General features: G+C 71.0%; 53 protein-coding genes and 3 pseudogenes (2 of these 56 cut by a window edge). 24 read left to right on the plus strand and 32 right to left on the minus strand.

The genetic code is table 11. The annotated features are described in order from the left end of the window. Both ACOBQB_RS08035 and ACOBQB_RS08040 read right to left on the minus strand, forming a co-directional pair. A protein-coding gene (locus ACOBQB_RS08035) for a family 78 glycoside hydrolase catalytic domain (protein WP_423589929.1) crosses the window boundary here: on the minus strand, positions 1-1491 show its 5' portion. 813 nt of this gene lie to the left of the window's left edge; 1491 of the gene's 2304 nt are visible here — the first part of the coding sequence; it begins with the start codon at positions 1489-1491; the stop codon falls past the left edge of the window. A gap of 43 nt (positions 1492-1534) precedes the next feature. Next, positions 1535-3004: an MFS transporter gene (locus tag ACOBQB_RS08040; protein WP_423589930.1), complete on the minus strand. Its 1470-nt coding sequence runs from the start codon at positions 3002-3004 to the stop codon at positions 1535-1537. Between the two features lie 251 nt (positions 3005-3255). Between ACOBQB_RS08040 and ACOBQB_RS08045 the strand changes: the two genes are divergently transcribed. From ACOBQB_RS08045 to ACOBQB_RS08055, 3 genes are all read left to right on the plus strand, one after another. Further along, entirely contained in the window at positions 3256-3879 is a 624-nt protein-coding gene (locus ACOBQB_RS08045) for a TetR/AcrR family transcriptional regulator (protein ID WP_423589932.1), read from the plus strand. Positions 3880-3984: 105 nt separating this feature from the next. Then, the gene (locus ACOBQB_RS08050) at positions 3985-4131 is read left to right on the plus strand and encodes a DUF1427 family protein (RefSeq protein WP_423589933.1); all 147 of its coding nucleotides are present in this window, start codon (positions 3985-3987) and stop codon (positions 4129-4131) included. Beyond that, entirely contained in the window at positions 4128-4412 is a 285-nt protein-coding gene (locus ACOBQB_RS08055) for a DUF1427 family protein (RefSeq protein WP_423589935.1), read from the plus strand. Before ACOBQB_RS08050 ends, ACOBQB_RS08055 begins: the two co-directional genes overlap by 4 nt. A 74-nt stretch (positions 4413-4486) precedes the next feature. On the opposite strand, the gene ACOBQB_RS08060 is transcribed toward ACOBQB_RS08055, so the two are convergent. The 5 genes from ACOBQB_RS08060 to ACOBQB_RS08080 all read right to left on the minus strand — a co-directional run bounded on the left by ACOBQB_RS08060 (position 4487) and on the right by ACOBQB_RS08080 (position 9273). Next, entirely contained in the window at positions 4487-5458 is a 972-nt protein-coding gene (locus tag ACOBQB_RS08060; protein WP_423589937.1) for a PDR/VanB family oxidoreductase, read from the minus strand. A 44-nt stretch (positions 5459-5502) separates the two neighbouring features. Continuing rightward, positions 5503-5736: a hypothetical protein gene (locus tag ACOBQB_RS08065; protein WP_423589939.1), complete on the minus strand. Its 234-nt coding sequence runs from the start codon at positions 5734-5736 to the stop codon at positions 5503-5505. Then, complete coding sequence (locus ACOBQB_RS08070; protein WP_423589940.1) at positions 5733-6797, minus strand: Rieske 2Fe-2S domain-containing protein; 1065 nt, start codon at positions 6795-6797, stop codon at positions 5733-5735. The genes ACOBQB_RS08065 and ACOBQB_RS08070 overlap by 4 nt, the downstream gene beginning before the upstream one ends. A gap of 26 nt (positions 6798-6823) precedes the next feature. Beyond that, the gene (locus ACOBQB_RS08075) at positions 6824-8173 is read right to left on the minus strand and encodes an MFS transporter (RefSeq protein ID WP_423589941.1); all 1350 of its coding nucleotides are present in this window, start codon (positions 8171-8173) and stop codon (positions 6824-6826) included. 329 nt (positions 8174-8502) lie between these two features. Next, positions 8503-9273, minus strand: coding sequence for an IclR family transcriptional regulator (locus ACOBQB_RS08080; protein WP_423589943.1), 771 nt, complete (start codon positions 9271-9273; stop codon positions 8503-8505). A gap of 594 nt (positions 9274-9867) precedes the next feature. On the opposite strand from ACOBQB_RS08080, the gene ACOBQB_RS08085 reads away from it, so the two are divergent. From ACOBQB_RS08085 to ACOBQB_RS08130, 10 genes are all read left to right on the plus strand, one after another. Further along, positions 9868-10668 (plus strand): SDR family NAD(P)-dependent oxidoreductase, encoded by an 801-nt coding sequence (locus tag ACOBQB_RS08085; protein ID WP_423589944.1) that lies wholly within the window; start codon positions 9868-9870, stop codon positions 10666-10668. Beyond that, the gene (locus ACOBQB_RS08090; RefSeq protein ID WP_423589946.1) at positions 10662-11552 is read left to right on the plus strand and encodes a 3-hydroxyacyl-CoA dehydrogenase family protein; all 891 of its coding nucleotides are present in this window, start codon (positions 10662-10664) and stop codon (positions 11550-11552) included. Before ACOBQB_RS08085 ends, ACOBQB_RS08090 begins: the two co-directional genes overlap by 7 nt. A 157-nt stretch (positions 11553-11709) precedes the next feature. After that, a complete protein-coding gene (locus tag ACOBQB_RS08095) occupies positions 11710-13188 on the plus strand; it encodes a sulfatase-like hydrolase/transferase (RefSeq protein ID WP_423590479.1) in 1479 nt (492 codons plus the stop codon). Between the two features lie 75 nt (positions 13189-13263). After that, on the plus strand, positions 13264-14100 hold the full coding sequence (locus ACOBQB_RS08100; RefSeq protein WP_423589948.1) for a cyclase family protein: 837 nt from the start codon (positions 13264-13266) through the stop codon (positions 14098-14100). Further along, on the plus strand, positions 14097-14453 hold the full coding sequence (locus tag ACOBQB_RS08105; protein WP_423589949.1) for a cupin domain-containing protein: 357 nt from the start codon (positions 14097-14099) through the stop codon (positions 14451-14453). The genes ACOBQB_RS08100 and ACOBQB_RS08105 overlap by 4 nt, the downstream gene beginning before the upstream one ends. Position 14454: 1 nt before the next feature. Continuing rightward, positions 14455-15276: a 3-keto-5-aminohexanoate cleavage protein gene (locus tag ACOBQB_RS08110; protein ID WP_423589951.1), complete on the plus strand. Its 822-nt coding sequence runs from the start codon at positions 14455-14457 to the stop codon at positions 15274-15276. Positions 15277-15359: 83 nt separating this feature from the next. Further along, positions 15360-16160, plus strand: coding sequence for an IclR family transcriptional regulator (locus ACOBQB_RS08115; RefSeq protein WP_423589953.1), 801 nt, complete (start codon positions 15360-15362; stop codon positions 16158-16160). A gap of 148 nt (positions 16161-16308) precedes the next feature. Beyond that, on the plus strand, positions 16309-17331 hold the full coding sequence (locus tag ACOBQB_RS08120; RefSeq protein WP_423589955.1) for an MFS transporter: 1023 nt from the start codon (positions 16309-16311) through the stop codon (positions 17329-17331). After that, positions 17268-17591 carry a hypothetical protein gene (locus ACOBQB_RS08125; protein WP_423589957.1) on the plus strand — a complete coding sequence of 108 codons (324 nt, stop codon included), beginning with the start codon at positions 17268-17270 and terminating at the stop codon, positions 17589-17591. The genes ACOBQB_RS08120 and ACOBQB_RS08125 overlap by 64 nt, the downstream gene beginning before the upstream one ends. A gap of 98 nt (positions 17592-17689) precedes the next feature. After that, the gene (locus ACOBQB_RS08130) at positions 17690-18649 is read left to right on the plus strand and encodes an amidohydrolase family protein (protein ID WP_423589959.1); all 960 of its coding nucleotides are present in this window, start codon (positions 17690-17692) and stop codon (positions 18647-18649) included. Positions 18650-18900: 251 nt separating this feature from the next. Here the strand turns inward: ACOBQB_RS08130 and ACOBQB_RS08135 are convergent, their stop codons facing one another. The 3 genes from ACOBQB_RS08135 to ACOBQB_RS08145 are packed head-to-tail and all read right to left on the minus strand — an operon-like array spanning position 18901 to position 21145. Beyond that, positions 18901-19650 (minus strand): DUF4097 family beta strand repeat-containing protein, encoded by a 750-nt coding sequence (locus ACOBQB_RS08135; RefSeq protein ID WP_423589961.1) that lies wholly within the window; start codon positions 19648-19650, stop codon positions 18901-18903. A gap of 5 nt (positions 19651-19655) precedes the next feature. Next, positions 19656-20309: a response regulator gene (locus ACOBQB_RS08140; protein WP_423589963.1), complete on the minus strand. Its 654-nt coding sequence runs from the start codon at positions 20307-20309 to the stop codon at positions 19656-19658. Continuing rightward, positions 20300-21145, minus strand: coding sequence for a sensor histidine kinase (locus ACOBQB_RS08145; RefSeq protein ID WP_423589965.1), 846 nt, complete (start codon positions 21143-21145; stop codon positions 20300-20302). Before ACOBQB_RS08145 ends, ACOBQB_RS08140 begins: the two co-directional genes overlap by 10 nt. Positions 21146-21551: 406 nt before the next feature. Here ACOBQB_RS08145 and ACOBQB_RS08150 point away from each other — a divergent pair, with 406 nt between their 5' ends. After that, positions 21552-22241 (plus strand): TauD/TfdA family dioxygenase, encoded by a 690-nt coding sequence (locus ACOBQB_RS08150; RefSeq protein ID WP_423589967.1) that lies wholly within the window; start codon positions 21552-21554, stop codon positions 22239-22241. An 800-nt stretch (positions 22242-23041) separates the two neighbouring features. Here the strand turns inward: ACOBQB_RS08150 and ACOBQB_RS08155 are convergent. The 3 genes from ACOBQB_RS08155 to ACOBQB_RS08165 all read right to left on the minus strand — a co-directional run bounded on the left by ACOBQB_RS08155 (position 23042) and on the right by ACOBQB_RS08165 (position 29271). Beyond that, entirely contained in the window at positions 23042-24385 is a 1344-nt protein-coding gene (locus ACOBQB_RS08155; protein WP_423589969.1) for a class I SAM-dependent RNA methyltransferase, read from the minus strand. A gap of 110 nt (positions 24386-24495) precedes the next feature. Beyond that, positions 24496-26556: an APC family permease gene (locus ACOBQB_RS08160; RefSeq protein ID WP_423589971.1), complete on the minus strand. Its 2061-nt coding sequence runs from the start codon at positions 26554-26556 to the stop codon at positions 24496-24498. 60 nt (positions 26557-26616) lie between these two features. Further along, entirely contained in the window at positions 26617-29271 is a 2655-nt protein-coding gene (locus ACOBQB_RS08165) for an MMPL family transporter (protein WP_423589973.1), read from the minus strand. A gap of 232 nt (positions 29272-29503) precedes the next feature. Here ACOBQB_RS08165 and ACOBQB_RS08170 point away from each other — a divergent pair, with 232 nt between their 5' ends. The 4 genes from ACOBQB_RS08170 to ACOBQB_RS08185 all read left to right on the plus strand — a co-directional run bounded on the left by ACOBQB_RS08170 (position 29504) and on the right by ACOBQB_RS08185 (position 31566). Then, entirely contained in the window at positions 29504-29836 is a 333-nt protein-coding gene (locus tag ACOBQB_RS08170) for an ArsR/SmtB family transcription factor (protein ID WP_423589975.1), read from the plus strand. After that, positions 29836-30075, plus strand: coding sequence for a hypothetical protein (locus tag ACOBQB_RS08175; protein WP_230903169.1), 240 nt, complete (start codon positions 29836-29838; stop codon positions 30073-30075). Before ACOBQB_RS08170 ends, ACOBQB_RS08175 begins: the two co-directional genes overlap by 1 nt. Positions 30076-30220: 145 nt before the next feature. After that, positions 30221-30889, plus strand: coding sequence for a potassium channel family protein (locus ACOBQB_RS08180; protein WP_423589976.1), 669 nt, complete (start codon positions 30221-30223; stop codon positions 30887-30889). Then, entirely contained in the window at positions 30889-31566 is a 678-nt protein-coding gene (locus ACOBQB_RS08185; RefSeq protein WP_423589977.1) for a potassium channel family protein, read from the plus strand. The genes ACOBQB_RS08180 and ACOBQB_RS08185 overlap by 1 nt, the downstream gene beginning before the upstream one ends. A gap of 159 nt (positions 31567-31725) precedes the next feature. Here ACOBQB_RS08185 and ACOBQB_RS08190 read toward each other — a convergent pair whose 3' ends face one another. The 8 genes and pseudogenes from ACOBQB_RS08190 to ACOBQB_RS08225 all read right to left on the minus strand — a co-directional run bounded on the left by ACOBQB_RS08190 (position 31726) and on the right by ACOBQB_RS08225 (position 39505). Continuing rightward, positions 31726-32493 carry a DUF3159 domain-containing protein gene (locus ACOBQB_RS08190; protein WP_423589979.1) on the minus strand — a complete coding sequence of 256 codons (768 nt, stop codon included), beginning with the start codon at positions 32491-32493 and terminating at the stop codon, positions 31726-31728. 3 nt (positions 32494-32496) lie between these two features. Continuing rightward, positions 32497-32895 (minus strand): OB-fold nucleic acid binding domain-containing protein, encoded by a 399-nt coding sequence (locus tag ACOBQB_RS08195; protein WP_423589981.1) that lies wholly within the window; start codon positions 32893-32895, stop codon positions 32497-32499. Between the two features lie 103 nt (positions 32896-32998). After that, positions 32999-33682: a response regulator gene (locus ACOBQB_RS08200; RefSeq protein WP_030778727.1), complete on the minus strand. Its 684-nt coding sequence runs from the start codon at positions 33680-33682 to the stop codon at positions 32999-33001. A gap of 41 nt (positions 33683-33723) precedes the next feature. Next, complete coding sequence (locus tag ACOBQB_RS08205) at positions 33724-36279, minus strand: ATP-binding protein (protein WP_423589983.1); 2556 nt, start codon at positions 36277-36279, stop codon at positions 33724-33726. A 147-nt stretch (positions 36280-36426) separates the two neighbouring features. After that, positions 36427-36720, minus strand: a pseudogene (locus tag ACOBQB_RS08210) (ATP-binding cassette domain-containing protein); the annotation flags it as partial. A gap of 874 nt (positions 36721-37594) precedes the next feature. Beyond that, positions 37595-38371, minus strand: coding sequence for a DUF3710 domain-containing protein (locus ACOBQB_RS08215; RefSeq protein WP_423589985.1), 777 nt, complete (start codon positions 38369-38371; stop codon positions 37595-37597). Position 38372: 1 nt separating this feature from the next. Beyond that, the gene (gene dut / locus ACOBQB_RS08220) at positions 38373-38897 is read right to left on the minus strand and encodes a dUTP diphosphatase (protein WP_423590481.1); all 525 of its coding nucleotides are present in this window, start codon (positions 38895-38897) and stop codon (positions 38373-38375) included. A 23-nt stretch (positions 38898-38920) separates the two neighbouring features. Further along, a complete protein-coding gene (locus tag ACOBQB_RS08225) occupies positions 38921-39505 on the minus strand; it encodes a PaaI family thioesterase (RefSeq protein ID WP_205035428.1) in 585 nt (194 codons plus the stop codon). A 58-nt stretch (positions 39506-39563) separates the two neighbouring features. Between ACOBQB_RS08225 and ACOBQB_RS08230 the strand changes: the two genes are divergently transcribed. Next, positions 39564-40016, plus strand: a complete 453-nt coding sequence (locus tag ACOBQB_RS08230; protein WP_423589987.1) for a DUF3093 domain-containing protein — start codon at positions 39564-39566, stop codon at positions 40014-40016. 32 nt (positions 40017-40048) lie between these two features. On the opposite strand, the gene ACOBQB_RS08235 is transcribed toward ACOBQB_RS08230, so the two are convergent. The 4 genes and pseudogenes from ACOBQB_RS08235 to ACOBQB_RS08250 form a co-directional block, all read right to left on the minus strand. Beyond that, positions 40049-40978, minus strand: coding sequence for a hypothetical protein (locus ACOBQB_RS08235; RefSeq protein WP_423589989.1), 930 nt, complete (start codon positions 40976-40978; stop codon positions 40049-40051). A gap of 13 nt (positions 40979-40991) precedes the next feature. Next, entirely contained in the window at positions 40992-41288 is a 297-nt protein-coding gene (locus ACOBQB_RS08240) for a DUF4193 domain-containing protein (RefSeq protein ID WP_423589991.1), read from the minus strand. Positions 41289-41681: 393 nt separating this feature from the next. Next, positions 41682-42928 (minus strand): annotated as a pseudogene (locus ACOBQB_RS08245) (sensor histidine kinase). Positions 42929-42934: 6 nt separating this feature from the next. After that, a complete protein-coding gene (locus ACOBQB_RS08250; RefSeq protein ID WP_030778701.1) occupies positions 42935-43588 on the minus strand; it encodes a response regulator transcription factor in 654 nt (217 codons plus the stop codon). Between the two features lie 302 nt (positions 43589-43890). On the opposite strand from ACOBQB_RS08250, the gene ACOBQB_RS08255 reads away from it, so the two are divergent. Next, positions 43891-44064 (plus strand): hypothetical protein, encoded by a 174-nt coding sequence (locus ACOBQB_RS08255; protein WP_423589993.1) that lies wholly within the window; start codon positions 43891-43893, stop codon positions 44062-44064. A gap of 71 nt (positions 44065-44135) precedes the next feature. Here the strand turns inward: ACOBQB_RS08255 and ACOBQB_RS08260 are convergent, their stop codons facing one another. After that, positions 44136-44945 (minus strand): inositol monophosphatase family protein, encoded by an 810-nt coding sequence (locus ACOBQB_RS08260; protein ID WP_423589995.1) that lies wholly within the window; start codon positions 44943-44945, stop codon positions 44136-44138. A 32-nt stretch (positions 44946-44977) separates the two neighbouring features. Beyond that, positions 44978-46105 (minus strand): ferrochelatase, encoded by a 1128-nt coding sequence (locus tag ACOBQB_RS08265; RefSeq protein WP_423589996.1) that lies wholly within the window; start codon positions 46103-46105, stop codon positions 44978-44980. A 142-nt stretch (positions 46106-46247) separates the two neighbouring features. Between ACOBQB_RS08265 and ACOBQB_RS08270 the strand changes: the two genes are divergently transcribed. Continuing rightward, positions 46248-47498: an MFS transporter gene (locus ACOBQB_RS08270; RefSeq protein ID WP_423589997.1), complete on the plus strand. Its 1251-nt coding sequence runs from the start codon at positions 46248-46250 to the stop codon at positions 47496-47498. Next, positions 47446-48777: a D-arabinono-1,4-lactone oxidase gene (locus ACOBQB_RS08275; protein ID WP_423589998.1), complete on the plus strand. Its 1332-nt coding sequence runs from the start codon at positions 47446-47448 to the stop codon at positions 48775-48777. Before ACOBQB_RS08270 ends, ACOBQB_RS08275 begins: the two co-directional genes overlap by 53 nt. Before the next feature lie 7 nt (positions 48778-48784). Here the strand turns inward: ACOBQB_RS08275 and ACOBQB_RS08280 are convergent, their stop codons facing one another. Next, positions 48785-50038, minus strand: a complete 1254-nt coding sequence (locus tag ACOBQB_RS08280) for a hypothetical protein (RefSeq protein WP_423590000.1) — start codon at positions 50036-50038, stop codon at positions 48785-48787. A gap of 489 nt (positions 50039-50527) precedes the next feature. Here ACOBQB_RS08280 and sepH point away from each other — a divergent pair. Further along, positions 50528-51627, plus strand: a pseudogene (sepH, locus tag ACOBQB_RS08285) (septation protein SepH). Between the two features lie 62 nt (positions 51628-51689). Here the strand turns inward: sepH and ACOBQB_RS08290 are convergent. Next, positions 51690-52517, minus strand: coding sequence for a sulfurtransferase (locus tag ACOBQB_RS08290; RefSeq protein ID WP_423590001.1), 828 nt, complete (start codon positions 52515-52517; stop codon positions 51690-51692). Between the two features lie 324 nt (positions 52518-52841). Between ACOBQB_RS08290 and ACOBQB_RS08295 the strand changes: the two genes are divergently transcribed. Continuing rightward, positions 52842-53654: a VOC family protein gene (locus ACOBQB_RS08295; protein WP_423590003.1), complete on the plus strand. Its 813-nt coding sequence runs from the start codon at positions 52842-52844 to the stop codon at positions 53652-53654. Position 53655: 1 nt separating this feature from the next. Here the strand turns inward: ACOBQB_RS08295 and ACOBQB_RS08300 are convergent, their stop codons facing one another. The 3 genes from ACOBQB_RS08300 to ACOBQB_RS08310 all read right to left on the minus strand — a co-directional run. Further along, positions 53656-54315: a thymidine kinase gene (locus ACOBQB_RS08300; protein WP_423590005.1), complete on the minus strand. Its 660-nt coding sequence runs from the start codon at positions 54313-54315 to the stop codon at positions 53656-53658. A gap of 70 nt (positions 54316-54385) precedes the next feature. After that, positions 54386-55576, minus strand: a complete 1191-nt coding sequence (locus ACOBQB_RS08305) for an alkaline phosphatase family protein (protein WP_423590007.1) — start codon at positions 55574-55576, stop codon at positions 54386-54388. Then, positions 55576-55932 carry the 3' portion of a DUF5998 family protein gene (locus ACOBQB_RS08310; protein WP_423590009.1) on the minus strand. The gene runs 231 nt beyond the window's last position, so the window shows 357 of its 588 coding nt (coding positions 232-588); its start codon lies beyond the right edge, outside the window; the stop codon is at positions 55576-55578. Before ACOBQB_RS08310 ends, ACOBQB_RS08305 begins: the two co-directional genes overlap by 1 nt.

The following is a 55932-nucleotide window of genomic DNA, read 5'->3' on the forward strand; positions in this document are numbered from 1 at the left end:
CGTCGCCCCGCCGGGGTCGTCGGGGGATGCGGTGGGGTCGAGCCAGTCGCCGAACTGGAAGCCCTCGCCCCACACGTGCGCGGGCCCGGCGATCCGGTCGACGGCGTCGACCCAAGCGCGCATGGACGGGTACTGGGTGCGCAGCACTTCGGTGTCGCCGTACCGCTCGTACAGGACCCACGGGACGATGACGGCGGCGTCGCACCAGCCAGCCATCGGAGGGTTGCCGGGAGGCATCGGTACGGGGATGTTCAAGGGGATGGCGGGGCTGATCACCGGGGGGATGCCGTCGGGGTCCTCGGTCTGGTCCGCGGCGAGGTCGCGCAGCCAGGAGCGCAGGAAGTCCTGGGTGTCGTAGAGGAACGTGGCGGTGGGGGCGAAGACCTGGATGTCGCCGCTCCAGCCGAGGCGTTCGTCGCGCTGGGGGCAGTCGGTGGGAACGTCCAGGAAGTTGCCCCGCATCCCCCACACCACGTTCTCGTGCAGTCGGTTCAGCGACGGATCGGAGGACTCGAACCAACCGGTCCGGCGGAGGTCGCTGTGCAGGACCACAGCGGTGACGTCACCGGGGCCGAGTTCGCCGGGCCAGTTGTCGATCTCGGCGTAGCGGAAGCCGTGGAAGGTGAAGCGGGGCTCCCACTGCTCGCCGTCGGCGTCGCCGCGCAACGTGTAGCGGTCGGTGGCCAGGGCGCCGCGCAGCGGACGTACGCACAACTCGCCGCCCTCCAACACCTCCGCGTGCCGCAGGGTTACGGTGCGACCCGCCTCACCGCGGACGCGAATGCGCAGCCTGCCGACCAGGTTCTGGCCGAAGTCGACCAGGACGCGCCCGCTGGGGGACGTGGTAACGGCCACCGGGGGGAGGCACTCGATGCGCCGTACGGGAGGGCTGTCGGCCGGGAACAGCACCGAGGTGTCGAAGTCCACGACGCGCACCGGATGCCAGTGCGTGTCGTCGAAGCCCGGTTCGCTCCAGCCGGGCAGCTCCCGGCGGGCGTCGTATGCCTCTCCCTCGTACAGGCCGGTGGCGGTGACGGGACCGGCCGCCGCGCGCCAGCCCGGACCGGTCGTGACGGTCTGGACGATGCCGTCGGCGTACTCGATCCGCAGCTCGCCGAGCAGTGCGGTGTGCGGTCCGTGGATGTCGCGGTTGCCGCCGTTGAAGCCGAGCAGGCCCCGGTACCATCCGTCCGCCAGGTGCGCGCCCCAGGCGTTGGGACCGGGGCGCAGCATCCGGGTCACGTCGAAGGACTGGTAGCGGTGGCGATGGTGGTAGCTGGTCCAGCCCGGCGCCAGGACGTGGTCCCCGACCACGGCGCCGTTGAGATGCGTCTCGTACACCCCCAGGGCGGTGACCCTCAGCTCCGCCTGCCTCACCCGGCCGCTCACGGTGAACACCTCACGCAGCAGCGTGGCGGGCCGGCCCTCCGTAGCGGGTGGCTCTTCCGGCCGGGCGGGGGTGATGACCTGAGCGGTCCAGGCGTGCGGCATGTCTGCCTTTCTCGGTGCCGGCGGTGCGGAGGCCGTGGGGCGTTCAGATGACGGGGGCGGCGTCAGTTTCGGCGGGATCCCGCAGTGGCGGGATGAACAGCGATATCGCCAGGGTCAGCGCGGTGAGCAGCGCTCCGGTCCAGAACAGCCAGGCGTAGCCGCCGTCCTGGTAGAAGGCGGTGCCGTCCACGACGGTGCCGTGTGTCGCGAGGGCGGCGAACGACAGGGCGGTGACGATGGCGCCGAAAAAGTTGATGCCCATGTTGAGCATGCCGCTGCCCAGCCCCTGCTCCTCCTTGGACACCACGCCGACGACCAGCGCCGGAGCTCCCGCGACGACGAGGCCGGAGCCGAGGTTGGCGAGGCACGAGGTGAGGATGAGTTCTGTCTCGTCGGCGTGGAAGAAACCCACCAGGCCGTAGCCGCCCGCCATCAGAGCCAGCCCCGCCCACCAGATCAGCCGGGCATCGACGGTGCGCAGGAGGCGGCTGGCGACGATTCCGGTACCGAACATCACCACGTTCCAGGTCACGCTGACGACGGCGTTGTGCTGTGCCGTCCACCCGAGACCGGCGGAGACGCCGGGGATGTGCGGGTAGAGGGCGAGCAGGATCGCCATGCCCGGCATGGTGAAGGCGACGGCCTGAGCGAGCCCGCCGCTGACGAGGACCAGGGCGACCGGGCGTCGGCTGAGTACCTTCAGGTCCAGGATCGGGTGGGCGCTGGAGCGCTCCACGAAAAAGAAGACGACCAGTGCGACCAGGCCGGCGGCGAGCCAGCCGAGCGTTTTGGCGTCGGCCCAGCCCCAGCTCTGTCCCTGGCCGACCGCGTAGACGACCGCGGTCAGTCCCCCGCCGAGGACCAGGCCGCCGAGCCAGTCGAAGCCGGGCCGGAAGTCATGCTGTGGGGTCTGGGGCACGAGGAAGGCGATCAGCGCGAAGCCTGCGGCGGAGGCCGCGGCGAGGAACCACATCACGCCCTGGTAGCCCCAGCCGTCGACCAGCCAGCCGGCCAGGAACGGCCCGGCCAGGGCCACCAGACCGACGCTGCTGCCCAGGATGGCGCTGGCCGGCTTCACCAGCCGGGCGGGGAAGATGTCCCGTACGGCAGGGAAGGACAGGGCGCCGAACGGGCCGTAACAGCCGGCGATCGCCCGCCCGAGCAGCAGAAGCCAGAAACTGCCCGCCGTCGCGGCGATGACGTCTCCGACGACCCCCAGGCCGGCCATGGCGAGCATAAGCCGCTTCCTGCCGTAGCGGTCGCCCAGTTTCATCACGAACGGCGTCAGCAGCGTCGAGACGAGGACGACGGTCAGCCCGAACCAGGCCACGTGCGTGGTGCGGAAGCTCTGCGCCACGCTGGCGGTGGCGTTGGCGCCCAGGATGCCGGCGGCGGCCAGGAGCTGGGTCGGCCAGATGAGCGCGATGAGTACGGCGACCAGTGGCGGGGTCCATCTCGTGGTGTCGTCGGACGAGGCTGCGTCGAGCGAGGGGCCGGCAGGCGTCGGTGTCATGAAGCCGCTCCTTTCGCGAACAGGGAAGGTCGGGTTCGTGCGTGGAACGGCAGGCCGTCAGCCAGGGCCAATATCTGGCCACAGGCGCGAAACGTTCCCTCGCTTTCGGATGATGATGAGCCCAATACTTAGTGCACGCTAGGCATTGGTAGAGTGATGCACGTCACACGAGTCGGGGGGTAGGTGGCCCCTGCCATGCGGCGACGACACTCCCGCGAGACCCGGCGACGGCGCTCGGTACGGTTGTGCGCATGGGGACACCACGGGGGCCGCGCGGCGGCTACACAACAGGGCTGGCCAGGCGCAACCAGATCCTGGAGGCCGCGCTGCTGCGCTTCGGCCAGGACGGTTACCGCAAGACCTCACTGGCCCGCGTCGCCCGCGACGCCGGCATCACCGACGCCGGGCTGCTCCACCACTTCGGCGACAAGCAGCAACTGCTTCTGGCCGTGGTGCAGTACTGGCACGAGCGGCTCGACGAGCAATGGGTACGCGTACCCGACTCCGTACGGGACGCCTTCCGCTGCCACCTGGAGGACACGGCCGCATCACTGACCATGCCGGGGATCCTCGAACTCGCCGTCGTGATCGGCGCCGAGGCCACCGCACCGGACCACCCCGCGCACGAGTTCTTCTCCCAGTGGCAGGAAAAGGGCGTACGCGAACTCGCGGACCGCCTGCGCGCCGGCGCCGAGTCCGGTGAGCTCAAGGCGGGCCTGGACCACGAGAACATCGCCCGGGAGTGCGCGGCGCTGGATGCCGGGCTACGACTGCAGTGGCTGGCCGGCGGGCGCGCATTCGACCTGATCGCCGTGATGCGCTCGCACCTGGACCGCCTGATGAGCGCCATCGCGGCCGACGGCGAGGGGCTGTAGCGCCCAGGCGGAACCGAGGCGGGCGGCAAGCGCGCACCGTGCCGCGCCACACCTAATGTCAGGTAACCTGACGTTAGTCGCTTTCTCACGGGGAGCTGGGTACCGATGGCATACGTGAAGGTCCTGCTGGCCGGGATGGTGGTCGGAATTCTGTACGTGGCACTGCGAGTCAAAGCCCCCGCTCCCCCGCCCGTCGCGCTGTGCGGCCTGCTCGGCATGCTGCTGAGCCAGGCCGCCCTGGGGGCCTTGTGACCGCCCCACGCAGGGCCCGTGCGGCGGCGTTCGCGCGGCGGGCGGGGGTCTCCCTCCTCGCCGGAACCGCGATGGGCGCGGTCTTCTGGGCCCTGGACGTCGCTGCACCCGCGCCGCCCCTGCTGAGCCTGTGCGGACTGGCGGGCATCCTCCTCGGCGAGCGGATCGCCACGGCCCTCCGCAAGCGGTGGGTACGGCGCCGCCGACCCGCCGACCCGGTGATCCCCGCACCCGCCGGGGGCGCCGGTCCCGGGAGAGCGCCACACGCGACTACCCCGTAGCGGGCAGCCGGACGACGGGCCGCGGTCGGCCACGGTCTCGGGGTCATGCGGTGGACCCCGTTGGGGGCGGTGGGTCACAGATCCAGGACAAGGCGCGGACAGGCGGCGCGCGAGACGCAGATGAACATCGTGTCGTTGCGGGCCTGCTCGGCGGGGGTGAGGAGGGAGTCGCGGTGGTCCACCACCCCGTCGAGGACCGCCGTCTCGCAGGTGCCACAGGTGCCCTCCTGACACGAGGACAGGACCTGCACGCCGGCCTCCTCGACCGCCTGGAGGACGGTCTTGTCCGGGGGGACGGTCACCGTGATGCCGCTCCGGGAGAGTTCCACCTCGAAGGAGGTCGAAGGGGCGTCGCCCTCCCGCGACTTCGACGTGAACCGCTCGATGTGCAGCGAGCCCTCCGGCCAGGGGGCACACCGCCGCTCCACCGCGTTGAGCAGGGGCTCGGGACCGCAGCAGTAGACGAGGGTGCCGGGGACGGGGCTGCCGAGCAGCCTGTCCAGGTCGAGAAGACCGGTCTCGTCCTGGGGGCGCAGGGCCAACCGGTGGGGGTGGTCCTCGGCGAGCTGCCCGGCGAAGGCCATGGTGGCGCGGCTGCGGCCGCCGTACACCAGCCGCCAGTCGGCGCCCCGCCGCTCGGCGGCGGCGATCATCGGCAGGACCGGGGTGATGCCGATGCCACCGGCGATGAACAGGTAGCGGGGGGAGTCGACCAGCGGGAAGTGGTTGCGGGGGCCGCGCACCAGGACCATGTCGCCCTCGGCCAGGGTGTCGTGCACGTAGTGGGAGCCGCCCCGGCTCTCCGGCTCGCGCAGCACGGCGACCTGGAGGAGGGAGGTGTCCCCCGGGTCGCCGCACAGCGAGTACTGCCGTATCAGACCGGGGCCCAGCACCAGGTCGATGTGGGCGCCGGGGCTCCACGCGGGCAGCCGCTCGCCGGAGGGGTGGGCCAGGCTGAGCCGGACGACGCCCTCGGCGAGGGGCTCCTTGCGCACCAGGGTCAGGTCGAGTTGGACCTCGGTGCGTTGTGGGCTCGTGATGGTCATGGTGGTTCTCTTTTCGGACCGGGGGCGGGACCGGGGGGGCGGCTTCAGGCGGAGGCCGCGGGCCGAGGCTGGGCGGTGGATGCGGGAGAGGACTCCGGCGCAGGGCCGGGGCGGTGGTCCTCGGGGTGGCCCAGGAGCCAGTCCCACAGCTCCACCGGGTCCTCGAACTCCCGCCGCGCACCGCAGTGGCAGACGGCCAGGAGCCGGTCGGTACCGAGCACCCAGTGGATGCGGTGGACGTTCTCGCCGGAGAGGACGGGTGGGTGGAGCGGGGTCATCGGGCCACCGCCCGAGCCTGCGTCGCGGCCCCCTCCTGCGCCAGGCGCGCGAGGATGCGGCGGGCGGCGAGTCCGCCCGTGTCGATGTTGATGCTCAACTCCTGGTAACCGGCCTGCTCGGTGCCCAGGGACTTCTGGAGCACGTTGAGGGCCACGACGTCCTGCATGACCACCGTGTGGTTGTTGGTGTGCAGGAACTCGGTGACGTCCTGGTCGTCGAGGGCGAAGTCGCGGGCCACGGCCCAGAAGTCGTACACCGTCTTCTCCGTCGACGGGGTGATGCCGTAGACGACTTCGACGTGGAAGGCGTGCGGGTCGCTGCCGTCCGGATTCGGACCCGGCGCACCGACGGGGGCGATGCGCGAGTGGAGCAGGTAGAGACAGGGTGCGTGGTACTCGATGTCCTGCCAGCGGGTGATCCGGCCCTCGATGCCCGTCGACTTCGCGTAGAACGGAGGGCACTCGGCGTCGTCCATGTGACGGCTGACGTGGACGATGCCGGCCGTGTCGTCGACCTCCGTGGTGATGGGTGTCTCGGCGACCTCCGGCGTACCGATGTAGCCGCCGTGCAGGTACGTCTCGTGGGACAGGTCCATGAGGTTGTCGACGAGCAGACCGTAGTCGGCGTCGATCGGCTCCACGCCGGACACGACGGTGTAATCGGGCGAGTCCATCCAGGGGGCGCGAGGCGGCAGCAGGCCCCCCGGCTCACGGTCGCCGATCCAGACCCACACGAAGGAGTCCTGCTCGACGACCGGGTAGGTCTTCAGCCGGGCGGTGCGCGGGATGCGCTGCTGGCCGGGTACGAAGACGCAGCCGCCGTCGGTGCCGTAGGTGAAACCGTGGTACCCGCACACCACCCGGTCGCCGTCCAGCCGGCTCGGCGCCTGGGAGAGCGGGAAGCGCCGGTGCACACAGCGCTCCGACATGGCCACCGCACGGCCGTCCTCGGTGCGGTACAGCAGGATCGGCTCACCGAGCAGGGTTCGTCCGAGAAGTTCGCGGCCGACCTCACGGCCGTAGGCGGCGACGTACCACTGATCGCGTACGAAAGCGGTCATTTTCGTTTCCTTCTGAGTCGTGGGGTTCAGTGGGCGGCGGCCGGGGCCGCGGCGGCAGGCTTCGTGTCGTCTCCCGTGGCGGGGCGCAGCAGCAGGAGGAGCGCCGCGGTGGCGACGTAGATCACGCTGACCGCCAGGTAGAGGTTCTGCGGTGTCCAGCCGCTGTCGAGGAGGCTGCCGGCGACCGTCGGGGCCACGATCGCGCCGATGCGGCCGATCGCGAGGGCGCTGCCGAGCCCGGTCGCCCGCACCCCCGTGCCGTACGTGGCCGGGGTCAGGGCGTACAGGCCTGCCACGGAGCCGTTGGCGAACAGGCCGATCATCGCGCCGAGGGTGAAGGCGACGCCCAGCCAGGAGGTGGCGGCGATGAAGGCCGACAACAGTACGGCGGTGGCGATCAAATAGGCCATGAGGACGGAGCGGAGCGCGAAGCGGGCGGCGAGCGCCCCGAGGGCGGCCGAGCCGAAGATGCCGCCGACGTTGAGCAGCGTCCCGCCGGTCAGGCCCTGGCTGCCGGACAGTCCCGCCTCGACCAGCAGGGTCGGCGTCCAGCTGGTGATGAAGTAGAAGCCGGCCATGACGAGGAAGAAGGCCGACCACAGCAGCAGCGTCGAGCGGCGCAGCGCCGGCGAGAGCAACTCCCGGAAACCGGCCCCGATTCCGGTCGGCACGGTGGTGGGCTCGGGCAGGGTCTCCAGCGGCGGTTGCCCCATGCGCCGGGTCAGGGTGTTGATCCTCTCCAGGGCGCGCTGGGGCCTGCGGGAGGCCAGGAAGTCCACGGAGTCGGGCAGGCAGAAGTAGGCCAGCGGGACGGCGACAGCGCTGGCCAGGCCGCCGGTCAGGAAGACCGAACGCCAGCCGAACTGGCCGATCATGGAGACGGCGAGCAGTCCGCCGATGGTGGCGCCGACCGCGTAACCGGCGGAGTTCAGGCTGACGGCCAGGCCGCGCCAGCGGCGGGAGGCGTACTCGCCGGCGATGACGTTGCTGCAGGCCAGGACGCCGCCGATGCCGACTCCTGTGAGCACGCGCAGCGCTCCGAGCTGGACGGGCAACTGGCTGACCGAGGAGAGCAGCATTCCGAGGGCGGCCACGGACAGGCAGCCGAGGATGACCGGGCGGCGGCCGACCCGGTCGCCCCAGGGGGCGACGAACATCGCGCCCAGGGCCATGCCGACCAGGCCCGCGCTGAGCAGCAGCCCCAGCTCGGAGGAGCTGAGCTCCCAGTCCGCCGACACGGCTTTGCCGGTGAAGGCCATGACGAGGACGTCGAAGCCGTCGAGCATGTTGAGCACGACGCACACCGCGATCACGCCCCACTGGAAGCGGCTCATCGGCCCCTCGTCGAGGGCGGCGCGCAGAGAGGGGCCGGTCACCGGACGGTTCCGGGACGGGGAGAAGAGGGTGGCAGGACCATGGCAGCACTCCGTTGTCGACCGCGTGGTGGTCGTCGACTCCGCCCCCCGCCAGGCGGTTGCCGCACCGGCGGATCGGGTCCCGGGCGTCGACCGGTGCGGACCATCGTGGGGTCGGCGCCCGCGGGTCACCAGAGGTCTTTCCGGATGCCGGGAAACGTCTGCGAAATGCCGTCCGCGCTGCCGTGGCGGACGGACCTCAGGACCTGGCCGCAGGGGGCTCCCCCGGGGGGCTCGGCTCGCGACACGGCACGGGCGCGTAGGGAAGCTCAGACGCAGGACGGCGGGGTTCAGACCCGCGGCGTGATCATGGCGCGGGAGATCGCCCGGGCGCTCGTACAGACCAGCCGGGCCAGCGCGTGCGCGGAGGCGCTGCCATGGCGTACCACCAGCGAGACCGCGGCGATCACCGCACCGCCGCTGCCGTGCACCGGAGCGGCGACCGACAGGGCGTCCATCGTGACCTGGCGGTCGCTGACCGCGTAGCCATTGGTCCGCGCCTCGGCCAGCATGCACCGCAGCTCGCGCGGATCGCTGACCGTGCAGGGCGTGAAGCGCTCGAAGGGGCCGGCGAGCACCTGCTCCTGCACCTCGGCGGGGGCGTGCGCGAGCAGCACCAGCCCCACCCCGGTCGCCGTGAGAGCGAAACGCCCGCCCACGCGTGTCAGCACGGGCACCGCGCCGGACCCCGCGATGCGCTCCACGAAGACGACCTCCGTACCCTCGCGCACCGCGAGCTGCACGTTCTCCCGGGTGATCTGGGACAGGTCCTCCAGGAACGGCAACGCCCGCTCCCGCAGCCCCTGCCCGCGCGGCGCCAGCGAACCGACCTCCCACAGCCGCAGACCGACGCGGTAGCAGCCGTTGGTTCCGCGCTCCAGCGCTCCCCAGGCCATGAGCTCGCCCAGCATCCGGTGCACGGTCGACACCGGCAGCCCGGACCGCCGGGACAGCTCGCTCAACGTCATCTGCGGGCAGCTCGCACTGAACGCCCCGAGAATCCGCAGCGCACGGCCCAGCACGGGCCCGGTGCCCGACTCGGAGCTGCGGGGGCGGGTCATCGGGGCGCCTCCTTCGTCCGCCGCCGGTGAAGGCTCCTCATCGGCATGCTGCGGCTGACGTACGAGCGGGTCTTCCAAGGCGCCTCACCGATTCCCGACTGTGCGTTCCGGTCGGCCGTCACGCGGCCGCCCGCGGCGTCCTGACGACCCTCGGGCGACTCGTCCGACGCCGTGGCGGCCAGTGTGCAAGAAGGACGCGGCCACGTCGAGACGCCGAAACTCCCCTGTCGCGGCCTCGCCACAGAGCGCAGGCGGCGCGGAGCCCGGCCTGGAGGGGCCCGCACCGACCCCGCCGGCGGGACGTCCACCGCACGGGTCGGCGGGTACGCGGCCCCCGCTCCGGGAGGGGCGACGGCGCCGTGGTGGCGCGGCAGCGGTGAGTGACGGGCAGTCAAACCGGTGGTCCTCAGACGCACCTTTCGTTCCCACGGGCCTGCCACGCCCCTCGGCGTCGGCATGTCCGTACGGGGCCAAGAGTCTCGGAGCAGGTGAACAGCAAGTTGCGTACGGCCCATTGACCATGCGTCGAGCCGCCTCTACGTTGAACCGCATCCCGGCACGATTGATTCGCATCACGGAACCCTGGAGGTTCTCGTGGCTCTCGCTCCTGCTGTTTCCCCTCTCTCCCGCTTCACCATTGATGGGCGTTCGATCGTCATCACCGGCGCCACCGGCGCCCTCGGCAGTGCGGCGGCACGCGCCCTGAACGCCCTGGGAGCTCGACTCACCCTCGCCGCTGGCAACGCCGACAAGCTCGACACGCTGGCCGCGGAACTGGACGGGCCCGGACCGGTCGAGACCGTCCGGCGCAGGCCGGACACCCCGGACGACGCCGAGGCGATCATCTCCGCCGCCGTGAAGACGTACGGTGATGTGCACGGTCTGCTCGTCGCCTCCGGCACGAACCACGTCGCGCCGATCACCGAGATGAGGGTCGAGGACTTCGACGCCGTGCAATCGGCGAACGTCCGTGGTTCCTGGCTGATGTGCCAGGCGGTGGGGCGGCACATGCTCGGCCGCGACGGCGGGGGCAGCGTCGTACTCGTGTCCTCCACCCGCGGCCGGCTGGGGCACCCCGCCGGGTACTCCGCGTACTGTCCGTCCAAGGCCGCGGTCGACCTGCTCGGCCGCAGTCTCGCCGCCGAGTGGGGTGGTGCCGGAGTCCGGGTGAACGTGCTGGCTCCCACCGTGTTCCGCTCGGAGCTGACTGCCTGGATGTACGAGGAGGACGAGAAGGGCACCGCGACCCGCGAGGCCATGCTCGCCCGCATCCCGCTCGGCCGGCTGGCCGAACCGGAGGACTTCGCCGGGGCGTTGATCTACCTGCTGAGCGACGCCTCCTCGTTCGTCACCGGACAGGTTCTGTACCTCGACGGGGGGTACACCGCATGCTGACCATCGCCGTCGTCGGCGCGGGCCTGATGGGCCGAGGCATCGCCGAGGTGTTCGCGGGCGCGGGCCATCCGGTACGCCTGCATGACGTCGACACCGACGCCCTGCGCGGGGCGGTGGACAGCCTGCGGGACGTCGCCTGGGCCGTCGACGGCAGCACGGACCTCGCCGAAACCGTCACGGGAGCCGGCCTTGTCGTCGAGGCCGTCGCCGAGAACCTGGAGGCCAAGCAGGAGCTGTTCGCCCGGCTCGACCACCTGTTGCCCGACGCACTGCTGGCCAGCAACACCTCCGTGCTGCCGATCAGCAGCATCGCCGAACGCACCACCCGCCCCGAGCGAGTGGTCGGCACCCACTGGTGGAACCCGCCCGACCTGATCCCCGTGGTCGAAGTGGTCCGAGGGAAGCACACCAACGACGAGACCATGGAACGCACCACCGCCCTGCTCGCCGGTCTGGGCAAGCTGCCCGTACGGGTCGAACGCGATGTACCCGGATTCGTCGGCAACCGTCTCCAGCACGCCCTGTGGCGCGAGGCGATCGCGCTCGTCGCGGACGGAGTGTGCACCGCGGAGACAGTCGAGACGGTGGTACGCAACACCATCGGCCTGCGTCTGGCCGCCATGGGCCCCTTGGAGAACGCCGACTACGTCGGGCTCGACCTCACCCTCGCCATCCACGAGGCCGTCCTGCCCGACCTGAACCGCTCGCCGAGCCCTTCTCCGCTGCTGAGTGAGCTGGTGGCGGCGGGCGACCTGGGTGCCAAGAGCAGCCGCGGCTTCCTCACCTGGCCCGAGGGCAGCCGCGAACGGGCACGCGCACGCCTGGCCCGGCACATCGCCCGACAGCTCGCGGCCACGGCGGACAACGGTCCGCCCGGGGCGTGACCTGCCCCCTCCCACCCCCTGGGTAATCGCCGACCCGCTTGAGCTCATCGCGGCCCGGAGCTCCATGCAGAGTCGCCCCTCCTCGTTTCTCCACCCGAGCGGTTTCACCGTGCGCCCGCCGCGGTGTCCTCCTGCGCTCATGTCAACCACCATCGAGATGCGGAAGCCCATGACCGACAGCCCCAACCCGTCCGACACCGCCGCCGACGGCATGTCCCGCCGCACCCTGGGCGGGCTGCTCGGCGGAAGTGCACTTGCCGCCGTCACCGGACCGGCCACCCCGGCCTCCGCCTCTGCCGCATCCGATAGCGGCAGTGCCCTGCGGGAGGAGCAGTCGTTCCACGCCCGGACCGATCGTAAGAGCAAGCGGCGCCCCAACCTTTTGGTGATCCTCGCTGACGATCTGGGCTGGGCCGACCTGTCCTGCTACGGCGCACCTCACATCAAGACCCCGGCCCTGGACCGGCTCGCCCGCCAGGGCGTGCGCTTCACCCACGGCTACTCCGCCTCCTCTTCCTGCTCCCCGACCCGGTTCGGCCTCTACACCGGGCGCTACCCGGGCCGTACCCACGGCGGGCTGGCCGAGCCGATCGCCAACCATTCCCACGGACTGGATCCCACCCATCCCACGCTGGCATCCCTGCTGAAGGCCGTCGGCTACTCCACCACGCTCATCGGCAAGTGGCATTGCGGCTTTCTGCCCGACTACAGCCCCACCAAGTCCGGCTGGGACGAGTTCTTCGGCAACGGCGGTGGCGGACTCGAGTACTTCTCCAAGCTCGGCCCGCTGGGTGAGTACGACCTGTACGAGGGCGACGCGACCTACCAGGACCTGCGCTACTACACCACCGTCCTCACCGAGCGGGCCATGGAGTACGTCGGCCGCAGCCACAACACGCCGTGGCTGCTCAACCTCAACTTCACCACCCCGCACTGGCCGTGGCTGACCGAGGACGACGCGGAGACCGGGGCGGAGATCGCAGCCAAGATCGAGGAGGCAGGGGGCGGTGCCGAAGCGCTCCGGGCCCTGATGCACTTCGACGGCGGCTCGGTGGAGAAGTACGCCGCGATGGTGGAGAGCCTGGACAACGCCCTCGGCCAAGTGCTGGACGCGCTCCGCAGATCCGGCCAGGAGGAGGACACGCTGGTGCTGTTCGCCAGCGACAACGGCGGAGAGCGCTTCTCCTACAGCTGGCCGCTCACCGGGGGCAAGGGAGACCTGCGGGAAGGCGGCATCCGGGTCCCCACGATCCTCCGCTGGCCCGCGCGGATCGGCGCCCACCAGGTGAGCCACGAGCCGAACCACACCATCGACTGGACCGCCACGCTCCTGGAGGTGGCCGGCGGCCGGCCGGATCGCGACTATCCGCTCGATGGTACGAGCCTGGCGGGCTACCTCCTGCGCGGCGAGAACCTGCCCGAGCGCGACCTGTTCTGGCGAGTCCGGGCCAACCGGGCGCTGCGACGCGGCGACTGGAAGTACCACCAGGACTCCTCCGGCACCGACCACCTGTACGACCTGGCCGAGGACGCCAGGGAGCAGGCCGACCGCGCCGGTGACAAGCCCCACCTGCTCAAGGAACTCAAGGCGGCCTGGGAGAAGACCGCTGCGACCCTGCTGCCCTACCCCGACTGACGCCCGATGCGCCAGGACGCCACGCGCCGGACGGCACCCGTCCGGACACCGATGAAGAACGAAAGGCGGAACACCATGTCCAACACCCCCTTCACCTGGCCTCTCGGCCCCAACGAGCAGGGCCTGGAGTTCTACGACCTCTCCCACCCGTGGGGGCATGGAACGCCGTGCTGGCCCTACTTCGAGGACGTGAAGATCGAGCGCCTGCACAGCATGTCCAAGTCCCGCGTGCTCACCCAGAAGGTCACCACGGTCATGCACTCGGGCACCCACATCGACGCCCCCGGCCACGTCGTGGAGAACACCCCGCTGCTCGACGAGATACCGCTCAGCTCCTTCTTCGGCACCGGCGTGGTCGTCTCGATCCCCAAAAAGAAGTGGGAGGTCGTCACCGCCGCCGACCTGGAGGCGGCCACCCCCGAGATCCGCCCCGGCGACATCGTCATCGTCAACACCGGCTGGCACCACACCTACGGCGACAACAGCGACTACTACGCCTACTCGCCCGGCTTCTACAAGGAGGCCGGAGAGTGGTTCGCCGCCAAGGGCGTCAAGGCGGTTGGAACCGACACCCAGGCGCTGGACCACCCGCTGGCCACCGCCATCGGCCCGCACGGCCCCGGTTCCCCGAACGGTCTGCTGCCGTGGGCCTGCGAGGAGTACGAGGCCGAGACCGGCCGCAAGGTCCTCGACGACTTCCCCGAGTGGGAGCCGTGCCACCGAGCCATCCTGTCCAAGGGGATCATCGGCTTCGAGAACGTCGGCGGTGACCTGGACAAGGTCACCGGCAAGCGCGTCACCTTCGCCGCGTTCCCCTGGCGCTGGATCGGAGGTGACGGCTGCATCGTGCGCCTGGTCGCCATCGTCGACCCCACCGGCGCATACCGGATCGAGAAGGGTGAGCGCGGATGAGTCCGATGCGCGTCACCCGGCTCGACCAGGCCCCGCCGTACCAGCCGCCGTCGCACCACGGCGTCGGCGCGGTGCGGCTGCAGGGCCACGAAGCCGGGCCGACCGCACGCTTCTGGACCGGACTGTCGTACTACCTGCCCGGCGGAGCGGCGGACGCGGCGCCCACGGTGGAGGAGACCGTGTACGTCGTCCTCGACGGCGAGGTCGTGGTCATCGCCGACGACCATGAGGAGACGCTGCGGCCCTACGACTCCGTACACCTGACCAAGGGACAGGCCCGCTCGGTGGAGAACCGCTCCAAGCGAACCGCCACCCTGCTCGTCACCATCGCCCTGCCGCCCGGGGAGGACTGACATGGGCGTCGTCATCACCGTCGCGCCCACCGGGCCGATCGCCACCAAGGCCGACAACCCCCGCCTGCCGACCTCCCCGGAGGAGATCGCCGAGGCCGTCGCCGACACCTACCAGGCCGGCGCGTCGGTCGCCCACATCCATCTGCGCGACGAGCACCAGCGGCCGACCGCCGACCTGGACATCGCGCGCCGGACCATGGACCTGATCAGGGCACGCTGCCCGATCCTGATCCAGCTCTCCACCGGAGTGGGACTCAGCGTGCCCTTCGAGGAGCGGGAGCGGCTGGTGGAGCTACGGCCTCGCATGGCCACCCTCAACCCCTGCTCGATGAGCTTCGGCGACGGCGAATTCCGCAATCCGCCGGACAAGGTACGCCGTCTCGCGGCCCGCATGCGCGAGCTCGGCATCAAACCGGAGCTGGAGATCTACGACACGGGCCATCTGGATGCGTGCCTGCGCATGTGGAAGGAGGGGCTGCTCGCCGAGCCGCTGCAGTTCTCCCTCGTCCTCGGCGTCCGCGGCGGCATGGCCGCCACCGCGGACAACCTCCTCACCATGGTCCGCCGACTGCCACCGGGCGCGATCTGGCAGGTCATCGCGATCGGACGGCACAACCTGCCCCTCACCGCCATGGGCCTGACGCTCGGCGGCAACGCCCGCGCAGGTCTGGAGGACACCCTGCACCTGCGCAAGAACGAGCTCGCCCCCGGCAATCGGCCCCTCGTCGACCGGGCGGTCGGCCTGGCCCGCGGCCTGGACCTGCCCATCGCCGGGGTCGAGGAGACCGAACGGCTCCTCGGCCTGCCGGACCGCAAGACGTAAAGGAGGAACGAACGCCGTGCCACCCGGTCCGCACCCGTACGGCAGGCTGTCCGGGGACAGGACGTGAGAAGGGAAGACACGCTATGACGGCGGTTGACGAGCAATCCGGAGTCAGGCCGGGGCGCGGCAGTGCGAGCGGCATCCAGGTCATCGCACGCGCGGCCGAGGTGCTGCGCCTGCTCCAGGCAGCCCCGTCCGGCCTCACCCAGGCCGAGGTGGTCGAACGAATCGGCCTCGCCAAGTCCACGGTCCACCGCATCCTCGGCGCCTTGGAGGCGGAGGGTCTTGTGACCGTGGCCGGCACCCGCGGGCGGTACCGGCTGGGCCCGGAGATCCCCCGCATGGCCGCCTCCGTGCGATCGGCGATGATCGTCGACCTGCGCCCCTATCTCGAGGATCTGTCCCGCCAACTAGAGGAAACCATCGACCTGTCGGTCATGGAAGACCACCAGGTCGTCTTCGTCGACCAGGTCGTCGCCGACCGCCGGCTGCGCGCAGTGAGCGCGGTCGGCGCCGGTTTCCCCCTGCACTGCTGCGCCCCTGGCAAGGCGCTGCTCGCCGCCCTGCCGGCGGCCGCCCTGGAGCGCGCCGTACCGAACCGGCTCACCGCCGAAACCCCGCACACCCTGACCACCCGCCCCGAGCTGCGCCGCGAGCTCGACGAGATCCGCCGCACCGGCGTCGCCTTCGACCGCGAAGAGCACACCCTCGGCATATCCGCGGCCGGCGTCGCCATCCGCACCGCGGCCTGGGGCACCGCAGCCATCAGTGTGCCCACCCCGACGCAACGCTTCGCGGGGCGCGAACAGGCGATCATCGAGGCCCTGTTGCAGACCAAGGAGCGCATCGAAACGGACTTCGGCGCCATGAAGCCGACCCCGTGACGACGCGTCGCTCGGCTCCGGGCACGTGCTTCCCGCGTCCGCCTCCTGCACCTGTCCCGAGACCCGAGGAATCGACGTCATGAAAGCGAAACCGTCTCCAAGGTGCCCTGACCCACAACGTTCCGCAGACGTACGCCTGTTCATCCTCATGGCCGCCCTGATCGCGATGTTCGAGGGCTACGACCTGTCCGTGTACGGAGCCACTGTGCCGGCCCTGCTGCACGAGCCCGGCTGGAACCTGTCCAAGAAAGCAGCAGGCGACATCGGATCGCTCGTCGCAGTCGGCATGCTGATCGGCGCAGGCATCGCCGGGGCCGCAGGACGGCGCCTGGGCACCCGCCGACTACTCCTGAGCGGCCTGTCGTTCTTCTCCCTGTGCATGCTCGGCTCCGCCCTGGCCAAGGGGCCGGACGCATTTGCCGCGTCCCGCCTCTTCGCCGGGATCGGTCTGGGCGTGGTACTGCCCACGCTCACCGCCGTTGTGGGTGACATGTCCGCACCGCGCGTACGCGCCCGCAACATCGCCATCACGATGGCCGGCTCCTGCGTCGGCTCCCTCGGAGCACCGCTTCTCGGCTCGTGGCTGCTGCCGGACGTCTCCTTCCGGGTGCTGTACCTCGTCGGCGCGGCCGCTTTGCTCACCGTGGTGCCATGGGCCTTCCTCCGCCTGCCCGAGAGCCCCCTGTACCTGGTGCTCACCGGCCGCGCCGACCAAGCCGCCCGGACCGCCGCCCGATTCGGCCTGCCGGCCCCGCACCCGCCCGCCACATCGCAGCACAGGCACCGGTGCCTCGGGCTCGGCCCGCTGCTCCACCGCCCGCTGGTCGTCACCACGCTGCTGTTCTGGGTGATGACCTTCTGCGGGCTGCTGCTGATCTTCGGCTTCAGCACATGGCTGCCGACGCTCATGCAGACCGGCGGCTTCTCCATCGGCTCGGCACTGACCATGACGTGCCTGTCGTGGATCGGCGCGGGCGTCGGCATGGTGCCCGGAGGGGTACTCGCCGACCGGCTCGGCCCCAAGCGCGTGGTGGCCGGCGCCTTCCTTGTCGGTGCCGCCGGTCTGCTGGTGATCAGCCGGGGCCCGGCCGGCTGGGTCCTGTACCTGTGCCTGCTCCTGTGCGGCTCTTCGGGCTGCTGGCCTGCCAGGCGTTCGTCAACGCCTACCTGATCGGCTGTATGCCGGCGGACCTGCGCGTCCCGGCCGTCGGGTGGTCGTTGTCCGTCGGACGGCTCGGCGCCATCGCCGGACCGTCGCTCGGTGGGCGCATCCTCGACTCCGGCCTTGGCCTGGAATGGAATTTCCACTTCTTCGCCGCCACCGCCGCCGTCGGCGCCACGGCAGCGATCGCCGTACCGCCCGCTCGGTCAGGCCACCCCGCGCGGACGACCCCTCCCATCGGCACGGCCGACGGCGCCGCAGTCGGCTGACCTACCGGCTCCACCGCCGTCTTCACCTCGCTCCGGCCCGTTCCCGCCGGTCCCGCCTCCACTCGCAACCGCACCCCTCACTCCGGAGGACCCCCGCCATGAAGAAGATCGCGATCGAAGAGCACTTCACCACCGCCGCCCTGGCCCACTACAGCCTTCCCGCCGCCGTCCTGTTCGACCCGCCCCAGTGGGACGCCTCCATGCGGCGACTGCTGGACTTCACCGACGTACGCCTGCCTCAGATGGACGAACTCGGCATCGACATGGAGGTGCTGTCCCTGACCGCGCCGGGCGTCCAGGGGGAGACCGACACCGCCGTGGCGGTCAGACGAGCGGCTGAGGCCAACGACTTCCTGGCCGAGATCGCCCGTAAGCACCCCACCCGCTTCTCCGGCTTCGCCGCGCTGGCCCTGCAGGATCCGGACGGCGCCGCGGCCGAGCTGGAGCGCGCCGTCACCCAACTCGACCTGCGGGGTGCCCTGATCAACGGCCACACGCAGGGCGAATACCTGGACGCGGACCGGTTCCGGCCTGTGTGGGAGCGCGCCGAGGCCCTCGGCGTACCGATCTACCTGCACCCGGCCAGCTCCTACGACGTGTGGCACAACCTGCGCGGCCACGAGGAACTGATCGGGCCGATGTGGAGCTGGGGCGTGGAGACCGCGACCCACGCCCTGCGGATCGTCTTCGGAGGTGTCTTCGACCGCTTCCCCGGCGCCACCCTCGTCCTCGGCCACATGGGCGAAGGACTCCCCGGCCACCTGTGGCGCCTGGACAGCCGCTGGGACTTCCTCAACCAGCGCGGCATCCGCCTGGCCAGGCCACGTCCCTCGGACTACATCCGCGACAACATCATGATCACCACCAGCGGGGTCTGCGCACACGCCCCGCTGCTCGGCAGCCTGCTCGCGCTCGGTGCCGACCGCATCATGTTCTCCACCGACTACCCCCTGGAAAGCAACCACGAAGCCGTCCACTTCATCGAGACCGCCCCGATCAGCGAACCCGACCGCGCCAAGATCTGCCACCTCAACGCCGAGCGCCTGCTCCACCTCTGATGGCTCCGAGGCAACCGTCCGCCAGAGGGACAAGCGGATGGAGCTCCCAGCCGGTCACCATGCCCGGGGCCTGATTCCGGGAGTGCCGTCGTGGCAGCCTCACTCCGAGCTCGGGGAGGGCGGCCGGCCCCAGAACTTCTCACTCTTCACCACGATCCACCTGCCTTCACTCGGCTCACCGGCACACCTGGTCACCACTCTCCCGCTTCTCGCGGCCGGTCGCATTCCGGCGGGCCCCGGAACTGAGGCGGTCAGTGGATCTCCACGCCGCCCTCGTTCGTGTGCACGGTCACCGTGTGCTTGCCGTCGCGCTTCCACGGCAGGGTGATGTGCGGCGTCCCGGTCTTGCTCTGTGCCTGGATGTAGTAGCCGGCGTGGGGCGGCAGGGCCAGGTCGACGCTACCCCGGTCGGTGGTGACGTCGGTGGTGGTGGGGGCGGTCGCGAAGGTGGCGCGGACCTCGCCCTGTTCCGTCCTGGCCTCGAAGGCGGTGGGCCTCGCGTCCTTCACGCCGATCTGGCCGCTGGAGGTGTGCAGCACGAGCGGGCCCCGCGGGCCGGTGAGATCGATGGCACCGGCATCGGTGGTCAGGGCCAGGCGTCCGGTGAGGTCGCTCCCGGTGATCTGCCCCGGGCCCGAACTGACCTCGACGGCGAGGGCGGCGGGCAGGGTGATGTCCAGGTTCAGGGAGCAGTCGTCGCCGCAGGAGCCGGTGACGGTGGTCGTCTTGTCCGAGGACTTCACGGACACCTTCGGCGGGGTGTCCGCGTAGTCACCGGTGGCCGTGACGTGGATTCTGGAGCCACGGCCGGCGTGCAGGGTGACGCCGCCGCGGGTGTCGACGCGCAGCAGGGTGCCGGAGGCGGCGTTCGCGGTGTGGGTGGAGGAGTACTTCTCGTGGGCGGGCAGGGCCTTGGTGACCAGCCAGGCCCCGGTGCCGGCGATCACGACGAGGACGGTCAGGCCGACGGCCAGGATCCAGCGGTTCTTACGCGTTGCCATGTCTTTCATGCTCCCAAGTAACGTATAACGGCGAGTACACGGCGGTGTTCGCCGTCTTCCGGGTGCAGCCCGAACTTCACGAAGATGCTGCGGATGTGTTTCTCGACGGCGGCGGAACCGATGAACAGCTGCTTGGCGATGTCGGTGTTGGACCGGCCCTCCGCCATCGCGGCCAGCACGTCCCGCTCACGGGGCGAGAGCGTGGCCATGGGGTCCTGACGGCGGCTGCGGGCGAGCATCTGCTTGACCACCTCCGGGTCGAGGACGGTCTCCCCGGCTCGGACGCGCTGCAGGCCGTCGACGAACTCGTCCGCGTCAAAGACCCGGTCCTTCAGCAGATAGCCGACGCCGCTGGTGGCGCTCTCGATGAGGTCGACGGCGTAGCTCTGCTCGACGTATTGGGACAGCACGAGCACCCCGGTCTCCGGCCAGCGGTTGCGGATGACGAGGGCGGCGCGCAGGCCCTCGTCGACGAAGGTCGGCGGCATCCGTACGTCGATGACGCAGACGTCGGGCCGGTGCTCGGCGACGGAGCGCAGCAGCGCCTCCCCGTCCCCGACGGCGTCGACGACGTCGACGACGTCGATGCCGGCTTCCCGCAGGAGCAGGACGATGCCTTGCCGCAGCAGGGCGGAGTCCTCGGCTATCACTACACGCATTGCATTTCCACTTCGATCAGGGTCGGTCCGCCGGGCGGGCTGGTGACGCGCAACCGGCCGTCGACGCCGCACACCCGGTCGGCAAGGCCCGCGAGTCCGCCGCCCGGTGAGACCTTCGCCCCGCCGACGCCATCGTCGCCGATCGTGACGGCCAGCCGGTCCGCGGTGCGCCGGATGCTCACCCAGGCCTTCTTTGACCGCGCGTGCTTGGCCACGTTGGTGAGGGCTTCGGTGACGACGAAGTAGGCGATGCCCTCCACGGTCGTCGACGGCCGGGGTGCCACGTCCACGTCCACCTCGACCGGGATCGGCAGCCGGGCGGCCACGGCGGACAGGGCGGCGTCCAGACCCCGGTCGGTGAGGACGGGCGGGTGCAGTCCGCGGGTGAGGTCGCGCAGTTCGTTGATGGCCTCCTGGGCGCTGGCCCGTGCCTCGTCCACCAATTCCAGCGCCGCGTCCTGGCCGGAGCCCTTCAGCCGGGAGCGGGCCCGGCCGAGCGTCATCGTCATGGCGACCAGGCGCTGTTGGGCACCGTCGTGCAGGTCGCGTTCGATGCGCCGCCGTTCGGCCTCGGCGGCGTCGACCACCCGGGCCCGGCTCTCCGTCAGGTACTCCACCCGCTGCGCCAGTGTGACGTCGCGGGCCGGCGCCAGCAGGGCTCGGGCGAGCAGTACATCGGCGGTGAGCAGGCCGCGTACCACCAGCGGGGCGAGAGTGGCCCACAGCAACAGCGTGAGAGCGGAGACCAGCAGCGCGGTCCCGCGGCCACTGACCACGATGAGGCCCAAGGAGGCGCTGCCGCGAGGCAGTTGGGCGCAGTAGGCGGGCAGCAGCACGAGGGCGAGCGGGATTGCCCCACACCAGCACGCTGCCGAACAGGGGCACCAGCGACCAAGGGGCCAGCACCCCGAAGTAGGCCACCAGTTGCCAACTCGGCCGGCTCCTGGCGAACGCCGCCGCCGCCCCGAGCAGCGGCCCGGACAGTGCGGGACGCGGCTGCGCCGGTATGTGCAATCCGGGCATCGCCGCCCAGCGTTGACGCTCGGCGGAGCCGAGCAGGTGCAGCGTCCACGACGCCAAGTGGGTGGCCGCGGCACGCGCACTCTCCGCCCATCTGCCGCCGAGAGTGCGCCAGGTCGTACGGGCTTACCGGCACGACCCCGGCCAAGACGGCACCCCCGTGCTGCGCAACCTGCCGGTGGGCCCCGAGGCGCTGCCCCCACACCGACGGTCCCGGAGTCGGTGGAGCGGGAGGCCACGGTCCCGGCCGCCGTCGCCGTCCTGGTCGCGACAGAGCTCGGCGAGATCGCCGCCTACCGCGACGAGAATTCGGGCGCCCTCGTCCAGAACGTCGTGCCGGTCCCGGGCCGCGAGACGTCGCAGACCAACGCCGACCCCACACCGCTGGAGCTGCACGTGGAGAACGCGTTCCACCCGCACCGCCCGGACTTCGTGGGCCTGTTGTGCCTCCGCGGAGACCCGGTCAACGCGGCCGGCACTCTCGTCTCGTCGACCATACGCGCGCTGCGTCTGCTGGCTCCCGCGACCCGGGAGGTACCGCACCAGGAGCGCTTCACCACCGTGCCGCCACCGTCCTTCCGGTCGGGGGCCGCGGCCGTCGCCCACGCGGTGCTGACGGGGGACCCGGAAGACCCCAACGTCAAGGTGGACTGCAACGCCACCGCCGCCGTCGACGCGGAGGCCGCGGCAGCCCTGGAGCGGCTGCGGGACGCGTACGTCGAAGCCTCGATGTCGGTCCCACTACGCTCCGGCGAAATGGTCTTCGTGGACAACCGCGTCTCGATCCACGGGCGTTCGGCCTTCGTTCCGCGCTATGACGGCCAAGACCGCTGGCTGCACCGCACATTCGTCCTCCTCGACAACCGCCGCACCCGCGGCAGCCGCCTCGGCAACGGCAGCGTCCTCGACTGACCCGGGTCGATGCGGCTCTGCCCATCATGGAGTGGGCATGCCGCCTGGGGCGCTCGACGGGGCACCGCTCTCGTCCAGTGACACCCGTGTCCTGATCAACGGGTGCCAGCCCGTCCCGTGCAGCTGCGTCGACCTGCGGCCGACACCCGAGCCGGCTTCTCCGGGTGTCACCGGAACGGCGGGCGCCGTCGGAATGGGCACGATCCCCACGCGGACCGTCCAGAGCGTCTCCGGCTCCATCGCGACCGTCCTGGATTGGGTTGGCCAGCAGTTCGCCATTCCCCACGATCGTTTAGTACCAGTCCCATGGCACCGCCACCCGTCCACCTCTCGGCTCAACGGCTTTCGGCCGACGCGTACCGCCTCCGAAGTGCCTTCAGCACACAACTGCAGGGTCTGGCGCGCATCGAGGCGGGAGAAGGCGGCGGTCTTCAGTCGCCGGGTCTCCAGGCGGTGGTGGGCCCTGGGGCGGTCGTGGTGTTCGAGCGTGATCTTGTGCCGGGGCAGGCGGCGGACGCGGTCGAGGAGTTACTGCGTCCGCCCCAGCCCATCGGACCGCGGTCTCGACTTCAGGGAACGTGGGGCCGAGGTGGTCGCCCGCATCGCCACTGTCGAAGGTGCGGCGGAGACTTCTGCTTCGAGCGTCAGAATCTCCGAAAGGGCCTCTGCGGGCGTCGCGGATGCAAGCGCCTCGCTCACGAATTCGCAGGTCATGGAGCTCATACAGATGGATCCGTCCGCTCGAACCGCTGCACGGAGGGAAACAGGTCGAACGCTCTGCCCTGGTCATAAACCGCAGGTCAGGCGCTCTTGCCAGCAGGCTCCAGAATCGCCACGCACTCCACATGATGCGTCATCGGAAAAAGATCGAACGCCCGCAACGACCGCACCCTGTACCCGCCCTCCCGGAAATACCCCAGATCCCGAGCCAGCGCCGCCGGATCGCACGCCACGTACGCGATGCGGCGCGCGCCCAGACCCGTCAGGTGGCGGACCGTCTGCTTGCCCGCGCCTGCGCGCGGGGGGTCCAGGACGATCAGGTCGGCTTCCGTGATGCCCGTGCGCGGGAGGACCGATTCGACCTTGCCCTGTTCGATGCGGACGCGGTCGAACGCCGCCAGGTTGTGGCGGGCGTCCTCCACCGCGCGTTTGCCCGACTCGATGCCGAGGACCGCTCCCTGGTCGCCCACCCGGTCCGCGAGCGCGCCCGCGAAGAGGCCGACCCCGCAGTAGAGGTCCAGCGCCGTGTCGCCCTTGCGGGGCAGCAGGCCCTGCATCACGGCGAGCATCAGCGTCTCCGCGGCCTTCGGGTGGACCTGCCAGAAGCCGCCGCTGCCGACCCGGTACGTGCGGCCGTCGGCGCGCTCGCGGACGAAGGGGCGGCCGTGGACGCGGTGGACGCCGCCGTCCTTCTCCTCCACCCGCATCACCGACACCGGCTTGTCCAGCTCCACGATCGGCAGGCGCGCGCCCGGCTTCGGGGTGAGGATCACCTGGCGGTCCTGGCTCCCCGTCGCCGCGATCGCCTCGATCGACGCCATGCCGGACCAGTCACGCTGTTCGATGCCGAGTTCGGATACGCCGTCGGCCGCGATCATGCAGTGCTCGATCGGCTCGACCTCGTGCGAGCGGTGGCGGCGCAGCCCGGCGTTGCCGTCCGCGTCCACCGCGTACTGCACGCGCGTACGCCAGGACGGGACCTCGCCCGGCGGCAGCTTGTCGCCCTCCGCCGGCATGACCGTGCCGTCCCAGCCGGCCTCCTCGGGGGTGAGGCCCGCGAGGCGCTTGAGCTGTTCGGCGATGACCTCGCCCTTGAGGCGGCGCTGCGCGCCCGGCTTCGCGTGCTGCCAGTCGCAGCCGCCGCAGCGGCCGGGGCCGGCGTAGGGGCAGGGGGCCTCGACGCGGTCCTTGGAGGGGTCGAGGATCTCCACCGCGTCCGCGCGCAGGAAGCGCGCGCCCTCCTCGCCCTCGGTCACCCGTGCGATGACCTTCTCGCCGGGCAGCGTGTGGCGCACGAAGAGCACCTGGCCCTCCGCCGTGCGGGCGATGCAGTGGCCGCCGTGCGCGACGGGGCCGATCTCGACCTCGTACTCCTGGCCGACCAGGGAGTTCCCCGCCTGCGGATTCTTCGGTTCTGCCTGCATGGCGGGGTGACTCCACAACGTAAAAAGGGGAACGGCCGGACAACAGCCCACCAGTCTACGTGGGTGTCGTCCGGCCGTTCACCACAAGCGGCACGGGAACGCGTGAGGTGTCACGCCTTCTTGCTCGGCTCCTTCTCCCGCGTGCGCCTCGGCTTCTCCACCGGGCCGCGCCGCACCGCACCCGGCGCGTTCCACTCCTGGCGCTTGCGGGCCCGCCGCTTCGCGGCCTCGGAGGAGTCCAGCTGGTAGGGGACGGACGTCACCATCACGCCCGGCGTGAAGAGCAGCCGGCCCTTGAGGCGCAGGGCGCTCTGGTTGTGCAGCAGGTGCTCGTACCAGTGGCCCACCACGTACTCGGGGATGATCACGCTGACCACGTCGCGCGGGCTCTCCCGGCGCAGGTTCTTCACGTACTCGATGATCGGCCGGGTGATCTCGCGGTAGGGCGAGTCGAGGACCTTCAGCGGCACGGTGATGCCGCGTCGCTCCCACTCGTCCTTGAGGGCCTTGGTCTCCGCCGGGTCGACGTTGATGCTGAGCGCCTCAAGGGTGTGCGAACGCATCAGCTTCGCGTACGACAGGGCGCGCAGCGTCGGCCGGTGGATCTTGGAGACGAGGACGATCGAGTGGACGCGGGAGGGGCGCACGCTGTCGTCGGACGGGGTGTCCGGGGCGGCGATCTCCTCGGCCACGCGGTCGTAGTGGCGGCGGATCGCCGTCATCGTCGCGTAGAAGATCACCATGCCGAGCAGGGCGACCCAGGCGCCGTGCGTGAACTTGGTGACGAGTACGACGACCAGGACCAGGCCCGTGAAGAACGCGCCGAAGGTGTTGATCGCGCGGGAGCGGATCATGCGGCGGCGCTTGTTCTGGTCCTTCTCCGCGGCCAGGTGGCGGTTCCAGTGCCGGACCATACCGATCTGGCTGAGCGTGAAGGAGACGAAGACGCCGACGATGTAGAGCTGGATCAGGCGGGTGGAGTCGGCGCCGTAGATGAAGACCAGCAGGGCCGCGGCGCCCGCTAGGAGCACGATGCCGTTGGAGAACGCGAGGCGGTCGCCGCGGGTGTGCAGCTGGCGCGGCAGGTAGCGGTCCTGCGCCAGGATCGAGCCGAGCAGCGGGAAGCCGTTGTACGCGGTGTTGGCCGCGAGGAAGAGGACGAGCGCGGTGGCGGCTGCCAGGATCATGAACAGCAGGCTGCCGTGACCGAAGACGGCCTCGGCGACCTGCGAGATCACCGGGTTCTGGACGTAGTCCGAGCCGACCGGGACGCCGTTGTGGAAGAGGTCCTTGCCCGGGTACTCCGCCATGCGGACCTTGGTCACCATGGCGAGCGCGATGATGCCGCAGAACATGGTGACGGCCAGGCCGCCCATGAGGGCGAGCGTCGTCGCGGCGTTCTTGGACTTCGGCTTGCGGAAGGCCGGGACGCCGTTGCTGATCGCCTCGACGCCGGTGAGCGCGGCACAACCGGAGGAGAACGCCCTCAGGAGCAGGAACACCAGTGCGAAGCCCGCGAGGCCCTGGTGCTCGGGCTTGATCTCGTAGTCGGCGGTGGGTGCCTTCATGGTGTCGTCCAGGACGATGCCCCGGAAGGCGCCCCACGCGATCATCAGGAAGACGCCGGCCACGAAGACGTACGTCGGGATGGCGAAGAGCTTCCCGGACTCCTTCACGCCGCGCAGGTTCATCAGCGTGAGCAGGACGATGACGGCGACCGCGCAGAGGACCTTGTGCTCGACCACGAAGGGGACCGCGGAGCCGAGGTTCTCGATGCCCGAGGAGATCGACACGGCCACGGTCAGGACGTAGTCGACGAGCAGGGCGCTCGCGACGGTGAGTCCCGCCTTGGGGCCGAGGTTGGTGGTGGCGACCTCGTAGTCGCCACCACCGCTCGGGTACGCGTGCACGTTCTGTCTGTACGAGGCGACCACGGTGAACATCAGCACCACGACCGCCACCGCGATCCACGGGCTGAAGTGGTACGCCGACACGCCCGCGATGGAGAGGACAAGAAGGACCTCTCCGGGCGCGTACGCCACGGAGGAGAGCGGGTCGGACGCGAAGACGGGGAGTGCGATGCGCTTCGGCAGGAGCGTTTCTCCGAGCCGGTCACTGCGCAGTGCGCGCCCGATGAGGATCCGTTTGGGCACGTCGGTCAGTTTGGACACGCAGAGGATCGTAAGCGTTCGATCGAGCGCCCGCCCACCCACCACCCCCATCTGCTCCCGTTATCGGGTGTGTGGGAAGCTGCCGTATTTAGAGCGCTGCTCAAAACTCCCTTCGGGGTACGTCCTCGCGGCGTCGGCCGAGAAGTCCCCGCCAGGCCCCTCGCGACGGGAAGTCGGCTGCTCCTGCGCGCGGCGGATCGCGCCGGACGGCCACCAGGTGGCGCGGCCGAGGAGGAGCAGCGCCGCCGGGAGGATCATGACGCGAATCACGAACGCGTCGAGCAGGACGGCCGCCGCGAGGACGAAGCCCATCTGCTTCATCTCCAGGATGTGCAGCATCACGAAGCTCGCGAAGACGGTGACCATGACGAGGGCCGCGCTGGTGACCACCTTCGCGGAGGAGGCGATGCCGTCGAGCACCGCCTGCCGCGTGGGCACGCCGTTCAGCGCCGCCTCGCGCATTCGGCTGACGACGAAGACCTGGTAGTCCATCGAGAGCCCGAAGAGGATCACGAAGAGGAAGAGCGGAACGCGCGAGGAGATGCCGTCGAGCGAGACGAAGGAGAGCAGGTCCTCCGCCCAGCGGCCCTGGAAGACGAGGACGAGCAGTCCGAGCGCGGAGGCGGCGGAGAGCAGGTTGAGCCCGACGCCGAGGAGTCCGAGGACCACCGAGCGGAACGCGTAGACCGTCATGGCGAAGGTCATGAGCAGCAGGAAGCCGAGGACGAGCGGCAGCTTCTCGTTCTGGTGCCGCACGTAGTCCATACCGCGCGCCACCTCGCCGGTGACGGCCGTCTCCACGCCGGGGAGTTTGCCGATGGCGGCGGGGATGTGGCGGTGGCGTACGTGGTCCAGTGAGGCCTCGGCCTGCTTCGAGTACGTCGCGTGGCGGGTGTTGAGCTCCAGTGTTGTGGTCCTGCGGTCCTCAGAGGAGCGGATGAGGGGGTGGGGGGGTGTGGGCCTCTGGTTCTCGGAGGTGCGGTTCTCGGACGAGCGGTCCTCGGAGGAGCGGTCCTCGGAGGAGCGGTCCTCGGAGGAGCGGGTGGGCAGAGTTGTGGTCGTCGGGTCCCCGGAGGTCCGGTCCTCAGACGAGCGGCCAAGCAGAGCCGTGCTCTCCTGGCCCTGCGACGTCCGGTCCTCAGAGGAGCGGGCAGGCAGAGCTGTGGCCTTTCGCTCCTCAGATGTCCGGTCCTCAGGTGTCCGGTCCTCAGACGTCCGGTCCTCAGACGTCCGCTCCTGAAACGTCCGCTCCTCGGAGGGGCGGGAGCCGACAACCGCCCCACCCGACCGGTCAGCGAAGAGCGGGTCCGCATACGCCTCGCGGTTCAGCTCCCGCAGGGCCCGCCGCACCTCAGCCGACTGCGAGGCCTTGGCCCGCACCACGACCAGGTGCCGCACGCGTAGCTCCGGGAAGGCCGCGAGCAGCCTGTCGTACCCCTTCATCGCCGGGATCTCGCGGGAGAAGCTGTCCCGCGCCGGATTCTTGAGGTTCATGTTCAACGCGGGCAGCGCGAGCCCCAGCATGACGAGGACCGACAGGCCGAGGGTGAGCGCGGGGTGGTTGCGGGCGGGCGTGAGCAGGGCGTGCCAGGCGCGGCCGGGCTCCTTCTCGCCGTACGCCCGCACGGGCTTACCCCCGGCGAGGCGCTTGGCAGCGCGGCGCTCGGTACGGCGCTCGGTACGGCGCTCCGTACGGCGCTCCGTACGGCGGCCGAGCTTGACCAGCAGCGCGGGCAGGACCGTGACGGAGCTGACCACGGCGACGGTGACGACCAGGATGGTGCCGGTGGCGAGCGAGTCGAAGATGACGTCGCGGGCCAGGAAGAGCGCCGTGGTGGAGACGATCACGGCGAGTCCGGAGACCACGATGGCCCGGCCGGCCGTCGCGGCGGCGGCCTCGACGAGCGCCTCGGAGGTGAGGCGGCCGCCCGCTCTGGCCCGCTCCTCACGCTCGCGCTTGAGGTAGAAGAGCGTGTAGTCGACGCCGACGGCCATGCCGATGAGCAGGATCATGCTCATCCCGACGCCGGTGTCGGGCAGCAGGTGCGAGGCGACCATCGCCAGGCCCATGGTCGCCATGATCGACGTGATGGCGAGCAGCAGCGGCACGCCGACCATGACGACCGAGCCGAAGACCACCGCCAGCGTGATCAGCGTGATGGGCAGCGTGATCGCCTCGGAGAACGCGAGGTCCTTGCTGCGCTGATCGCTGACGCCCTTGCTCACGGAGGCGTCGCCGGTCTCCTCGATGACCAGGTCCGGATGGGCCTTGGCGACTGCCTCGGTCTGGGCCTGGAGCGGTGGGACGTGCTTCTGGTCCTCCTGTTCGGAGCCGTTGAGCTCCACCTGGACCCGCAGGACGCGCCCGTCCGCCGAGCGCACCGGTTCCGCCACCGAGGCGACCTCGGGCAGGGCCTTCATCCGGGCGGTGATGTCCTTGACGGCGGCATCGGCGGCCGCCTTGTCCAGCGGGCCCGACGCGGCCCGGATCAGCACCTGTTCCGTGGGCCTGAGCTGGACGCCGCCCTCGGCGGCCAACGCCTCGGCCCGGCCGGCCTCGCCGACGCGGAACTCCTCCGAGGTGGCGCTGTTCATCCCGGCGGCGATCCCGGCGCCCAGGCACAGCGCCACGAACACCAGCCACCCGATGATCGCGCGCCATGGGTGCAGTGCGCTCCACCGGGCCACGCGCACCGTGACCGACCGTTTCCTCATTCCCATCCCCGTTCCATCACTTCGTCGCACTTCAAGCCTCCACATGTAAGTGGAGACTGACAGGTGAAGGAATGAGCCGTCAACTGTCATATCGAGGCGCGATCACGCGCCTGTTGGGAATCAGAGGCGGATTGACAGCGGAACCTGCCATACGTAAGCCTTGGCTGACGGGTACGAGTACCGATACGAGTACCGATACGAGTACGGGCGCGATGACAGGCGAAGGCGGGCCATGGACAGCGAGGAGCTACTGGCTTTTCTCGCGGCGGTCGGCCACGCGCAGCGCATCCGGATCATCAGCGAGCTCGCGTCCGGCCAGCTGTACGTCAGCGAACTGGCCCGGCGGCTCGGGGTGTCCCGCCCCCTGCTCTACATGCACCTCGAACGCATGGAGAAGGCAGGCCTCGTCGTCGGCCGCCTGGAACTCTCCGACGACGGCAAGGCGCTCAAGTACTTCGAACTGGCGCCGTTCGACGTGCGGTTGAACGTGGATACGATCTCCGCGGCCGTCCGGCAGGGCCGGACGGGCGACGACGGACAGCAATCGGACAAAGGGACGCCCTAGTGGACGACGTGATCATCCCGGTCGCATTTTTCCTGATACTCGCCGGCGCGGTCGTCGCCGTCGCCTACTTCCAGTCGCAGCGCAACCGCGAGCGTGACCGGCAGTACGCGCAGGCCATGCAGGAGTACCGCGAGGCCGTCGAACGCGCCAGGTCGGAGCAGGAGGCGACCCGGCTCCAGCTCGTGGAGCTCGGCCACCGGCTGCAGACCGTCGAGGGCCTGCTGCGCAGCGTGGACTGAGCCCGCGGGCCGCCCGCCCCGCGGGTGCACGGGGGCGCACGGGGGTGCCCCCCGCGGACCGCGCGTGTGTAGCTTGGGCTCCGGTCTGAGACGCTTTTACCGTTCAGCCTGAGCACAGAGTATTGACACAGCCGGAAGGACGGTCGTGCACATCGTCATCATGGGCTGCGGGAGAGTCGGTTCCGCTCTCGCGCAGACCCTGGAACAACAGGGGCACACGGTCGCCGTGGTCGACCAGGACCCCACGGCCTTCCGCCGCCTGGGCTCCGGGTTCGGCGGCCGCCGCGTCACCGGCGTCGGCTTCGACCAGGACACCCTGCGCGAGGCCGGCATCGAGGAGGCGGGCGCCTTCGCCGCCGTCAGCAGCGGCGACAACTCGAACATCATCGCCGCCCGGGTCGCCCGCGAGATGTTCGGCATCGAGAACGTCGCGGCCCGCATCTACGACCCGCGCCGCGCCGAGGTCTACCAGCGCCTCGGCATCCCCACGGTCGCCACGGTCCGCTGGACCGCCGACCAGATGCTGCGCCGCCTGCTCCCCTCGGGAGCCGAGCCGCTGTGGCGCGACCCCACTGGTGGTGTGCAGCTCGCCGAGGTGCACGCGTCCGAGGCCTGGATCGGGCACAAGATCAGCCAGCTCCAGGAGGAGACCGGCGTGCGCGTCGCCTTCCTCACCCGGCTGGGTGAGGCGGTCCTGCCGACCTCGCAGACGGTTCTCCAGGAGGGCGACCTGGTGCACGTGATGATGCGCACCGATCAGGTCGACAAGGTCGAAGCGGCGTTCGCCGAAGGCCCCGAGGAGGGCGGTCACTGATGAGGGTCGCCATTGCCGGAGCCGGTGCGGTGGGTCGCTCCATCGCCGGTGAGCTCCTGGAGAACGGCCACGAGATTCTTCTCGTCGACAAGGCGCCGACGGCCATCTCCGTCGAGCGCGTCCCGCAGGCGGAGTGGCTGCTCGCCGACGCCTGCGAGATCACCTCCCTCGACGAGGCCGCGCTCCAGCGCTGCAACGTCGTGATCGCCGCGACCGGCGACGACAAGGTCAACCTCGTCGTCTCCCTGCTCGCCAAGACGGAGTATGGCGTTCCGCGCGTCGTCGCCCGTGTGAACAACCCCAAGAACGAGTGGCTCTTCAACGAGTCCTGGGGCGTCGACGTCGCGGTCTCCACGCCGCGCCTCATGTCTGCCCTCGTCGAAGAGGCGGTGAGCGTCGGCGACCTCGTGCGATTGCTGCGCTTCAGCCACGGCGACGCGAACCTCGTCGAGCTGACGCTGCCGCCCGAGTCGGCCCTCGCGGGCACGCGCGTCGGCGACGTGCAGTGGCCCGAGGACACGTCGCTGGTGACGATCATCCGCGGCACGCGCGTTCTGGCACCGACGCCGGACGACTCCCTGGAGGCCGGTGACGAGCTGCTCTTCGTGGCCGCGCAGGCCCGGGAGGAGCAGCTGGAGGACCTGCTCTCGGTGCGCCGGGGGGACGCGGTGGGCTAGCCGCCCCGGCAGGCGGTACGTCGATGGGGGCGCCCGGAGGATTCCGGGCGCCCCCATCGTTTCGAAAGCGCGACGCCGTCGAGAGCGTGAGACCCCGCGGGTCCTTCGGGCTGGGCGCGCAGTTCCCCGCGCCCCTTCGGGGTGCTCTCCAGATGCCCGCTAGATGCCCTGGCCCCGTGCCTCGGCCTTGCGCTCCTCCTCCGCCTTCTCCGCCCCCTCCGCCTTCTCCGCCTTCTCCGCCGCTTCCATCTCCGCGAAGACGTCGATCGGCGGCGGGGCCTTCGCCAGGAAGACCCAGGTGAGGTAGACGGCGAGCAGGAACGGCGGGATCTTCAGGGCGACCAGGACCCAGCCGAACTGCGTGGTGTCCGCCCACCAGTACAGCGGGAAGAGGACCGCGCACTTGGCGAGCAGGATCAGGCCCCAGGCCCAGCTGGCCTTCGCGTAGGCCTTCTTGCGGCCGGGGTTGCGGGTGCGCCAGGAGAGGTTCTCCTTGAAGACCGGGCCGAGGATGAGGCCGATCAGGGGGACGCCCGCGAGGGTCGTGATGATGTAGGCCAGGGCGAGGCCCAGGGTGTAGAGCATGCCGGGCAGGTAGAAGTCCTTGGCGTTGCCGGTCATCATCGCGAAGACCACGCCGAAGGCGACCCCGAAGACGCCGCTGAAGGCGTGCTTGACGGTGTCCTTCATGACCAGGCGGACCACCACGAGCACCAAGGAGACCGCGAGGGCCGCGATGGCCGCCATGTGCAGGTCCTTGTTGACCGTGAAGATGGTCACGAAGAGCAGGCCGGGAACGACCGTCTCCACCATGCCCCGCACGCCGCCGAAGGCCTCGAAGAGGGCTGCTTCGGTCACGGCCCTGGAATCGGATGCGGTTTCCTGATCCGCGTTCCCCTGGTCCGTCGGCTTGTCGAGGGACGTCACCGGCTACTCCCGTCCGAGCGGTCTGAGTTCGTATTTGGGGTTGAAGAGCACCCGGCGGCCGCGGCTCATCGAGATCCGGCCCGATGCGATCAGCTTGCGCCCCGGCTCTATCCCGACGATGGAGCGCCTGCCGAGCCACACCACGTCCAGCGCCGCGGAGCCGTCGAACAGCTCGGCCTCCAGCGCGGGGACCCCGGCGCGTGGTCGCAGGGTGACCGTGCGCAAGGTACCAGTAACGCTGACTATCTGGCGGTCTTGACAGTCGCCGATGGGGACGCAGCCCGCGGTCTCGGAGTCCTCACGCAGCTCCTCCGACTCCAGATCCTCCTGGGAGGAGGACAGCCGGTCGAGCATGCGCCGGAAACGGCCTGCCGGCTTTTCGGAACCAGGAACAGCACTCATACAAGAAGCCTACCGGGGGGTGCCGACACACTGGAATGCGGTGCGCTCATCTGTGCTTATGCCCGCTCACGGCGGGCCTGACGCGCCGAGCCGGACGCGGCGTTCACCGCTCGAAGCGGTATCCCATCCCCGGCTCCGTGATGAAGTGCCGTGGGTGGGCCGGGTCCGCCTCCAGCTTGCGGCGCAGCTGCGCCATGTAGACGCGCAGGTAGTTGGTCTCCGTGCCGTAGGAGGGGCCCCATACCTCTTGGAGCAGCTGCTTCTGGCTGACCAGGCGGCCGGTGTTGCGCACCAGGACCTCCAGGAGATGCCACTCGGTCGGCGTCAGGCGTACGTCGCGGCCGCCGCGGTTGACCTTCTTGGCGGCCAGGTCGACGGAGAAGTCCTCGGTGTCGACCATGATGTCGTCCTCGCCCGCGCCGGTGGGCTCGGCCCTGCGGACGGCGGCGCGCAGGCGGGCCAGGAGCTCGTCCATGCCGAAGGGCTTGGTGACGTAGTCGTCGGCGCCCGCGTCGAGGGCCTCGACCTTCTCGTCCGAGCTGTGCCGGGCGGACAGCACCAGGATCGGGACGCGCGTCCAGCCGCGCAGGCCCCGGATGACCTCCACACCGTCCATGTCGGGCAGCCCGAGGTCGAGCACGATCACGTCGGGGTGGCGGGCGGCGGCCAGTTGCAGCGCCGTGGCGCCGTCGGGTGCCGCGTCCACCTCGTACTTGCGCGCCTTCAGGTTGATCACGAGGGCGCGTACGATCTGCGGCTCGTCGTCGACCACGAGCACCCGGGTCATGCCGGCCTGCCTTTCTGGGTTCTGGTTCGGGGTCACTGGTGTCACCGGGTGACCTGGGCGGGAACGTCGGACAGTTCGGGGCGGTCCGGTGGCCGCTCGGTCACCGCCCGCAGGGTGAGGACCATGGTGAGGCCGCCGCCGGGGGTGTCCTCGGCGGCGAGGGTGCCGCCCATGGCCTCCACGAAGCCGCGGGCGACGGCGAGGCCGAGACCCACGCCCGCGCCGCGCGGAGCGTCACCGTAACGCTGGAAGGGCGCGAAGATGCGGTCCTTGGCGGCATCGGGGACGCCGGGCCCCCGGTCCACGACGCGCAGCTCGACGCGCTCGCCGAGGGCGCTGGCGGAGACCTTGACGGGCTCGCCCTCGGGGGCGTACTTCACGGCGTTCTCCACGATGTTCGCGACCGCCCGCTCCAGCAGGCCCTTGTCGACGGCGACCATCGGCAGCGTCTCGGGGATGTCCAGTTCCGCGCTGCCGTCGGGGACGCCGCCGAGCGCCATGGGCACGACCTCGTCGAGGTCGATCTCGCGGATCAGCGGGGTGACGGTGCCGGTCTGGAGCCGGGACATGTCGAGGAGGTTGCCCACGAGGTGTTCGAGGCGGTCGGCGCCGTCCTCGATGCCCGCGAGGAGCTCGGCCTCGTCCTCCTCGGACCACTCGACGTCGTCGGACCGCAGCGAGGACACGGCCGCCTTGATACCCGCCAGTGGCGTACGCAGGTCATGGCTGACGGCGGCGAGCAGCGCGGTGCGGATGCGGTTGCCCTCGGCGAGGGTGCGGGCCTGGTCGGCCTCGGACTTGAGGCGCTGGCGGTCCAGGACGACGGCGGCCTGCGCGGCGAACGCGGCCAGGACGCGGCGGTCGGCGGCGGGCAGGACGCGGCCGGACAGGGCGAGCGCCATGTGGTCGCCGACCGGCATGTCGACGTCGGCGTCCTCGGGGCGGCCCGGCGCGCGGCCGTCGCCGACGCCGCCCGCGCAGGTCCAGGGTTCGTTGTCGCCCGCCCGCTCCAGGAGCGCCACGGACTCCATGGCGAAGGTCTCGCGGACCCGCTCCAGGAGGGCGTCCAGGCTGGTCTCGCCGCGCAGGACGCTGCCGGCGAGGAAGGAGAGTATCTCCGACTCGGCGCGCAGCCGGGCGGCCTGGTGGGTGCGCCGGGCGGCGAGGTCCACCACGGAGGCCACCGACACGGCGACGCCCACGAAGACGGCGATGGCGACGATGTTCTTGTTGTTGGAGACCGTCCACAGGTGCAGCGGTGGCGTGAAGTAGTAGTTGAGGAGCAGCGAGCCGACAGCGGCCGACGCGAGGGCCGGCAGGAGACCGCCGAGGAGTGCGGCGGCCACCGTCAGCGTCAGGAACAGCAGCATGTCGTTGGCGAGGCCGAGGTCGGCGTCGACGTGGGTGAGCAGCAGCGTCAGGAGCGCGGGCCCTGCGACGCCCACGAGCCAGCCCCAGATGATCCGGGAGCGGCCGAGGCGCGCGCCGCGGGCGACGGGCAGGCCGCGTCCCTTGGCGACCTCGCCGTGCGTGACGATGTGCACGTCCAGGTCGGGCCCTGACTCGCGGGCGACGGTCGCGCCCACACCGGGCCCGAAGACGTACTGCCACGTCTTACGGCGCGAGGAGCCGAGGACGATCTGGGTGGCGTTGACGCCGCGGGCGAAGTCGAGCAGGGCGGCCGGTATGTCGTCGCCGATGACGTGGTGGAACGTTCCGCCGAGGTCTTCCACCAGGGTGCGCTGGACGGCCAGTTCCTTGGGGGACGCGGCGGTCAGGCCGTCGCTGCGCGCTATGTAGACGGCGAGGATCTCACTGCCGGAGCCCTTGGCGGCCATCCGGGAGGCGCGTCTGATGAGCGTACGGCCCTCGGGCCCGCCGGTCAGGCCGACGACGATGCGTTCGCGGGCCTGCCAGGTGGAGCGGATGTTGTGCTCGCCCCGGTACTGCTGGAGGTACTCGTCGACGCGGTCGGCGACCCACAGGAGGGCCAGTTCGCGCAGGGCGGTGAGGTTGCCGGGCCGGAAGTAGTTGGAAAGGGAGGCGTCGATACGGTCGGGCTTGTAGATGTTGCCGTGGGCCATGCGGCGGCGCAGCGCCTGGGGCGACATGTCGACCAGTTCGATCTGGTCCGCGCGGCGCACCACCTCGTCCGGGACGGTCTCGCGCTGGCGTACGCCGGTGATCGACTCGACGACGTCACCGAGGGACTCCAGGTGCTGGATGTTGACCGTGGAGACGACGTCGATGCCCGCAGCGAGGAGTTCCTCGACGTCCTGCCAGCGCTTGGCGTTGCGCGAGCCGGGGACGTTGGTGTGGGCGAGTTCGTCGACGAGGGCGACGGCGGGGGCGCGCCCCAGGACCGCGTCGACGTCCATCTCGGTGAAGGCCGTGCCGCGGTACTCCAGGTCCTTGCGGGGCACCTGTTCGAGGCCGTGCAGCATCACCTCGGTGCGCGGCCTGTCGTGGTGCTCCACGAAGCCGACCACGCAGTCGGTGCCGCGCTCGACGCGCCGGTGCGCCTCGGAGAGCATCGCGTACGTCTTGCCGACGCCCGGTGCCGCGCCCAGATAGATACGAAGCTTGCCGCGTGCCATGGCCTCATTGTCTTCCTCGAACAACTGTGTACGCAGCGTCTACCTGCGTACGCGCGTCCGACCTTACGGCCAGCAAATCCGGCATTACGGGCGAGGGGGTGCGGGGCGGCCGTCCTTGACACAACCCTGATACGCCCGTGGGGGTGGTCAGTGCTCGACGATCTCCCCGTCGCGCAGCTCAAGGACCCGGTCGGCGAGGTCGAGCAGCGCCGCGTCATGCGTGGCGACCAGGGCGGTGACGCCCTCGCTGCGGACGACCGCGCGCAGCAGCTCCATCACGGCGACCCCGGTCTCCGCGTCCAGCTGCCCGGTGGGTTCGTCGGCGGTCAGCAGGGAGGGCTTGTTCGCCAGGGCGCGGGCGATGGCCACGCGCTGCCGCTGTCCTCCGGAGAGCTCGCCGGGCCGCTGCTTCGCGTGGTCCGCGAGGCCGCCGAGCCGCAGCCCGCCCGCGTCGGGCACCCCGAGCCACAGCGCCGCCGCGTCCCCGGCGAGCCCCCGGCTGCCCGTGAACGCCTCGCGCGCCGCGACCGCGACCGAGTCGGGCGCCCCGAACCTACTGCTCAGCGAGGCCCACACGGCGGGCGAGCGCTCCTCGGCGGCGTACAGCCCGACGATCCTCATGCGCACCAGGCGTTCGTCCGCACCCCGTACCGTGACGCCGTCCCCGGGCCGCGCGGCGAGTTCGGCGGCGGCGGTCTCGGTCAGCGCGACCTCGACGGGCCCGGCGCGGGGGCGCGGCCAGTGCCCGGCCCGGAGCGTGGCGTGCCGCCCCGCGCCCTCCAGGACGACGACGGTGAGGGTGGCGTCCTGGCGCGGATGCCCCGCGGCTTCGGTGACGGCGAGTTCGTCGCCCCGGGCCGCGGGCGCCCGCAGCGCCGACCAGGTGTGGTGGGGCACCTCGCCGTAGGCGCGGCCGAGGGCGGCGCGGACGTCGCGGTCCAACTGCCGCATGCCGTCGGCCCGATGCGGGCCCGCGACCTCGACGACGGCCTCGCGGTCCGCGGCGAGCCGCCGCTGCACCCCGCCCTCGACGGCCTTCTCGGAGAGCGCCGCGAGGGCGGCGAGGACGGTGGCCGCGAGCAGCACGGCGAGTCCGGCGGCCCCCAGGACCAACCCGTGATGCCGACTCCCCCGCACCGCGGCGGGCACCCGCCGTCCACTCACCGCACCGGTTTCCCTCCGAGTGACCGGCACAGTATGGGCGTACGCGAATGTGGCCCGCAATGGTCCGGACGAACCGGAACCACCGCGGGCCACAAGGCAGTTGAGATGCCGTCAGGCGCTCCGGGCGCCGACGCTGTCACGCTCGGAGGTGTCAGCGGACCTCGGTGATCTCGGGGCCGCGCTGGAGCTGCCCCATGCCGCCCGAGAAGCGCGAGCCTTCCTGCTGCTCCTGCTGGACGCTGCCCTCGGCGACCATCTGCGCGTCGTCCGGCAGCTTCAGGACGATCGGGTCGCGCGGCGCCATCGGGCCCTCGCCGCGTACGACGACGGTGTCCCTGAAGATCTGTTCGAGGAGCCCGGCGGCCTGCGGCTGCACCGCGCCCTGGCCGGAGATCACACCGCGCAGGAACCAGCGCGGCCCGTCGACGCCGATGAAGCGCACGACCTGCACGCCGCCGGTGCCGTCCGGCAGCTGGACGGGGACCTGTGCGCGCAGCTCCCAGCCGAGGGGGCCCTCGACCTCGTCGATGACACCGCCCTGCTGAGTGATGCCGGTGGCGATCTCCTCGCGGACCTCGCCCCAGATGCCCTCCTTCTTGGGGGCGGCGAAGCCCTGGAGCTGGATGGCGCTGTCCTGGAGCACGACGGTGGCCGCGACGATCGCGTCGCCCGCGACCTCCACGCGCAGCTCCATGCCCTCGACCCCCGGCACGAAGAGCCCGCCGAGGTCCACCCGGCCCTCGCCCGGCTCGCGGACCTCGGAGATGTCCCAGGGGCCGTCGGGACGGGGCTCCGGCTCCAGCCTCACGCGCGAGCGCGCGACGTCGGCGGAGTCAGCGGACTCATCACTGGCCACGCCGTCGACGACCTGCTCGTCCGCGCCCGCCGCGTCCTCGGCGGCACTGTCCTTCTTGCGACGTCCGAACACGTCACTGTCCTTCCCGGTCTGATACGACCGATGCGTATCGATTCCCACCCGTTTGTTCGCCCGCGCTCACGCCCGAGCCGACGCCCACGGCGGCATGGCCACCGGTGGACCCGAAGCCCCCCTCGGCCCGCGCCGATACGGGAAGCTCCGCCACCTCCTGGAAGCGCACCTTCTCGACCTGCTGGACGACCAGTTGGGCAATCCGGTCGAAGCGCTCGAACCGCACGGACTCGTGCGGATCGAGATTCACGACGATCACCTTGATCTCTCCACGGTACCCGGCATCCACCGTCCCCGGGGCATTCACCAGAGCGACACCGCAGCGGGCCGCGAGCCCGGAACGGGGGTGCACGAAGGCCGCGTACCCCTCGGGGAGCGCGATGGACACCCCGGTGGGCAGGACGGTCCGCTCGCCGGGCGCGAGTTCGCGGGCCTCCGTCGTACGCAGGTCGGCGCCCGCGTCACCGGGCTGCGCGTACTCCGGCAGCGGCACTTCGGGGTCGACACGCCTGATCAGCACGTTCAGCTCGCCGGAAGGGGTACGGGACGTCACGGGTTCACCTCGAAAGCGCGGGCACGCCGGATCTGGTCCGGGTCGTTCATGGCGGCCCGGATCTCCTCCGGGCGGCCGTTGTCGATGAAGTGGTCGACCTTCACCTCTATGAAGAGGGCGTCGGCGCGGACCGCGACGGGCCCGTCGGGGCCGCCGATCCGGCCCGTGGCCCTGGAGTAGATCTTCCGTCCGGCGACGGCGGTGACCTCGGCCTCCAGGAACAGCACGGTGCCCAGCGGCACCGGCCGTACGAAGTCGGTCTCCAGGCGGCCGGTCACGGCGATCACCCGCAGCAGCCAGTTCAGCGAGCCCAGCGTCTCGTCGAGCGCGGTGGCAAGGACACCGCCGTGGGCGAGGCCGGGGGCGCCCTGGTGCGCCTCGCGCACGGTGAACTCGGCGGTGACGGTCACGCCCTCACCGGCGCGTGCCGCGAGGTGCAGTCCGTGCGCCTGGCCTTCGCCACAACCGAAGCAGTGCTCGTAGTGGGCGCCGATCAGCTCGCCGGGGGCGGGCGCGTCGGGGTGACGGACGGGCGCTATGGCGTCGGCCGGGGGCGTCAGAGCTGCTGATGTACCACTCACAGGCGCTGACCTTACCTCCGCGTCAGTGCTCACAGCCCACCGTGCCAAGCTTGGTGCCATGCAGCCTTACGAAGAACGCCTGACCGCACCCCGTTCGTGGTGGTTCGCCTCGGTCCTGGTGGGTGTGGCGATGGCCCTGATCATGCTGCCGTTCGGCACGCTGCCGCTCCTCGGCGGCCTGGTCGGCGGTACGGCGGTGGCGGCGGTCGTCACCAGCGCGTACGGCTCGGTGCGGATCCGCGTGGTGGCCGGCTCGCTGGTCGCCGGCGACGCCAGGATCCCGGTGTCCGCCCTGGGTGAGGCGGAGGTCCTGACCGGCGAGGAGACCCGCGCCTGGCGCTCCTACAAGGCCGACCCGCGCGCCTACATGCTGCTGCGTGCCTACATCCCCACGGCCCTGCGCGTACCGATCACGGACCCGGACGACCCGACGCCGTACGCGTACGTCTCGACAAGGCACCCGGAGGCTTTGGCGGAAGCCCTGAAGACGGTGCGCCAGAGCGCCCCGTAAGTCAGGCGCCCCCGCAGTGTGAAGCCGACAGGTCAGCCCCCCAGCTCCTTACGACGCCCCGCAATCCGCAGAGGATCGTCCGGCGTCTCCAGCGGCGGCAGCTCCGGCAACGCGTTCCACGGCACCTGCCGCTTGCGCAGGTCGTCGCGGATCTTCTCGGCAAGCTTCTTCGTGTCCCGGCGGTTCATCACCGCCCCGACCGCGGCGCCCACCATGAACGGCATGAGGTTCGGCAGATTGCGGACCATCCGCTTCATGATCTGCTGGCGCAGCTCCCGCTTCATCTGGCCGCCCAGGGCGGCGTTCAGCGTCGTGGGCCTGGTCACGTCGACGCCGCGCTCCTGCGTCCACGACGTCAGATACGCGGCGCTGCGCTCCTTGAGATTGCCGTCGGGCCGCAGGCCGTAGACCTCGTGCAGTTCGGCGATCATCTTCAGTTCCACGGCCGCGACGCCGGTGATCTCGGCCGCGAGTTCGGCGGGCATCGCCGGTGGTACGGGCATCATCGCCGCGGCGCCCACTCCCGCGCCCACCGTGGACGAGGCGTTGGCGGCGCCGGCGACGAGTTTGTCCGCGAGCTGCTCGGGGCCGAGGCCCGGGAACTGCTTGCGGAGGGTCGCCAGATCGCGGACCGGAATCCGCGGGGCGTTCTCGATGAGCCGGTCGGCGAGGTAGCCGATGCCGGCCTTGGCGCCGCGCCCGCCCTTGCGCACGCCTTCCCTCACTCCGTCCGCGACAGCGGCGACACGGCTCCGGGACCCGGCTGCCCGGGTGGTCCTGGAGGCCTTGTCGGCCGCCGTCTCGTCCGGCGCCACCTCGACGGCGTTCGCCGGTTCGAGCGAGGCTGATCCGTTGAGGGAAGAGCCCCGCTCGTCGTCACGCACGCCGTCGCCCGAGGCGGCGGCTTCGTCCGCTCCGCGCTTGCGGAAGCGGCGCTTCCTGGACGGGGTCGAGCCAGTCATGGCCGACCCCGCCTCAGTCGCAGTCGCGGCAGATCGGCTGGCCGTTCTTCTCCTTGGCCAGCTGGCTGCGGTGGTGCACCAGGAAGCAGCTCATGCAGGTGAACTCGTCCTGCTGCTTCGGGAGCACGCGGACGGCGAGCTCCTCGTTGGACAGGTCCGCGCCGGGCAGCTCAAGGCCTTCGGCGGCCTCGAACTCGTCGACGTCCACTGACGAGGTCGACTTGTCGTTCCGCCGCGCCTTCAGCTCCTCGATGCTGTCCTCATTGACATCATCGTCGGTCTTGCGTGGGGTGTCGTAGTCCGTTGCCATTGTCGCTCTCCCCCTCTGGGTGTCTGCGGTGTCTCAGCGCACGTAACGCGTGAGGAGCCGGACTTGTGCCCGACCCGAGGCGGAGATTTTGCCTCACATCAAGGTCTGTTACTCAATCGACACCCAACCGCACCCCTGAAGAGGTGGTCGGCTTGGATGGCGATCGGGACCGTACACGGTCCGAATGTCGCACTCACGGGCGCCACCCCGTGTACTTCCCGTGATCAAGACCCCCGAAAACCCGGATTTTCCCGGCTTTCCGGCGACTTTCACGATCACGGAGAGTAGATGGCGAGAAATCCGCCACTGTGATCGATCGCACACGGTTCTCCCGGGATCGAGTCCCGAAAATTCCGCGCAAAGCGAACACGCCGCCGCGTTCGAGGCAGCGCGTCAAAGGGGAAGTGTGACGCGCATCATGAGCCCACCCCCCTCGCGTGGCTCCGCGATGATACGGCCCCCGTGAGCCCTCGCCACCGACCGGGCGATCGACAGGCCGAGCCCGACGCCCTTGTCGCTGCCCGTCCGCTCCGTCCGCAGCCTGCGGAACGGCTCGAAGAGGTTGTCGATCTCGTACGCGGGCACCACCGGGCCCGTGTTCGACACCACCAGGACCGCCTGGCCGTGCTGGGCCTCCGTGGTGACCTCGACCCAGCCCTCGTCGGGCACGTTGTACCGGACGGCGTTCTGGACGAGGTTCAGAGCGATCCGCTCCAGGAGCACTCCGTTGCCCTGTACGACGGCCGCGCCCCGCTCCCCGCGGATCTCCACGCCCTTCGCCTCGGCCTCGCCGCGCACCTGGTCGACAGCGCGGTCGGCGACCTCGGCCAGGTCGACGGGCTTGCGCTCGACGATCTGGTTGTCGCTGCGGGCGAGCAGCAGCAGGCCCTCCACGAGCTGCTCGCTGCGTTCGTTGGTGGCCAGGAGCGTCTTGCCGAGCTGGTGGAGCTCGGGGGGCGCCCCGGGTCGGAGAGGTGCACCTCCAGGAGCGTGCGGTTGATCGCCAGCGGCGTGCGCAGCTCGTGCGAGGCGTTGCCCACGAACCGCTGCTGGGCGGTGAACGCCCGCTCCAGGCGGTCCAGCATCTCGTCGAAGGTGTCGGACAGCTCCTTCAGCTCGTCGTCCGGGCCGTCCAGCTCGATGCGCCGGGACAGGTCCGTGCCGGCCACCCTGCGGGCGGTACGGGTGATGCGGCCCAGCGGCGAGAGCACGCGGCCCGCCATCGCGTACCCGAAGGCGAAGGCGATGACGGCGAGGCCGAGGAGGGCGAGAAGTGACCGGCTGAGGAGGTTGTCCAGGGCGTTCTGGCGCATCTGGTTGACGCACTCGTTCAGCGCGGCGTTGAGCTGTGTCTCCGTAGGGCGCTCGGGGAGCAACCGGAAGTTGGCACAGCTGTCGCTGCTCACCGAGGACTTGCCCGTGACCCTGAACGGCAGATCACTGCCCACGTTCAGCGCCTGCGCGGCGAGCAGGTAGATGATCGACAGCAGCAGGATGCCCGCGATCAGGAACATGCCGCCGTAGAGCAGCGTGAGCCGTATGCGGATGGTGGGGCGCAGCCACGGGAAGGGCGCTTCGACCTTTCTCGGGTCCCACGTCGGCTTCGGAGGCGCCGCCGGTGGCGCGGGGGTCGCGGCCACCGGGGATCAGATCCGGTAACCGGAGCCCGGGACCGTCACGATGACGGCGGGCTCACCGAGCTTGCGACGCAGGGTCATGACGGTGACCCGGACCACGTTCGTGAACGGGTCGGTGTTCTCGTCCCAGGCCTTCTCCAGGAGTTGCTCCGCGGAGACGACCGCGCCCTCGCTGCGCAGCAGCACTTCGAGGACGGCGAACTCCTTGGGGGCCAGCTGGATCTCCCTGCCGTCGCGGAAGACCTCGCGGCGGTTGGGGTCGAGCTTGATCCCGGCCCGCTCCAGGACGGGCGGCAGCGGCACGCTCGTGCGCCGGCCGAGGGCACGCACGCGTGCCGTGAGCTCGCTGAACGCGAAGGGCTTGGGGAGGTAGTCGTCGGCGCCGATCTCCAGGCCCTCGACGCGGTCGCTGACGTCGCCCGACGCGGTGAGCATCAGGACGCGGGTCGGCATGCCGAGCTCGACGATCTTGCGGCAGACGTCGTCGCCGTGCACGAGCGGGAGGTCCCGGTCGAGCACCACCACGTCGTAGTCGTTGACGCCGATGCGCTCCAGGGCGGCCGCCCCGTCGTACACGACGTCGACGGCCATGGCCTCCCGGCGCAGTCCGGTGGCCACCGCATCGGCGAGCAGCTGCTCGTCCTCGACGACGAGTACGCGCACGTCGCTGTCCTTCCTCTGTGCCCCTGCGGGCAGGTCTGTCTGGGGGTAGGGGCTCCATCCTGCCCCTTTCGGCCATAAACCGGCTGTAAGGCGGTTTGAGGACCGGGTAACACGGGATTTCTCGGCCCGTTGAGGTTTCTGCGGAAGGGAGCGAGGGGAGGACGGCTTTACACCCGCGATCACGCTTTGTATGTGGCATGCCACGAACGGCTTTCTCCAGGAGCGGTTCGAGACGTGATCGTCCCTTCTTGAGGGCACACCCCCGTGCCATCGACCCACGACCCAGCCGAGGGGGCGCAACCATGGACGCATTCACCGCAGGTCTCCTGCAGCGCATAAAGGCCACGGAGTCCGACCTCACGATGGCCCGTGAGACGGGAGACGACTTCCTCGCCGAGGTCGAGCAGGCGGAGCTGGAAGACCTCCACCGTCTGGCCGCCGAGCACGGCGTCGAGGTGGGCGCTCTGCAGGCCTGAGCACTGACGTACGTACGAGGGCCCCGGCATCCGGACCAGATGCCGGGGCCTTTCGCATGCCGTCGACGCCGTCAGTCGTGCCAGGCGCCGAGGTCCTCCAGGAGGCCCTGGAGCGGTTCGAAGAGGCCGGGCGGGGCCGCGATGGCCAGCTCGCCCGACAGGGGCTCTCCGGGTCGGCCACCGGTCAGGGCGCCCGCTTCCCGCACGACGAGGTCGCCCGCCGCGAAGTCCCAGGGGTTGAGCCCTCGCTCGTAGTACGCGTCCAGCCTGCCCAGCGCGACGTCGCACAGGTCGATCGCCGCCGACCCGCCGCGGCGGATGTCGCGCACCTTCGGGACGAGGTGCCGGGTGACCTCGGCCTGCCGGGCGCGGCGCTCGGTGAGATAGCCGAAGCCGGTGCCGACCAGGGCCTGGCCGAACGGTGGCGCGGGGCGCACGCGTGCGGGGCGGTCGCCGATGAAGGCGCCCTCGCCGAGGACCGCGTGGTACGTCTCACGGCGGACCGGGGCGTGCACCACCCCGACGAGGGTCTCGCCGTCCTTGCGGGCGGCGATGGACACGCACCAGTCCGGGCGGCCGTACAGGTAGTTGACGGTGCCGTCGATCGGGTCGACGACCCACTGCACGCCGCTGCTGCCCTCCAGGCTCGCGCCCTCCTCGCCGAGCACGCCGTCGTCGGGCCTGCGCTCGGCGAGGAAGCCGGTGATGAGCTTCTCGGAGGCGATGTCCATCTCGGTGACGACGTCCACGGCGCTGGACTTGGTGGCCGCCACGCCCAGGTCGTCGGGGCGGCCGTCGCACAGGAAGGCCCCGGCGCGGTGCGCGGCCTCCAGGGCGACGTCGAGCAGCTCGGCCTTGAGCGCCTTCAGCGGGTCCGTCATGGTGCTCGCTCCAGCTCGGGGGGTCTCGGGGGTCACGCGTACGGGCTGTCGGCGCCGGCGGCCGCGGGCTTCGGGGCACGGGCCGGGCAGCAGCCCACCGGGCACAGGTCGTGGCTCGCGCCGAGCGTGCCGAGGGCGCAGGGGGTGACGGGAACGCCGCGCTCCTTGGCCGCGCGCTCCAGGACCAGGTCCCTGATCGCCGCGGCGAACCGCGGGTCGGCGCCGACCGTCGCCGAGCGGCGGGCCGGCAGGCCCAGCTCGGCGGCCTTGGCCTTCGCCTCGGTGTCGAGGTCGTACAGGACCTCCATGTGGTCGGAGACGAAGCCGATGGGAACCATGACCACGGCGGGGGCGCCGGCGCCGTGCCGCTCCTCCAGGTGGTCGCAGATGTCCGGCTCCAGCCACGGGATGTGCGGGGCGCCGCTGCGCGACTGGTAGACGAGCTCCCAGGGGTGCTCGATGCCGGTCTCCTCGCGTACCGCGTCGGCGATGAGGCGGGCGACGTCCAGGTGCTCCTTGACGTAGGCACCGCCGTCGCCGTGGGCCTCGGTCGGGCCCGAGGTGTCGGCCGCGGCGTTCGGGATGGAGTGCGTGGTGAAGGCCAGGTGCGCGCCGTCCCGTACGTCCTCGGGCAGCTCGGAGAGGGACTTCAGGACGCCGTCGATCATGGGGCGCACGAAGCCGGGGTGGTTGAAGTAGTGCCGGAGCTTGTCGACCCGCGGCAGCTCAAGGCCCTCGGCCTCCAGGGCGGCGAGGGAGTCGGCGAGGTTCTCGCGGTACTGGCGGCAGCCCGAGTACGAGGCGTACGCACTCGTGGCGAGGACCAGGATGCGGCGGTGGCCCTCGGTGACCATCTCGCGCAGGGTGTCGGTGAGGTAGGGCGTCCAGTTGCGATTGCCCCAGTAGACGGGCAGGTCGAGGCCGTGCTCCGCGAAGTCCTTGCGCAGGGCGTCGAGGAGGGCGCGGTTCTGGTCGTTGATCGGGCTGACCCCGCCGAACAGGAAGTAGTGCTGCCCCACCTCCTTGAGCCGCTCCTTGGGGATGCCGCGCCCACGCGTCACGTTCTCCAGGAACGGGACCACGTCGTCGGGGCCTTCGGGGCCGCCGAACGAGAGCAGCAGCAGGGCGTCGTACGGAGTGGGATCGAGCGCATCGGACATGCAACCGATCCTGCCACCCGCCACTGACAGCCGGAAAACCACGGTGCGTTCGCCGCGCCGGGGCCGTAAGCTGTATCGGCCACCTGCACGCCTTACCGAGGCCGCTTCTCGCAGTCGGCCCCGGCGCTTCCGCGGAGTCCACGTGCCCAGCTCCTACCGCGCTCTCTTCGCCGCCCCCGGCACCAAGTCGTTCTCCGCCGCCGGGTTCCTCGGCCGTATGCCGATATCGATGATGGGCATCGGCGTCGTGACGATGGTGTCCCAGCTGACCGGGCGCTATGGCCTCGCGGGCGCGCTGTCGGCGACCGTGGCGCTGTCCGCCGCAGCGATCGGGCCGCAGATATCGCGGCTGGTGGACCGGCACGGGCAGCGCCGGGTGCTCAGGCCCGCGACTCTGGTGTCGCTGGCCGCGGTCACGGGGCTGCTGCTCTGTGCGAAGTACGAGACGCCCGACTGGTCGTTGTTCGTCTTCGCCGCCCTCGTCGGCTGTGTGCCGAGCGTGGGCTCGATGATCCGGGCCCGCTGGGCCGTGCTGTACCGCGGCACCCCGCAGCTGCACACCGCGTACTCCTTCGAGTCCGTGATCGACGAGGTCTGCTTCATCTTCGGGCCGATCATCTCGATCGGGCTCTCCACGGTGTGGTTCCCGGAGGCGGGGCCGTTGCTCGCCGGGTGTTTCCTCGCCGCGGGCGTCTTCTGGCTGACGGCCCAGCGGGCCACGGAGCCGGTGCCACACTCCCGCGAACACCACACCGCCGGCTCGGCGTTGCGCGCGGGCGGGCTCCAGGTGCTCGTCGCCACCTTCGTCGCTACCGGCGCGATCTTCGGGTCGGTCGACGTCGTCACCGTGGCGTACGCGGAGGAACAGGGCCACAAGTCCGCCGCGAGTCTGGTGCTCGCGGTCTACGCGCTCGGCTCCTGCCTCGCCGGAGCGGTCTTCGGGCTGCTGCACTTCAAGGGGGCACCGGCCCCCAGGTGGCTGCTGGGTGTCTGCGCGATGGCCGTGAGTATGATCCCGCTTCAACTGGTCGGGAGCCTGCTGTTCCTGGCCGTGGCGCTGTTCGTCGCGGGCCTCTTCATCGCACCGACCATGATCACGACGATGGCCCTCGTCGAGGAGCACGTACCACGCGCGAAACTGACCGAGGGCATGACCTGGGTGAGCACCGGGCTCGCGGTCGGCGTCGCGCTCGGCTCCTCCGCGGCCGGCTGGGTGATCGACGCCGCCGGTCCGGACGCCGGGTACACGGTCCCGGGCGTCTCCGGAGCCGCCGCGGTCGTCGTCGGGTTCCTGGGATATCGCCGGCTGAAGAGGCCGGTTCCGCGACGGGGAGGGACCCATGAGCACGGGAACGGGCACGGCCAGCGGGAAGAGCACAGCGGCGTGGCGTAACTGGGCGGGAAACGTGGTCTCACGGCCCGCCAGGGAGGTCACCCCCGCCTCGGTGGACGAGCTCGCCGAGGCCCTGCGCGCCGCCAAGGCCGACGGCCTGCGGGCCAAGCCCGTCGGCACGGGTCACTCCTTCACGGCGGCGGGCGCGACCGACGGCCTTCTCATACGCCCCGATCTGCTCACCGGCATCCGCGCGATCGACCGCGCGGCGGGCACGGTCACGGTGGAGGCAGGCACCCCGCTGAAGCGCCTCAACACGGCGCTAGCGCGCGAGGGCCTGTCCCTCACGAACATGGGCGACATCATGGAGCAGACGGTTTCCGGAGCCGTCAGCACCGGCACGCACGGCACGGGCCGCGACTCGGCGTCGATCGCCGCCCAGATCACGGGCCTTGAGCTGGTCACCGCGGACGGCACGGTCCTGACCTGCTCCGCCGAGGAGAACCCCGGCGTCTTCGCCGCCGCCCGCGTCGGGCTCGGGGCGCTCGGCGTCATCACCGCGCTCACCTTCGCCGTGGAGCCGGTCTTCTTCCTGACGGCCCGCGAGGAGCCGATGACGTTCGACCGGGTCACGAGCGACTTCGACGCGCTCTTCACCGAGAACGAGCACTTCGAGTTCTACTGGTTCCCGCACACCGGCAACTGCACCACCAAGCGCAACAACCGCAGCCCGGGCCCCGTGGCCCCGCCCGGCAGGATCAGCGCCTTCGTAGAGGACGAGTTGCTCTCCAACGGCCTCTTCCAGGTGGTCAACTCCGTGGGCAGGGCCTTCCCCGCGACCATCCCGGCCATCGCCCGGATCTCCAGCAAGGCGCTGTCCGCCCGCACGTACACGGACATTCCTTACAAGGTCTTCACCAGCCCGCGCCGGGTGCGCTTCATGGAGATGGAGTACGCCGTTCCGCGCGCGGCCCTCGTGGAGACCCTGCGCGAGCTGAAGACCATGGTGGACCGCTCGCGGCTGCGGATCAGTTTCCCCGTGGAGGTCCGCACGGCGCCGGCGGACGACATCGCGCTCTCCACGGCCTCGGGCCGGGAGAGCGCGTACATCGCCGTCCACATGTACAAGGGCACGCCGTACCAGGCGTACTTCGCTGCGGCGGAGCGGATCTTCACCGCGCACGAGGGGCGGCCGCACTGGGGCAAGCTGCACACGCGTGACGCGGAGTACTTCGCCGAGGCGTACCCCCGTTTCGGCGAGTTCACCGCCGTGCGCGACCGCCTGGACCCGGACCGCATGTTCGCCAACGCGTACCTGCGGCGGGTCCTCGGCGACTGACCGCCGCCTACGGGCTGGCGGTCTCGCCCTGCTGCGCGTCGCCGTCGCTACCCGTGCCGGGCCCGGTGCCGGTGCCCGTGCCTGATCCTGAGCCGTTCGACGGGGTGGGGGTCGGCTTCGGTGTCGGCGTCGGGTCCGTCTGGGAACCGTCGTCTCCGGAGTCGTTGCCCTTGTCCTTGTCCTTGTCGGGGTCCGTGCCGGTGCCCTTGTCGGGATCGCTCCCGGAACCGGAGTCGGTGCCGTCGCCCTGGCCGGGGGTCTGGCCGCCGGTCCCCTCCGGGGTTTGCGTCGTCGCGCCACCGTCGCCCTTGTGGGAACCGTCGTCGCCCGTCCCCGAAGTGCCGTCGTCCGAGGGCTGACCGGTCGGTTCACCAGAGGGCGTGGACGGCTTCTTCGGAGAGGAGTGATTTCCTGTGAAGCTGTTGCCGATGGTGGTGCCCTTGCCGCCGCTGAGGTCCTGGTCGGTCACGAGCTCGTACGCGGTGATGCCCCCCATGGCGACACCGAAGACGACGGCTGCGGCGATCAGCGGCCGCTTCCAGCTGCGGATCTGCGCGCGGTGCGTGGTGCCGTCGGTGAACTCGTCCGACGGCAGCGGCGGTTCGAGCGGCACACCAGGGGGCGGCGCCTGCGCCCCGACGCGAAGCACGCGCGTGGCGTCGTCGCGCGGCATCAGCTGCGTGGCGTCCTCACGTGGCACGAGCTGGGTGGCGTCGATCGAGCCGAGCAGTTGTGTCTTCTCGGCGTCCGAGCCGGCGTCGAGGTGAGCGTCCAGGTCGGCGGCCACGGAGGGCAGCGCGGTCGTCGGATCCGCGTCCGCGGCGGGAAGCGCGGTGGTCGCGTCGGCTTCGGCTCCGGCGTCCCGAGGTCTCCCCCACGTCGTGGTCACGGGGCCGGTGGCCGACGCGGCCCCTGGATAGCCCTGGTGGGCGGCCGTCCTGAACGTCTCGGGCACCCGCGTGGCGGTGGTGACGGGCACCTGATGCGGCCTCGGCTTGGCCTGCACCGCCACGACGCGTATCTGCTCGCCCGTGCGCTTGAAGAAGTGCTGGAAGATCGTGCCGCCGCAGGTCGCGATGCCGCTCACGACGCCGGCGCCGAGGATCGTTCCGTAGACGCCGAGGTTCGAGGCCAACTTCGCCGCCACGACCGCGGCGATGGCGCTCCCGGCCACCTGCGGCACGCTGAGGTCGAGGCGCCGCTTCTCCTCCGGCTCCTCCTGGTCCTTCGACTCCTTGCCGGAATCCGGCTTCACTCGCATCTCCGACCCTTGCCTGCCTTTCTCGCCTTTTCGACTTTTTCGTCTCTTTCGACTGACTGCACGAGAAGGGGACGTACGGACGAAGTGATTAGTTCCGTTTCTGGTGATTCCGTGAAGTGCGCCACGCGCACGCGGGGGCGCAAGCGCCGAGAAGGCCGCCAACTCCCTTCCCCCGGGAGAAGTTCGGCGGCGCGGCGGTCCACCCGCATGGCCCGAATGGAGTACTGTTGCGAGCCCTGGGTCCGGTCTCCCGCCAGGGTGCCCGGAGCCTTGCAGAACCGCCGGGTGGGGGGCTGGCCGCACAGGGTGGCGAAAGTCGTCACTTAGCGTTGCAAAATGGTTACCGTGCCATAACGGCGGTCCAGGGCCCCTGCCCGACACGCCGGGCAACTCGGCAAGGTTGTGGCAGGCTGCACCCGGGCAGGCCACACTCGACTAGCGGAAGCAGCGACGCACGTGACGTCGGCAGGCACCACCCGGGAGGTCCCCATGCCCGAACTGCGTGTCGTGGCCGTCAGCAACGACGGCACACGGCTGGTGCTGAAGGCTGCGGACAGCACGGAGTACACGCTTCCGATCGATGAGCGGCTGCGTGCGGCCGTCCGCGGCGACCGGCCCCGACTCGGACAGATCGAGATCGAGGTGGAGAGCCACCTCCGCCCGCGCGACATCCAGGCGCGGATACGTGCCGGTGCCAGCGCGGAGGAAGTGGCCCAGTTCGCCGGTATCCCGGTCGACCGTGTCCGTCGGTTCGAGGGCCCTGTGCTCGCCGAGCGCGCCTTCATGGCGGAGCGCGCCAGAAAGACACCCGTACGCCGTCCGGGGAGAACACCGGGCCCCAGCTCGGCGAGGCCGTCCAGGAACGGCTGTTGCTGCGCGGCGCCGACAAGGAGTCCGTCCAGTGGGACTCCTGGCGCCGTGACGACGGCACGTGGGAGGTCCTGCTCGTCTACCGCGTCGCGACCGAGCCGCACTCCGCGAGCTGGACGTACGACCCGCCCCGGCGGCTCGTCCAGGCCGTGGACGACGAGGCGCGCTCGCTGATCGGCGAGACGGACGACATCGCCGCACCCGAGCCCAGCTTCCCGTTCGTGCCGCGCATCGCCCGGCTCCCCCGGGACCGGCCGCTGGACCGGCCGCTCGACCGCGCCCTGGACCGGCAGCTCGACCGCCAGAGTCTCCCGGCCTCCCCCGCCGTGCCCGCGGAGGAGACCGACGGCGTGGTGCCCGCCGTGGCCGAACAGGAGCGCGACTCGCTGACCAGCCTCCTGGAGGCGGTGCCCAGCTTCCGTGGCGACATGGTGGTGCCCGAGCGCCCCTCGGCCGCGACCACCGCGGAACTGCCGCCGCCCGCGCAGGAAGAGCCCGAGCAGGAGCCGGAGGCCGAGGAGCCGCCCGCGGCGTCGGCCGGCGCCGGTTCGGCCTACGCGGACGTGCTCATGCCGCGCTCGGTGGCCAGCCACCGTGACCGCCTGGTCGGTTCCACCGACCGCCAGGCCGAGGCCGACGGGGTGCGCCCCGGACGCCGCGCCGCGGTGCCCAGCTGGGACGAGATCGTCTTCGGCACGCGCCGCAAGAAACAGGAGTAGCCGTAGGCCCGCGCGCGGGGCCCCCGCACCGGCCGGTGCGGGGGCCCCACGCGCGTCGCGGACTACTGCGGGTCGGGGCCCGTGGCGACCGGACGCGAGCCGTCCGCCGACCACTCGGACCACGAGCCCACGTACAGCGCGGCCGGAATCCCCGCCACCGCCAGGGCCAGTACCTCGTGGGCGCCCGAGACGCCCGAGCCGCAGTAGACGCCGACCTCCGACGTCTTGGAGGCACCCAGCGCCTCGAAGCGGTCCGCCAGTTCGGCGGCGGGCCTGAAGCGGCCGTCCTGCGCGACGTTCTCGGTGGTCGGTGCCGAGACCGCGCCGGGGATGTGCCCGGCCACCTTGTCGATCGGCTCGACCTCGCCGCGGTAGCGCTCGGCCGCGCGGGCGTCCAGGAGCAGCCCGGAGCGGGCCAGGGCCGCCGCGGAGTCCGCGTCGAGGAAGTCCGTGCTGTTGGGAGCAGGCTCGAACGTCCCCTCGGCCGGGGCCGTCCCGGTGCCCGACTCCAGAGGGCCGGTCCACAGGGCGAGGCCGCCGTCAAGGACGCGTACGCGCGCGTGCCCCGTCCAGCGCAACATCCACCACAGGCGTGCGGCCGCCCAGTTCTGGCCACCGTCGTAGACCACGGCATCGCGGTCCGCCGAGACCCCCGCCGCCCGCATCACGGCACCGAAGTGGTCCACGTCGGGGAGCGGGTGGCGACCCCCGGAGCCCGCGGGTCCTGCCAGGTCGGCGTCCAGGTCGACGAAGACGGCCGACGGAATGTGCCCCTCTTCGTAGGCCTCGCGCATCGAGCCCTGGTGCTGCCAGCGGACGTCGAGCAGGACCGGCGGATTCTCGCCCGCCAGCTCGCTCGCGAGTTCGGATGCAGAGATGATGGCGTTCATGGGCCCATCCTTGCGCATGGGGTGGCCGTACGGGCACGGTCCGGCTACCCTGCTCCGCCGTAAGCCGCCCGACCACGGGGCGTACGGAACCCAGCACGCCCCGTGCAGTTGAGGGACCCCGCTCGGCCGTCCCACGGTCATGGGTGAGACGACGCAAAACGGGCATCCTCCGCGGGAAGCCGGACCGTGCGGCGCGGCCGGGACGCGTGGCGCGACGGGTGGTGCGAGCATCTACAGGGGCGCGCATGCGCGCGGCGAGGGCACGCGCGTTCGGAGAAAAGCGGAAGCGGAGCGGCCACCACGAAGGCCGAGGAGAGGGTGACGATGACCGAGGCACAGGCGTCCGCAGGGCGGCGCGACGGCGCGGAAGCCGGTCGAAGCGCGCCCGGCACACCCTGCTGGGTGAGCCTGATGGCGCATGGCCTGGCGGCGACGCAGGAGTTCTACGGAGCGCTCTTCGGCTGGGAGTTCCGGCCGGGGCCCGAGCAGCTCGGGCCCTATGTGCGGGCGGTGCTCGACGGGCGGGAGGTGGCCGGCATCGGTCAGCTGCCGGCCGACCGGCATCTGCCGATCGCCTGGACGCCCTATCTGGCGACGGACGACGCGGACGCGACGGCGGAGGCCGTGCGGCACTGCGGCGGCACGGTCGGCGTGGGTCCGATCACCGCGGGCCAGGCGGGGCGGATGGCCATCGCCTCGGACCCCACGGGAGCCGTCTTCGGGCTCTGGCAGGCCGCACGGCACCTGGGCAGCGCGGTGACCCGGGTGCCGGGCGCGCCCGCCTGGAACGAGCTGGTGACGCGGGAGACCATGAGCGTCGTCACGTTCTACGAAACCGTGTTCGGCTACACCGACGAGGCCGTGGTCTCGGCCGACTACGACCATCTGACCCTGCACGTCGAGGGCCGCCCGGTGGCGTCCGTGCACGGCGTGGGCGACGCGCTGCCGCGCGACCGGGGCCCGCACTGGATGACGTACTTCGAGGCCGCGGACGTCGACGAGGCGGCGGCCCGGGTCGTCGAGCTCGGCGGACAGGTGGTCCGGTCGCCGCGTGAGGGCGCCCACGGCCGGGAGGCGACGGTCGCCGACCCGGAGGGCGCGGTCTTCACCCTCGTACGTTCCTCCGCGCGCGACTGAGTCAGACGCAGGAGGCGGTGTCGACCGGCAGGACGTCGGGCGAGAGGGCGCCCGCGCGTGCGGTCGCCGCCGTCACCCTGCGGCGGTGGTGACGGCGGCACAGGACTTCGTAACCCACCTCGTCCGAGGACTGGTTGACGTCGCCGACGACGACCTGGGCGCCCTCGACGACCATCTCGCCGCCGATCGTGCGGGCGTTGTGCGTGGCGCGGGCGCCGCACCAGCACAGGGCCTCGACCTGGAGCACTTCGACGCGGTCGGCGAGCTCGACCAGGCGCTGAGAGCCCGGGAAGAGCTTGGAGCGGAAGTCCGTGGTGATGCCGAAGGCGAAGACGTCCAGGCCGAGATCGTCGACGACCCGCGCGAGCTGGTCGATCTGGTCCGGGGCCAGGAACTGCGCCTCGTCCGCGATCACGTAGTCCGCGCGGCCGCCCTGGGAGAGGTGGTCGACGAGGTGGGCGTAGAAGTCGAAGTCGTCCGCTGCCTCGATGGCGTCGGTGACGAGGCCGAGCCGCGAGGAGAGCTTGCCCTCGCCCGCGCGGTCGTCCCGCGTGAAGATCATTCCCTGGAGGCCGCGGGCCGAGCGGTTGTGCTCGATCTGCAGAGCCAGCGTGCTCTTTCCGCAGTCCATCGTTCCGGAGAAGAACACCAGCTCGGGCATGGGAAGTTGCGGACCTTTCGGGGGGCGTGCGGAGGCGGGGCGCCCCGGAGGGCGCGGCAGGGGCGTACGGCTAGGAGCGTACTTCGAGGAGGGGGACGAGCTGCTCCACGGGGGTCATGGAGCCGTGCATGCCGACCAGCGCGGACTCCTTGGGCTCCCGCTCGCTGGCGATGATCGCGACGTCGGCGTGCGCGGCGGCGATCACGTCGCCGAGGCGCTCGTACACACGTTGATCAATGTGTGGACCGAACCAGCCCGCGGCGATCGCCTCGTCGCGGGAGGCCACCCAGAATTGCTCGCCGAGCACTTCACGCCACACCGTCAGGACGTCGCTCTGGGCGCCCGGGACCGCGTAGACGTGACGGGCGCGGCCCTCGCCGCCGAGGAGAGCGACGCCCGCGCGCAGCTCCCAGTCCTCGTCGAAGTCGATGCGGGAGGCGTCGTCAAAGGGGATGTCGAGCATGCCGTGGTCGGCGGTGATGTACAGGGCGCTGCGCGGCGGGAGCTGCTCGGCCAGCCGCTGGGCGAGCCGGTCGACGTACATGAGCTGGCCCCGCCAGGCGTCGGAGTCGACTCCGAAGCGGTGGCCCTTGCCGTCCACTTCGGCGTAGTACGTGTAGACCAGGGACCGGTCCCCCGCGGCCAGTTGCTCGGCGGCGAGGTCCATGCGGGCCTCTCCGGAGAGCTTGCCGCGGAAGGTGCCGCCGCTCAGGGCGACCTTGGTGAGCGGGGTGTGCTCGAAGGTCGGGGAGGAGACCTGGGCGGTGTGCACGCCCGCCGCGTGGGCCTGCTGGAAGACCGTCGGGTAGGGCTGCCATGCGTGTGGGTCGGTCCATGGGTTCCAGCGGAGCTGGTTCATCAGTTCGCCGGTGGCGGGGTCACGCACGGTGTAGCCGGGCAGGCCATGCGCGCCGGGCGGCAGGCCCGTGCCGACGGAGGCGAGCGAGGTCGCGGTGGTGGCGGGGAAGCCGGCGGTGACGGGCCGCCCGGTGCCGCCGCGCGAACCGGGTAGCAGCGAGGTGAGGAAGGGCGCCTCCGCCGGGTGTGCCTTGAGCTGCTCCCAGCCGAGGCCGTCGATCAGGAAGACGCAGTTGCGGTCGGCGGGGGTCAGCTCGGCGATGGTCTGCGCCGCGTGGCCGGGCACGCCCTGGTGGGCGACGAGGGTCGGCAGCAGGTCGGCGAGCGAACCCGAGCCGTACGCGGGCACGGGGGCGGTGTCGAGGGCGAGTGGTTCCACGTCGTCCCAGGCGGGCAGCGACATCAGCGGGCGGTGTCCGCGGTCGCCTCGGACAGGGCCTGGGCGAAGACGAGGGTCTGACGCACGGCGTCGGGGCCGTCGCCCGCCTCGCTGACGCGCAGGCTCAGGTCGTCGGCGGTCGAGCTGCCGGTGTAGCCGTGGTCCGCCTCGCAGTTGGGGTCGCCGCAGGCGGCGGGCTCCAGGTCGATGCGGGAGACGGCGCCCCAGCCGATGGTCAGGACGACCTCGCGCGGCGGTGTGCCCGGAACGTACTTCTCCGGGTTGCCGACGACGCGGCTGAGGACGACCGAGGAGATCCGGCCGATCTTGACCGACTCCGTGGAGGTCGTCGCGTACGGCGTCGGGGAGGTGCCGTCCGC

It is taken from the genome of Streptomyces sp. G5(2025) (assembly GCF_049542075.1).
GTDB lineage: Bacteria > Actinomycetota > Actinomycetes > Streptomycetales > Streptomycetaceae > Streptomyces.

Coding starts and splice junctions, on each gene's coding strand:
- ACOBQB_RS08040 (WP_423589930.1), bottom strand. CDS start 3,004: ATGACACCGACGCCTGCCGGCCCCTCGCTCGACGCAGCCTCGTCCGAC.
- ACOBQB_RS08045 (WP_423589932.1), top strand. CDS start 3,256: ATGGGGACACCACGGGGGCCGCGCGGCGGCTACACAACAGGGCTGGCC.
- ACOBQB_RS08050 (WP_423589933.1), top strand. CDS start 3,985: ATGGCATACGTGAAGGTCCTGCTGGCCGGGATGGTGGTCGGAATTCTG.
- ACOBQB_RS08060 (WP_423589937.1), bottom strand. CDS start 5,458: ATGACCATCACGAGCCCACAACGCACCGAGGTCCAACTCGACCTGACC.
- ACOBQB_RS08065 (WP_423589939.1), bottom strand. CDS start 5,736: ATGACCCCGCTCCACCCACCCGTCCTCTCCGGCGAGAACGTCCACCGC.
- ACOBQB_RS08070 (WP_423589940.1), bottom strand. CDS start 6,797: ATGACCGCTTTCGTACGCGATCAGTGGTACGTCGCCGCCTACGGCCGT.
- ACOBQB_RS08080 (WP_423589943.1), bottom strand. CDS start 9,273: ATGACCCGCCCCCGCAGCTCCGAGTCGGGCACCGGGCCCGTGCTGGGC.
- ACOBQB_RS08090 (WP_423589946.1), top strand. CDS start 10,662: ATGCTGACCATCGCCGTCGTCGGCGCGGGCCTGATGGGCCGAGGCATC.
- ACOBQB_RS08095 (WP_423590479.1), top strand. CDS start 11,710: ATGCGGAAGCCCATGACCGACAGCCCCAACCCGTCCGACACCGCCGCC.
- ACOBQB_RS08100 (WP_423589948.1), top strand. CDS start 13,264: ATGTCCAACACCCCCTTCACCTGGCCTCTCGGCCCCAACGAGCAGGGC.
- ACOBQB_RS08105 (WP_423589949.1), top strand. CDS start 14,097: ATGAGTCCGATGCGCGTCACCCGGCTCGACCAGGCCCCGCCGTACCAG.
- ACOBQB_RS08110 (WP_423589951.1), top strand. CDS start 14,455: ATGGGCGTCGTCATCACCGTCGCGCCCACCGGGCCGATCGCCACCAAG.
- ACOBQB_RS08115 (WP_423589953.1), top strand. CDS start 15,360: ATGACGGCGGTTGACGAGCAATCCGGAGTCAGGCCGGGGCGCGGCAGT.
- ACOBQB_RS08120 (WP_423589955.1), top strand. CDS start 16,309: ATGGCCGCCCTGATCGCGATGTTCGAGGGCTACGACCTGTCCGTGTAC.
- ACOBQB_RS08130 (WP_423589959.1), top strand. CDS start 17,690: ATGAAGAAGATCGCGATCGAAGAGCACTTCACCACCGCCGCCCTGGCC.
- ACOBQB_RS08135 (WP_423589961.1), bottom strand. CDS start 19,650: ATGGCAACGCGTAAGAACCGCTGGATCCTGGCCGTCGGCCTGACCGTC.
- ACOBQB_RS08140 (WP_423589963.1), bottom strand. CDS start 20,309: ATGCGTGTAGTGATAGCCGAGGACTCCGCCCTGCTGCGGCAAGGCATC.
- ACOBQB_RS08155 (WP_423589969.1), bottom strand. CDS start 24,385: ATGCAGGCAGAACCGAAGAATCCGCAGGCGGGGAACTCCCTGGTCGGC.
- ACOBQB_RS08165 (WP_423589973.1), bottom strand. CDS start 29,271: ATGAGGAAACGGTCGGTCACGGTGCGCGTGGCCCGGTGGAGCGCACTG.
- ACOBQB_RS08170 (WP_423589975.1), top strand. CDS start 29,504: ATGGACAGCGAGGAGCTACTGGCTTTTCTCGCGGCGGTCGGCCACGCG.
- ACOBQB_RS08185 (WP_423589977.1), top strand. CDS start 30,889: ATGAGGGTCGCCATTGCCGGAGCCGGTGCGGTGGGTCGCTCCATCGCC.
- ACOBQB_RS08195 (WP_423589981.1), bottom strand. CDS start 32,895: ATGAGTGCTGTTCCTGGTTCCGAAAAGCCGGCAGGCCGTTTCCGGCGC.
- ACOBQB_RS08200 (WP_030778727.1), bottom strand. CDS start 33,682: ATGACCCGGGTGCTCGTGGTCGACGACGAGCCGCAGATCGTACGCGCC.
- ACOBQB_RS08205 (WP_423589983.1), bottom strand. CDS start 36,279: ATGGCACGCGGCAAGCTTCGTATCTATCTGGGCGCGGCACCGGGCGTC.
- ACOBQB_RS08230 (WP_423589987.1), top strand. CDS start 39,564: ATGCAGCCTTACGAAGAACGCCTGACCGCACCCCGTTCGTGGTGGTTC.
- ACOBQB_RS08235 (WP_423589989.1), bottom strand. CDS start 40,978: ATGACTGGCTCGACCCCGTCCAGGAAGCGCCGCTTCCGCAAGCGCGGA.
- ACOBQB_RS08240 (WP_423589991.1), bottom strand. CDS start 41,288: ATGGCAACGGACTACGACACCCCACGCAAGACCGACGATGATGTCAAT.
- ACOBQB_RS08255 (WP_423589993.1), top strand. CDS start 43,891: ATGGACGCATTCACCGCAGGTCTCCTGCAGCGCATAAAGGCCACGGAG.
- ACOBQB_RS08260 (WP_423589995.1), bottom strand. CDS start 44,945: ATGACGGACCCGCTGAAGGCGCTCAAGGCCGAGCTGCTCGACGTCGCC.
- ACOBQB_RS08265 (WP_423589996.1), bottom strand. CDS start 46,105: ATGTCCGATGCGCTCGATCCCACTCCGTACGACGCCCTGCTGCTGCTC.
- ACOBQB_RS08275 (WP_423589998.1), top strand. CDS start 47,446: ATGAGCACGGGAACGGGCACGGCCAGCGGGAAGAGCACAGCGGCGTGG.
- ACOBQB_RS08280 (WP_423590000.1), bottom strand. CDS start 50,038: ATGCGAGTGAAGCCGGATTCCGGCAAGGAGTCGAAGGACCAGGAGGAG.
- ACOBQB_RS08290 (WP_423590001.1), bottom strand. CDS start 52,517: ATGAACGCCATCATCTCTGCATCCGAACTCGCGAGCGAGCTGGCGGGC.
- ACOBQB_RS08295 (WP_423590003.1), top strand. CDS start 52,842: ATGACCGAGGCACAGGCGTCCGCAGGGCGGCGCGACGGCGCGGAAGCC.
- ACOBQB_RS08300 (WP_423590005.1), bottom strand. CDS start 54,315: ATGCCCGAGCTGGTGTTCTTCTCCGGAACGATGGACTGCGGAAAGAGC.
- ACOBQB_RS08305 (WP_423590007.1), bottom strand. CDS start 55,576: ATGTCGCTGCCCGCCTGGGACGACGTGGAACCACTCGCCCTCGACACC.